This window comes from Anaerovirgula multivorans (genome assembly GCF_900188145.1).
Classification (GTDB): domain Bacteria; phylum Bacillota; class Clostridia; order Peptostreptococcales; family Natronincolaceae; genus Anaerovirgula; species Anaerovirgula multivorans.
On record NZ_FZOJ01000001.1, the window covers coordinates 346,030 to 386,564 of the forward strand.

The following is a 40,535-nucleotide window of genomic DNA, read 5'->3' on the forward strand; positions in this document are numbered from 1 at the left end:
ATCCTTAAAATTCCTTCATCTAATATAATAAATTTTGTAATTAGCTAGTACTATATACAAAAATCCACCCTTTAAGGATGGATTAAATTTAATGTGTAGATTATATATGGTTTTCTCATTTACATTTAAGTTTAAAATTTTAAGCTGTAATTGCTATAGATTGTATGCTTCAAATAGAAGCATCAGTAGTCCAAAAAAGCATCCTACTAATAAAGAAAACTCAATGATGCTCATGATAGCCTCATAAATAAAATAATACTGTTGTCTTTTCAATTCTTTAATCGTTAGTTTTTCTTCAAAGTGGTTCCTTGTTTCCATAAATTTCTTCTCCTAATCATTTGTTCTATATACCTATTATATTTATATTGTTCTAAATAATTTTTTATGTATTCATCTATATAATTAATATATTATAGCTTACTGAATTTCTTGACAAAAAAATAGACTAGCGTTGTTTTTCTAGTCTATAGTTATTGGTATAGTCGGGTTTTTATGTATTATATATGCTATCTAATGATAGGTTTATTAGCAAGCTTTAATTGAACCATCTTATCTAATTCTTCTTCTGTAATATCTCTGAAGGTTCTAAATTCATACCCCTTCTCCTTAAAGGATGTTATGATTTCTGGTAATATCTCAGCTACTCTGGTATTTCGAGACACATCATGAAATAGTACTACAATAAAATCTTTATTGTTAGCTCCGTTTATTACGTTTTCAACCATTTTAGTTTTATTATTATAATCCGACCCTGCATCACCTGATGAAACATTCCAATCGATATAGTAATATCCTTTTTCCTTAACATCCTCTGTTAACCTGGGCATAAACTGTTTACCTCCATATTTAAAAGAGCTTTGATTGGAGGAGCCTCCTGGAAAACGAAAAACAGGTGGCACTTCAATACCCAGTATGTTATTAAGCGTTTCTTCTACCTTATAAAAATCCTCGTAAAATGTTTCAAAGGTACTATAAATAGCATAATCATGAGTATGGGAGTGAGGTAATATCATATTACCTTCTAAATAAGTTCTTTTTATAAGATCTGGATTTTCTTCAGCCAACCTGCCTATAACAAAGAAGGTAGCCTGTACATTATTTTCATTTAAAATTCTTAAAATCTCTGGTGTTAAGGTAGTTGGTCCATCATCAAAGGTAAGAAATACTTTTTTTGAGGATGTATGATCATCATTGCTACTAGCCTTCTCTTCTGATTTCTTATTAACACTTTCACTTTCTTCTATAGTATTGTTCATATTTGTATCAGTTTCTTCATGATCTTGAATTTCTTCTTGAATTTCTTCTTGAATTTCTTCTTGAATTTCTTCTGCATCTATAGATTCCTCTACTACGTCCACCTTCTCTTCAACTACATCTTCATATCTGGCTTCAGCACCAGCACTGGCTGAATGCTGATTATTTTCAGAGAAAGTAAACCCTCCAATTAAACAAAAAATTATTATGCTTAAAACAATCGCTAGTCTTTTCATCTTAATCTCTCCAGTCCGTGGGTTTTCTTTTGTCATACTTAATTATAAAAAGGTGTATATCTATATTTCTACTTCTGCTGAAAGAACACCTTCTAAATTTCTTAAATTTCTACAAAATATAATGTTTTTTCGACTTTTTCACATATAATTCCATGTTACAAGACACCATGCCTTCTTCAATATCTTTAAAACCATTCTTCCATCGTTTTAGCTTTTCTTAAATTAAATTAACCTGCTGACTTGAATGATATGGTCTTCTTTTTAGATGTCTAAAATATATACTTCTATATTTTTTCAAATAAAAAAGAGTGTTTTTTCAACACTCAGTATATAGCAATCCTTCAAATTAATAAAAAGTTTTATTATATATGTAATTATTCATAATGATAGCATTATCGTTTTAGATTGCAACATTGCAAATTATCCTAAATTCATTGCCTTGGAAATAGTAAAATTTCTACAAATTGTTTATTGCTTTGTCGAAAGCTATTTTAACTTAAAAATCTATATCCTAAAATATAGCTATGTTATCATAAATTTTAATATACTAAGGGCTACATTTGTAGCCCATGGGTTTTTGGGCGAAACCATAGACCGTGTATATCAAAAGTAGATGACCCAAATCTTTGATTTGCTGTCAGTCACTTTCACAAAGTGCAATTAAAGTTTAAAATTGGTTATCTATAGTGGTTTAAGATATAGACCTTTAGTTTATGTAAAAATTCTTATTCTTTGAATCCTATTTCGTTCAATGCATTCCACAGTTATTTTTATGCTCTCATATTGAATGGTTTCACCGTTCCTAGGTAACCGTCCTAATTCCCCAATGATAAAACCTCCTATTGAATCAAAATCCTGCGATTCCAATTCAATTCCTAACATTTCATTTACTGTATTAATTCTCGTACTTCCTTCAACTATATACTCATTTTCCTTTACTACTTTTATTTCATCATCTAGTTCGTCATATTCATCCTGGATATCACCGACGATTTCTTCAATTAAATCTTCAATGGTAATAATCCCTGCCGTGCCACCATATTCGTCTAATACAATCGCCATGTGAACCCATTTTTTTTTCATTTCCTTAAAGACATCACTAATTTTTTTAAATTCAAAAGTATAAAAGGGTTTCCTTATATGATTTTCAATAGAAAAATTTTCATTATTAATATCTAAAAATACTAAATCTTTAGTATTCAATGTACCAATAATATGATCAATACCATCTTTAAAAACTGGGTATCTTGAGAATTGTTGATCTTTAACTATTTCCATTACTTCCTGATAACTAGCTTCCACATCAAGTGCAACGATATCTGTTCGTTGAATCATAATATCCTTGATCTGCAAATCACCAAATTCAAAGACATTGTGAATCATTTGCTTCTCTTCTATTTCTAAAACGCCTTCTTCTTGACTGACTGTAACAATTGTCCTTAATTCCTCTTCAGTGATAAATGGTTGTTTTTTATTAATTTTTATTCCTAATGTTGTAATAAACATATTTGTCGTATAAGTTAATACCAAAACGATAGGATTTAATATCTTTACCATTAATGCTATTGGTCTAATAACCTTTAAGGAAACCTTCTCAGGGTATTGTGCTGCAATTGATTTTGGAGTTATTTCACCGAATATCAATACGAGTATTGTCATGGTCACTGTAGCTATAGCTATACCTGAAGTTGGGAAAAATCGAATAGATATAGAGGTAGCTAAAGCAGAAGCCGCGATATTAACAAGATTATTGCCCAACAAAATTGCGCCTAATAATCTACTAGGGTCTTTGATGAATTTATTAATTATTTCTGCTCTCTTTATTTTTTCCTCCATCATATGTCTAACTCTAATTTTGCTCAATGACATTAATGCAGTTTCTGACGCAGAAAAAAAGCCGGACAATAAAAGCAGCACCATCAATAGGATCAATTGCCACGTGTTTCCATAATCCATCATCAGCGATCCTCCTAAATAGCATATTATGTTTTAGCATTATTAAATTTGAATATTATTATACTGAATAATTATAATTTCAATCTATATTTTTCACTAATACTCGTATATGTCTCTGTAACTCTATATAATATATTCGCTGGTGGTTCTTTATCTCAAAAAGAAAAAGATGAAAAAAATTCCACCTTCTATTTCTAATTCATCTTTATTATAGATATACGCATTTATAATTAAAATTTAGGGGCGTATACCTATATGATTCTATAGTTTATTTTGAACTATGGACTCCAGCAATATACCCTGTAGAAAAAGCTATTTGTAAGTTATATCCTCCTGTTAAGGCATCGACGTCTAACAATTCTCCCGCAAAATATAATCCTTTAACAAGCTTTGATTCCATCGTTGAAGGATTTACCTCCTTTACATTTATTCCTCCTGATGTAACAATAGCATCTTTAACACTTCGTAATGCTTCAACAGTGATGGGGAAATGCTTTAATGTATCAATCATTCTATTTCTATCTTTTTTATTAAGCTGGCTCAAGTTTATATCGCTTGCTATGTTTATATCATTTAGCAATGCAACTGACAACTTCTTTGGAAGATAGTCAGTTAATACACTGGAAATTTGTTTGTTACTTTTTTGAGATGTAATTAATATTTCTTTTAACTCTTCCTGAGGGACTTTAGGTAAAAAATCAATAAATACCCTATGACCTTCTTTAGGCAATGAAATCTTATTAAGATATGCACTTAGTTCAAAAACTGTAGGACCAGATATTCCATAATGGGTAAATAACAAATCTCCATTAAAAGAGAAGGATTTATTTTCTATTTTTGTTTTAAGTACAATATCTTTTAACGAAATTCCTGTCAGTTCAGTTAACCATTTCTCTTTGATTACCATAGAAATTAAGCTTGGTTTTAAGGGAACAATAGAATGTCCTAATCTTTCACAAATCTGAAGGGCTTCTCCAGTACTTCCTGTATACTGGTATGATACGCCGCCGGTAGCTAAAATAATGGCGTCGCATGTGAAATCTTGATTATCCTTTGTTTTGATACCTATCACCTTATTTTCTTTTACCAAGATATCCTTCATTTCACAATGATAGTAAATTTTCACTGCCCTATTTATCAATAGGTTTTGAAAAACTTCAATAATGTCAGAGGACTTGTCACTTACAGGAAATACCTTATTTTCTGTCTCTACTTTTAGTGGACATCCTTGATCTTCAATAAGCTTTATAACCTGTTGGCTGGTATAAGTATGCAAGCTTTTATATAAAAATTTACTATTAGTCATTACCTTTTTCATGATTTCATCAGGAGAAGAATTATTTGTTACATTACACCTTCCGCCTCCAGTGATTCTCAGTTTTTGTCCTATATTTGCATTCTTTTCTATTATGGTTATATCCTTACTATATTCAGCTGCAGTAATTGAAGCCATAATCCCTGCTGGACCTGCTCCAACCACGATGATCTTCTTATTATTCATCCTATTCACCCTTCTGTGTAAATTTATAGTGAATTTATTTTTCGACTTTATTATACCAAATTATTCTATTAATATCACCCATATAGACTTTCTCTTTTCTTAAAAGTAGATGACCTAAATCTTTGATTTGGTGTCAGTCACTTTCACAGAATGTAAAAACAGTGCCCAACTCTCTTCAGAGAGAAGGACACTGCACTATTCCGTCTTTTATTATTAAATTAAACAGGTCTATTGCAATCCCCTTTCCCATATGTTGTATTAATAAGTCCTGGAATAAATGCCGCCAATATATGATCTGTTTTAAAGTTGCGAATAGCTTTTTTTTCATAGCAGTAGCCTTGAACCATCTTATCGCCTAGTTGTATCACCTTTATCCTTCTTTGGCTTACTTCTAGTTGTTTTTGATAAATAAGAGTAATTGGCTTCTTGTTTTTATACGAATACCTTAGTACATAATCTATCATATCATGATCCTATAATCTCATATGCCTTTATCATCTCTTTACCTTTATCTGTAATCCTTATCGTCCTTGGAAAAAGCTCTCGTTTCTTAATAATTTCTAGCTCTTCTAATTTATTTAAGTAAGTATGTATTCTCTTAGTAGAATTTAGGTTTGTAAAATTGCAAACTTCTCGAGTTGTTGGACTAAATCCATTTTCTTTAATGAACTTCTCTACAGCTTTTACAACATCTAATTGACTATACTTCATCTAGTCTCCTCCTCCCATTCTCCACAAGGAATCACTTGACTCAGTTTTCTAACAGTTTACATTATTTAATGTTCTTAGAAGAAGTTTTCTTCCATTGATTTAAATATTCTCTTAATTCTTTTACCGTGCCAACAAAAACCATTGATTTCATTATTTTTCCCCCTCGTCAAACGTATGTTCTGTCTTTATTATAACCGAACAGTTGTTCTGTGTAAAGGTATTTTTTTCTTTTTTTCTTTTTTTTTCTTTTTTTGTTTTTTTGTTTTTTAAAAAATTTCCGGGTCTTTGACAGTTGAATAGTAAATAAATCGCTAAAGTCTTTGAAAAGGCTTTATTTTTTTGTCATTTTTTCAAAATTTTACTTTCGTATTTTATCGTATTATGTTATAATATAGGGGATAGGGGGTTAATATTATGAGACTATCTCTTTCAAAATCTAAAAATGCCACTTCACTTTATGTGATAAAGGATGTTATTGAAAAGAATAAACGAACTACTAAAATTGTTGAAAAACTCGGTACATACGATGAACTCTTAAAAAAGTTAAATGGAGAAGATCCTATCGAATGGGCTAAGAAATATATTTCAGAACTTAATGAAAAAGAAAAAGAAGAAAACAGTAAAATCATGGTTCAATACTCGCCTACAAAACTTATTGAAAAAGAAAAACAACGTTCTTTTAATGGCGGCTATCTATTTCTTCAAAAAACATATCACGAACTAGGGCTTCACAACATCTGTAAAGAGATTTCTAATCGCCATAAATTTTCTTTTAATCTCGACTCCATACTTTCAAGGCTTTTATACGGTAGAATTATTTTTCCTAGCTCTAAACTTTCTACCTATAATCTGTCTTCTAGGTTTTTAGAAAAGCCTGACTTTGATATTCAACACATTTATAGAGCCCTTGAGGTAATCTCAAAGGAAACGAACTTTATTCAATCTGAACTCTATAAAAATAGCCAAAAACTTTCTAAGCGAAATTCAGGCATTCTTTATTATGACTGTACAAATTATTTCTTTGAGATTGAACAAGAGCAAGGTCTAAAACAGTATGGCTATTCTAAGGAGCATAAACCGAATCCCATCGTTCAAATGGGGCTTTTCATGGATGGTGATGGTATTCCACTAGCTTTTAGCATCACTAAAGGCAATACCAATGAACAGCTGACTTTGAGGCCTCTAGAACAAAAAATACTGGATGATTTCAAGCTCTCAAAATTTGTTGTCTGCACTGATGCAGGCCTTGCATCCAATGACAATAGAAAATTTAATGACCAGGGACAGCGGGCTTTTATCACCACCCAATCTGTCAAAAAACTTAAAAAGCACCTTAAAGACTGGACCCTGTCAACTGAAGGATGGTGTTTAAGTGGTGATAACAAGGTTTATGATATCTCTAATATACAAGAAGATCAGTTTACAGACAAAACCTTCTATAAAGAACGCTGGATTAAAGAAAATGGGTTGGAACAAAAGTTAATCGTTACTTATTCCATCAAATATAGAGACTACCAAAGAAAGATTCGAAATGGTCAAATTGACCGCGCCCTTAAGGTCATTGAAACAAACCCTTCAAAGCTTAAAAAAAGCCATCAGAACGATTACAAACGGTTTATTGGAAAAACCAGTGTTACACCAGATGGTGAAGTGGCGGAAAAGGATCTCTATAGCCTCGATTTAGAAGTTATTGCAAAAGAAGAAGCTTATGATGGTTTTTATGGGGTATGCACCAACTTAGAAGATGAGGCCTCTGAAATTATCAAAGTTAACCATAGACGTTGGGAGATTGAAGAATGCTTTAGAATTATGAAAAGCGAATTTAAGGCAAGACCTGTGTACTTAACAAGAGATGATCGTATAGAAGCACATTTTACAACTTGTTTCTTAGCAATGGTACTCTACAGATATCTTGAAAAGCGCTTAGATAGTAAGTTCACCTGTTCTGAAATTATACAAGGGTTAAGGGATATGAATTTTTACGAAATCCCTGGCGATGGCTATATTCCAACTTATACTCGAACGGATTTTACAGATGCTCTTCACGAGGCTTTTGGTTTCAGAACAGATTATCAAATCATTAAAAACACTCAGATGAAAAAAATTTTTAAAGATACGAAAAACTAAAAAAAGTACGCAGTTTTTGAACTCATAACAAAAGCTTGAATCCTAGTATTTACAATAGGTTTCAAGCTTTTTATCCTTTCCAACTGTCAAAGACGGGATTATAACCGAACAGTTGTTCTGTGTAAAGGTATTTTTTTCTTTTTTTCTTTTTTTTTTCTTTTTTTGTTTTTTTGTTTTTTAAAAAATTTCTTATCCTATTTTACTTTCAAGGTATCCACTTGTTAGCGTAGATAGGTTTTTCGTTAAGTAGAATAGGCGCTTCATCTGATTCCTCGATATTTCAGCTTGCTGAAATAGTCAAAAAAATTAAGGCTGTTTAAAAGCCTTCAGATTCGAGACAAAAGAAAATCCAGCGACCGCATCGTATACAGAATACGTAAGGGTGCTGGATTTTCGAATCAACGAAACCGATATAGATTTTTCAACAGTCTGACCTGCAGCTACAGGTGTTAGCTAGACTGCAGTTGCTTGGCTTTTCTCAATATCAATGAATTCTTTTTGATTATTGATGGAAAGTAGAAGGTTAATTTCCCACCAAACTTTCTCATCTGAATTCTCCGTTGTTACACACTTTTTCACATTAGCTTTTGGATACTTTTTCTTAATATATTCCATTTCTTCATAGGATAATCTTAATTCTCTAAAATATATTCCTTCCCTAAAAGACTCCGTCAAAAAATTTTCTAATCTTTCCACTTCATTTGGTGTCATAGTTGTCCCCCCTTCTAAATCATAAATAATTCAACTAGCTTAATCTTATCTATTATACAATTTCAACGCAATTTTTATAATTTTAATCAAGTTGTGCTCTTCAAATTTTTTTTTATTCTTCAACAATAACCATGGCATGGCTGCCTAAAGAATAATAGCTTGCAAAAAATTCATCTGCATTATATATAACTTGTCCCTTTAAAGGGTCCATAATATGAACATTATCCTCTACATATCCATTGATTACAACACTATGCAGATTAACATATGCTGAGTAAGTTTCCTCTGTATCGTGAAAATACCATGCATATCCGATTCTTGGAGCCTTTAGATCAATAGTCATCCAAATAACTACAGGAATCCCCTCATTAAGATAGTCAATGATCTCTTCCCTAGTGCTTTGACTTACATCAATGGGATTCATATTTCCACCAGCTGCCTCAAAATAGTTTTTTGCTGCATCAACAATTGGAGGTGCGAATACATAAAAACCTCCCCGTTGATCTCTGGGATCACCAGCATATGCTTTATAGGGATTCGCCCCATATAGTGTACCATCCCGTGCTATAAAAGGTTCTTTCGGTAAATACACATCAGCCATTTCAGTTTTTGATACTTCATATCCATAGTAATTTAATACAGCTGTTAAAGAAGTAATTTCACAGCCATTTGGCAGTTCAGGCTTTTGCATAATAGTACCCACCGGAATATATACTTCAGTAATTTTAACATTACCATCATCTGTAGATTCAATAGCTTGAACCATAGGTTCGGCAGCTTCAACTATAGGTTCAACCGCTTTAATAAATTCAAGCCAATTGTTCTTAATAGTAATCTCATGATTTTCATTATTAATTTCTATAGGATAAACTTCATCTCTTAGTTCATAGGGTGTTTTAATGTTAACCTGTTTTATTTCATAAGTTGCATCATAATTAAGCGGGCTTGACGTCGCTCTACCATCTTCATCAGTAATCAACAGTTCAATGACCTCACCTGATTCTAAATCAGTAATGACATATTCAGTGTTTTTTATGGGAATGTCTATAACAGCATCCATATTTAGAATTGTAATTGTCCCTTTTTTGGTGGGTATAATATCATCGATTATATCACTATCTTCAACGCCCATCCTGTTATTTTTATGGATTATATTATTATCTTTAAAGTAATACCTACCACCATTCAATATAATGGCAATAACAAACATCAAAAATAGAGTAAACCTCAACTTGCTTTTAAAACGTAATCTTTTTCTCAACTGTCTCCCCCTTATTCCAGTCATGTACATCCACCTTCAAAAGACCGAACATATTTTTTACGATGGTGGACAACGAATACCTAGTAAGGATTATCTATAATTCCTTAAAAAATTTCTTATACCATACAAGGAATACATATACTGTCCAAATGTATCTAGCATAATTATCCTTTTTTGTATAATGCTCATCGAGATATCTCACAAGCTCTTCAGTGTTAAAAAATTCCTCAGCAATATCCGATTGGAACATTTCTTTTACTATATCATAATACTTTTTCTCACGCAGCCAAAATCTTATTGGAACAGGAAATCCTACTTTAGGTCTATTTGCCCATTCATCTGGCAATGCTTCTTTCGCAGCAGTTCTTAATGCATATTTAGTGTTTATCTTATTAACACGATATCTGGTTGGAATTTGTGAAGCTAAAGACATGACTACTTTATCTAAAAATGGAACCCTTAATTCAATAGAGTGAGCTAAACTCATCTTATCCGCCTTTAAAAGTATATCCCCCGGTAACCAGAGATTAAGATCAACATACTGCATTTTAGTAATGTCATCCTTATCTTTAACCTGATCATAGACACCTTTAGTCACACTTCGTGTTGAGGGACCATTTTTGTAATCATCCTTTAATACCCTTAATGCATCATCTTCATCAAAAACCTTAGCCTGACCAATGAACTTTTCTTCTACTTTTTGTCCCCCTTTTACTAAAAACCTAGTAATTCTATTTCTAGGCAGTTTTTTGCAAATTTGAGAGACTGGTCGTCGAATAACATAGGGAACTTTTTCATATTTTTCCATCGTTGGAGTAGTGTCATACCATTCATAGCCTCCAAAGATTTCATCCGCTCCTTCTCCAGATAACACCACTGTTACATGCTTACTAGCTAGTTCTGACAAAAAATATAGTGGCACTGAAGAGGGATTGGATTGAGGCTCATCCATATGATATTGAATTGTTGGTAGCATTTCAAAACACTCATCAGCATTAATGATCTTTCTATAATTGTCTATCTTTAAGATATCAGATAAATCCTTTGCATGATTTGTTTCATTAAATATCCCTTCATAATCTTGAAAACCTACTGAAAAGGTTTTGTTAGGCATCAACAACGCTGTAATATAGCTGGAATCAATACCTCCAGACAAAAATGATCCCACCTTCACATCGCTAATCCTATGATAATTAACGGATTCTTTCAAGGTGCTTTTAATCTCTTCAACATAGTGTTCTAAGCTATTTTCTTTTTCATTAAAATTGACACTCCAATAGGGCTTAATTTCTATTTCACCCTTCTTATACAACATATAATGCCCAGGCTTCAGCTTGTACACTCCTTTAAAGAAGGTTTCATCAAGTACTGAGTATTGAAAGGTAAGATACGGTTTTAATGCATCCTCATTCATCTCTTTTTTAAATGATGGTTGCTTTAAAAAAGATTTTATTTCAGAACCAAATATAAAAGAATGATCAGTTGTATTCTGAGTATAGTATAGAGGCTTTATACCAAAAAAGTCCCTTGCTAAAAACATGGTTTCATTCTTTACATCCCATATTACAAAAGCAAACATGCCTCTTAGTTTTTGTAATATCTCTACACCGTACTCCTCGTAGCCATGGATGATAACTTCACTATCTGTTTCACTCTTAAATAGATGACCTTTTTCCTTAAGGTCATCTCTCAACTCTTGATAATTGTATATCTCTCCATTAAAAATCAATACACAACTTTTATCTTCATTATACATGGGCTGACTTGCTACCTCTGATAAATCAATAATTTTAAGCCTTCTAAAGCCCAGTGTCACATGATCATCAGAAAAGACTCCCCCACTGTCAGGACCCCTGTGAATAATAGTATCCATCATATCATTAATTATTTTAATTTTATCTAATGCTAAATTAGCATCTGCAAAACCTACAAAGCCACACATTTTTATCACCCTTCACTATTATGACATTATACTGTTGATCATCCAGTTCTAACTTATTTTCATTTCTCTTGAAGTCTTTATTATTTCTGTAACTATTTCCGTTTCATTAAAAGGTATTTCTTCTTTTCCTATTACCTGTGAAGTTTCATGGCCTTTCCCAGCTATAAGAATGATATCATCTTTATTACTGATTCCTATCGCATATTTAATCGCTTCTTTTCTATCAACAATAGCTATATGCTTTCCATTTTCTTCTTTTATAGCTTCAACGATTTCTTGAATGATTAAATTGGGATCCTGCTCTTTAGGGTTGTCCGATGTTACTACAGCAAAATCTGAATACTTAGCCGCAACCTTACCCATTGCCCGCCTTTTACCTCTTCCTTTTTCTCCAGGGGCTGCATAAACTCCAAATACTAGTATGATTCTGCCCTTTGCGAAAGGCTTGATGGTAGTTAGTGTCTTTTCCAACCCATCTTCTGTATGAGCGAAGTCTACTATAATCTTATAGTCTTGGTCTGTATATACAACTTCAAACCTGCCTTTAATACTTTTCAATTCCTTAATTCCTTTTTGTATATCGTTTAGATCAATACCATTACAATAAGCACATGCTATAGCTGCTAAGCTGTTATATACGTAGATGATTCCAGGTATATTCACTGTAATTTCTATACTACCCTTTGGTGTATTTAGGGTATATTTAGTAAATTCAACTGAATAGAAAATGTCTGTTGCATAAATATCTGCTTCATTTTCTATTCCATAGGTTACTAATTTTGCATCATAATTTTTAACTCTTTCTATCAATCTTCTACCATATTCATCGTCTGCATTGATAATATTATAATCTCTAGTCATTTCAAACAACTCTGCTTTAGCGTTAAAATACTCCTCCATATTTTTGTGTAACTCTAAATGATCTGGAGTAAGGTTTGTAAATATACCAGTATTGAATTCACAATAGGCCACCCTATTAAGGCTTAAAGAATGGGATGATACCTCCATAATACAATTCTCAGTATTTACTTTTAACATATTATTAAATATCGCTTGAAGGTTGAGGGATTCCGGTGTAGTGTTTTTATTCTGCATTATTTTATTGTCTATCATCGTTCCAATCGTTCCAATAAGTCCTGTAGATTTATTGACATGGTCAAATATCGATTTAATAAAATATGTTATTGAAGTTTTGCCATTTGTTCCAGTAATCCCAACCATATTCAGTTTCTCAGTAGGTTTGTTATAGAAGTTAGAAGCTATTCTAGCTAATGCCTTTCTAGAATCCGTAACTTTAAGTACGGTTATATTGTCTTCTATATACAAATCCTTTTCTATAATAATTGTGTTAGCACCCATATCGATTGCTTGTTGAATGAAATCATGACCATCCATTTTAAATCCTGGCATTGCAACAAAAACTCCATTGTTCGCCACTTCTCTAGAATCATAGGCAATCCCACTAACGTCTATACTTAAGTCTCCTTTAAGCTTAACAAATTCAAGGTCTTTAATTAGCGTGGTCAATAACATAGGTTCAACTCCATTCTATTCGTTAATCCAAGTTCTTATTGCGCTCTGTGAAAGTGGTTGACACCAAATCAAAGATTGAGGCCATCCGCTTTCTTAATCCTAAAAACTTTCTTAAATACTTTCCCTAAAATAATTCCTGCATAGGATAAAGCTGGAGCAGGGTCTGTCCAATCCCAGATCGCATAGGCCTTTGGTTTAAATAAAGATAAAAACACCTCTCTAAAGGTAAGTTGTCCAGTTTTAATATAATCTTTAATGGCTAATAAATCTTCATATCCATACCAAAATACTATGTTTGTATCTTCTTCAATGGCTTTCGGCTCTAAAGGAGCCCCTGTTAATTCTCGATAAGTGATATAAGGTATATTTAGTCCTATTTTATACAGTAGACTATTAAAATTAGTGATTCGCACATTTACTTCTATTAGATAAAACTGTCCAGTTTCAGCATCCTTTTTAAACTCTATTTCAGCAAAACCTTTATATTTAACTTCTTCAAAAAACTTTGCCCCTATATCATAAAGCTCTGGCACATACTTTTGTCCAGTATACACAGAAGCACCAAAGTTAATAGGATATTGCCGATATTTTTGACAAGTACTCCAGTGGGTCACTTTTGCTTCTTGGTTCAAATATGCGTCAAAAGTATACATATGATCATCAAAGCCTGGAATAATCCTTTGTACAATCACTTCTAATCCTGCATCCTTTACCTTTGCTAAAGCTTCTTCTAATTCCGCTTTATTATGAACTTTAAAAATCTTTCTTCTAAACTTTGCTACAAAGGTCGGTGAATCAACAGGCTTAACTATACAAGGATATTTAATTATCGTTTCTATTTTTTCGAAGAAATTCTCTTCATTTACTCTAATAGTCTCTGGCACAGCCACACCTTTATCCATTGCTAATCGATGTAATGCTTCTTTGTTCATTAAGTTAGTATATAAACCAGCTTCCGTTTGAGGAATGAGGTAATGCTCTCTTAGTTCCTCTAGGTGGTCATCAATGATCTCCACATATGTATCATGACACGGAATAAGCACTGGTGGAGAGCTTTGTTTACTAGCATAATCTTTCAAAAAATCAACAAATGCTTTTGTATCTTTTTTATAGTGGGGGGAAACAAGTTGCTCAGAACAATATTTAGATTTAGCGCCGTAGGTATTTTCTTGAGAATAATCTACAGCGACAGTGTGTATCCCATGAACACCCAAGCATCGAATTACGCTTAGCCCTATATAATAATTAGTACCTAAAATTACTGCTTTATTATTCACACTAACCCCTCCTATATGGGTAATCAACTACAGAACTTAAGCAGATGACTGAAATCTATGATTTCATGTCAGTCGCTTATACAAGGTGAAATTTTGATATACTAAGGGCTACATTTGCAGCCCATGGTTTTGGGCGAAACCGTAGACCGTGTATATCAAAAGTAGATGCCCCAAATCTTTGATTTGCTGTCAGTCACTTTCACAGAGTGCAATTAAAGTTTAAAATTGGTTATCTATATCTATCCATAGCTACTAAAAGTTAACATATATATTCTGTCACAGTCTATCTATAATAACCCTTGAAAATTAACCGACATTCGCATATATACATAATTATATATTGTCACAGAAATGGGGAGTTTGCAAGTTTTTTTTTGGTTTTAAATGCTTGCCAATCTATCCCACACATATCTATATCTTATATATTATGTAAACTTATTGATACTTTTATTATTATCAACTTCAGATTAAGCAACTTCCTTCCATTTTTCATCTAGTCTTTTAAGATTTAGCAATTCTTTTTCCATCATTTTTCCACTTTTGATGCTCTAATATTACTTTATTTTTACAGAGGAGTAAAATCACCTGTATTAAATTAATAACCCATATTTAATACAGGTTTTTATGTCCACTTTTTTTGTACCAACACTATCAAAATCAACTGTTGCAATACTATCATCAAGCATTACTATACATCCTTTACCAAAGGCCTTATGCTTAAGCTGTTTACCTTTTTTATAAGCATTCATGTCAATCTTCGTGGTATCAATATCTATTTCTTTTGATCTTATATTTGGTTTCAATTGATTAATATTAAGGATTTGCTTAACCTCTTTTAGAAAAATTGATTCTTCCGTTATGTTCTCAAATCTCTTTTTAATGGAGCAAATTTTCAATTGTTTTCTGGCACGGGTTAGCGCTACGTAAAAAGCTCGTCTTTCTTCTTCAAATTCAGAAGAATCTTCATATTTCTTTAATTGATTTAAACTTGAAGTGTTAGGCAAAACCCCATTGATGACATCAATAACATAAACATCATCAAATTCTAGACCTTTTGCAGAATGAATCGTTGATAATATCACGCCTTTCTGTTTATTACGGCTGGCTTCTTCAACAAGAGATTTCAATCCATTGATCTTATCAATAAAGTCTAATCCTGTAGTAACATTACTTGCTAAGTATTCTAAAGTGCCTATGGTATTATTAACTACTTCTTCAGAGGTTAAATCTTGCTTCCCTAAATATTCATCATATTTCAATCTTTTTCTAATAAAATGCATAAAGCTATTAGTGTTTTGCCTTCTAAAGACATCAAAATCATATTTGATTCTTAGAATCCTATCTTTTTGATAATATTTAAGATGCGGATATGTCAGTAGTATATCAAAGACGTTTATCTCTCCTCTTTCTGTTGCATCCATTTTCTCCAGTTGTTGAACAACATGTAAAATTGACTGTTTTGATAGAAAGGCATTAAGCTTGTAGTAAATATTATTAAATAGTTCTAAATCCCAAGGCCTATAGGCAAATTCAATAAATGATACAATATCCTTCACAATCCAATGCTTTAAAAAAGACATTTTATGCTCTCTAATATAAAATGGAATATTATTTTCCTGGAAGCTATCTATAAAAGGTATAGCAGAGAAGTTATTGCGAAATAAAATCGCTACTTCATGTAATTGCTTTTTTTGTTTGATTTCCTCTATGATCGTTTTAATTTGTGTTTTTTCATTATTGAATTCCTCAATAAATACAGGAAGGCCTTTACCCTTCTGGGTAAAAATGTTTTTCTTGTACCGTTGTTCATTTAAAGAGATTACTCTATTACTTAATTTAATAATATCCTGTGTACTTCTATAGTTTTCTTCCATAAAATACACTTTTGCCTCTTTAAACGCTTTAGGAAAGTCCAATAAGATCTTTGGATAGCTGCCCCGCCATGAATAGAGAGTTTGATCATCATCACCTACACAAAAAAGATTATTGTTGGGCTCTGCTAGTAGTTTTAGAATCTCATACTGTATAATACTAGTATCCTGAAACTCATCAACCTGCCAATAGTCATATTTATTTTGTAAAGCTTTTAAAAGCTGCGGTTCATGAATCAATATATTATACATCACTGTTAACATATCATCATAATCTATATAATGCTTTTCCTTTTTTATATTTTCATAGGTTTCAAATATAAGGGCAAAGTTTTTTATGGTAGTCTTAATTTCCTCAATTTCTTCTGTCTTAAGCATCATATTTTTAATGTAAGTGATCTGGGTTAACAGTTCCTCTAACTGTTCTTCAGTAATATACTCATGATTAACCGTCTTAAAAATATCTTTCAATATATAATACTTATTCACTTCTTCTTTTTCATTTTCTATGATGATGAGGGGTATATTTTTTTGTCTGTAATAGTATGCTATCACTGAATAGGCAAAGGAATGTATCGTACTAAATTCAACATCATGAATATGCCTAATATGTTCACCAAACAGTTTAATAAATCTCTCCTTCATATCCCTTGCAGCAGCCCGAGAAAAAGTCATTGTTTTTATCTTTTTAGGATTTATTTTGTGTTTTGTAATAAGATTAGCTGTTCTAGTACACAATGTTGTTGTTTTCCCTGCTCCAGCAACAGCTAAAACGATAGCTGGACCATCCTTATGTAAAGAAGCTAATCTTTGTTGTTCATTCAATTGAATTCCAAACATGAAGCATCATCCTTTAAATAGTTTCAAAATACTAATAACATTATACTAAAAGTTTACCACTGTCCTTTTCACCTTCATTCTATTCTACCATATTTTTTAGCTCTGATTTAAACTGTCTATAGAATTGATATAAGAATTACCAGTATTAATCCAGTATATATCATTTTTGATTAGATAATTTTATGCCTTATAGTAAGATAGTTATTTTATACATCCATTAGTCCTTTAATAAAATCCCTCAAAGCTTCTCTTCTATTGCCTTTGTATCCTACCACACTATTAGCTGTAATCATCGAGTTTAATATAGCTTCTTCACAAGCTTCTGCCACTGCTCGAAAGAGCAAATCCATATGATTCTCATTTATTATACGGATTGTGACTAAATCACTTTTATCATCATGCTCTATTATATTTCCCGTCGTAAAACCAATAACTACTTCTCCACTACCATGCCCAATATAGGAACCTACTCTCGCTAAGCCAACACTCGCCCTTTTACAAACTCTTTTCAATTGTCTGCTTGATAAGGGGATATCTGTAGCCACAACGATTATGATGGATCCTTTATCAATGGTTCCTTCTACTTTAATTCTTTTGGCAATTTCTTTTCCAATATTTTTCCCACTTATAGTTAAGTCTTCTAACAGCCCATGATTGGACTGAACCAATATTCCTAAATGGTATTCTTTATTATCTAAAAGAATTTTACGGGATGATGATCCGATGCCGCCTTTTAATTTATGGCATGTCATTCCCTTACCTGCACCTACGTCTCCTTCTTCAAAATTCACACAACTATTTTTAATTGCCTCATATACATGTTCTTTTTGTATGACTCTTTTTTTTATATTATTCAAGCCAGCATCATTACACTCTCCTACCACTGGATTGATAGATTGTATCTCTATATGATCTTTTTCACATTGCTCAATCATATAGGAAACCATCGCATCATGTACAATACCAATATTTAATGTATTGGTTAGAGCTATAGGGGTTTCCAAGGTGCCTAGTTCCTCTATTTGCATAAGTCCTGTAGTTTTTCCAAAACCATTTATCACATAAGATGCAGCAATCAGCTTATTTTGAAAAACATTTCCTTCTTGTGGTAATATTACAGTAACACCAGTTTTATTTTCTTGTGTATCAATTGTGCAGTGTCCTACCTTAACACCTTTTACATCAGTTATTTTATTTAATTTTCCTTTAGAAAATTTCCCTATTGTGACACCATAATCTTCAATTCTTTTTTTGTTGTTCATTTACTTTTCCTCCTGCTAATCTAGAAATTTTAATACCAATACTCTAGTGAACCAGCAAAGTCAGCTTCAAATTTATATCTTCATTGGATGCAAAAAGCTCTGTGCCTCTTAAAACAATATATTATATATAGCATACTATTTATTCTAATAATGATAAAGTGAAACCTACCTTTACTCTAAAGTGTGTAAAGGTAGGTTAATAAAATCGTTTTAATCATGAAGTTTTAAGAAGTATCGATTTGATAAACCTATTCAGTAGCTATAGCTTTCATATTTTCGATTTCTTCTGCAGTCATATGATCATGTCTTCCAATGCCTAATACAATACTTGTCAACATGACTGCCAACATAGCAAAGGCATAGAAGACAAATGGAGTTACTTCTAAGGCTGTAAGAGGATGGATGCCATCTCTAGTGAAGCCAATTGTATAAATTATTGCTGGAGTCCATGGTAAAGAATATACGAGTGTACAAGAAGTTGCATCCAGTAAATTTGCTGTTCTATAGGGGCTAATACCATGCTTTTTAGATAGTGGCTTTGCAAACGAAGAGCCAACCGCTAAAATTGCAGGAGCATTCAGACCCATTAATGAGGAAAGAGCAATAATCATGCCAGTAATAGAGAATTCTGCACCCATTGGCCCCTTGGCAATCTTACCAATAGAGTCTAGTAGTTTTAAGTCTCCTTCACCAGCTCTCATTACAGCAATTGAGCCGAATAGAAGAATAGCTAAAAGACATACTTGTATCATACTATTGATACCTGTGTAAATTACCCCATCAACTGTCCTGTCAAGGCCAGCACCAGCAACTCTAAATAAAGCCTTCTTCGTTATCTCTTGTCCAGGATCAATTTGAATAAAATCCATCAGACCGGCAAGAACAGCAGTTCCACCTGCTAAAACAGATCCGATTGTAGTGGCAATAATTATGTCCCCAGCTTTTACTGCTACCCAAATCGTAATCGCCACAGGAACCAGCATGATCAATGCAGTTCCGTTATAGCTTGTTGGGTCAAAAGTGGCAGTTTCTCCTTTATAAGTCATACCAACAATAATAATCCCAACTATAGTAATCGCTGCAGCCACTAGTGCATATTTTAATCTAGACCTGACAACCCCCGGAACATCTACCCCTTGAGAAGTTGCAGAACAAATTGTTGTATCAGAAACTGGTGCCAAGTTATCACCAAATGCACCACCAGAAACGATAGCTCCTGCTAACAGCGCTGGATGTGCACCAAGAGCAACTCCTGCTGGATAAAGCACCCCCATTCCTGCTGCAATAGTTCCAAATCCTGTCCCAGATGCTGTTGCAAAAATCGCTGATGCAATAAATGATACAATAATGAAGGCTGTACCGGCGATTCCTAATGATGCTGCCATACCAGCAATGCCCCCAGCAAGACCTGACTCCCTTAGAATCCTAGAGAATACGCCTGCAAAAATCCAGCAAACAACTGGTACAATTGCTTCTCTACTAGCCATTCCATTAATAATCGTTTCGCTGTAAAGCTTTTTGTTTTTTGCAAAGAAAAATGCAATAATCAGTGCCATAAATGCTGGAATCCATAATGCCCCATCGGAAATTGAACCATGTACAAAGGTTGTGATAACGATGAGCACAAGGAAAACGATAAATGGAATAAAAGACATCCATTCTCCACCATAAAACTCGAGTTTATTGCTTTTGTTTGTCATTATTTTCCCTCCTTAATAAATTGATAATAAATATGTACGACCTTCGCCTTCGAGAGATCGCATTAGAATAGGCACACATATTCTTCTATTTCTATGTTTAAATGCTATATCCTTCCAATTACTTTAGTAAATTCCGACATATATCTATAAAATCATCATTTATATCAGCGTGTAAACTTGAATATCTCCTAGAAATCATCTCAATAAGATCTAACATTAACCTCAATAGTCCCTAAATTATGTATAAAAAAAGAAACACATTGGTGTGTTTCTTAATTTATGTTGTTAGCTGTACTACCTTCAGTGATGGAGGCTGTTTGTCTTTACTAGACCCAACTTTTTAAAATTTAGTTATTTCGCCCCGTGTTAGGGACTCAGTTACTTCCATAGCAATGGAATTATTTTCAACGGGTGGATCAATCTTTACTTATTTATGTAAAGCCATGAACATAGGCGCAACTTTGTAAGGCTTAACTTCAATTTTCTGCCATACATTTCCTTTAACATAAGGCTCAATCTTTAAATATTCATCTACATCTTCTCTTGTAGGAAATTCAACAACAACACAAGAACCAATCATTTTGTCATTTTCATCAAGCATGGCACCACCATATAAATATTTTTTCTCATCCATTAATCTTTCAACAAGTTTTAAATGTTGTTCACGAATTGCAAATCTCCTTTCAAGGGCTTTTTCATCAGTTCCATCATATGCTGTAATTAAAAATTGCATAAAAATTCCTCCTTTATATTTTCTTTGCTTCCTTTAATCTTTTTTAAAAAAGTTTATGTCATCCAGAAAAGAAAGTGCCAAATAGTTACTAATCGGCTTCTTTCGCAATTTAAGAATAATATGTCATTTTGATGGATTAATGCTTTCTAGATAATTTTGATACATTTCATCTGAAGTCGCAATTATTGTGCCATCTTGAAGACCTAAAGCGAAATCTTTCATTTCTTTATTAATGAGAAGCTCATGATTTATTTCTAACGAAGGGAATGTAGCATTCTGATGATATAATATTCTCGCCTCTTCAAATTCTTCATTCCATTTTATATTTGCTTTCATGCCTTCACGACTGGTTCTTTCATAATATTCAACAATAAATTGCCCTTCGTAATACTGTTCATCAGCAAATATATAATTACTTCTGGCTCCATTGATAATAACCGTAGTGTCTTGAACTATAACTCCATCTTTATATATTTTTGCAGTTATTGTTTGGTTAATATCACTTTCAAATGGTATTTTTGATAGAACCCAAATACCTATAATAGACATAGCCAATATTAATATGATAACTTTTAAATTCTTTTTCAACGATTCCCCTCCATTCAATAAAAGAATTACTGCGCATTATCTATCAAGTATACACTATAAATCATGTTAACGACGCCTAAAAACGCTCTCATCTTCTACTTGCTTCGATAGTTTCATGTGCATTAACAAGCATAGCTATTTATGTTATTCAATTGCCATAGGTTAAAATAAAGATGATACTCATTTTGCATACCTTTCATTTTGTAAAGTAACTACCACAATCTCTGGTCTGTTAAATATTCTAACAGGAATTATGCTATTGCCAAGTCCTCTACTGACGATCAGCGTTGACTGATTTTGTGTGTAGATACCACTTGTGTACTTAGGAAACAGTCCTTGATCTGGTGCTACCAGTCCTCCAATAAAAGGTATTCTAAACTGTCCTCCATGTGCATGGCCTGAAAAAATGATATCTATATTTTCATTTGCATATAGATCAAAAAGTTCCGGTCTATGAGAAAGTAAAATTTGAAAAACTGAATCATCTGATAGGCGTGCAAGATGTTCTTCCAATTTAGATGAATTCGTTCCATCCATATAGTCAAATGTCAAAAAATCTGGATCCGATAAGCCTAATATTTCTATTCTTGCCTCGCCTTTCATCAATTTAACTTTATTATCATCAAGTATTTGTACACCATAACTTAGTAACTTCTGGCTAATATTTTTATAATCACCAGACCATGCTTCGTGATTTCCTGAAACATAGTACACGGGAGCAATTTTCATTGCACCATTTATAAATATTATTGCAGTATCAAGGTCATACTTTCTTCTGTCAATTAAGTCTCCTGTGACAAGAATAATGTCGGGAGAAATTGCTCGAATCTTCTTTAATAAGTGTTCCTGATTTTTACCGAATTCTTTATTATGTAAATCCGAAATTTGAACAATAGTGTATCCATTAAATTCATTCGGTATCTTAATGTTACTATAATCAATTTGTGTTGTAGTTATATCATTATTCTGCCATACGCAAAATAATGATATGATTAAAGCAATAATAACTACAATAAGGAGAATTCTAATTTTCTTATATTTTATAAGCATGTTTCACCTCTTATTATGCAAATAATTTTTAATTCATATTTAAAAATCATTGTAAAACACTGGTTTTATCCTTAACTAAAATACATCTATATTTTGTAGGTAATTAGTGTTGGTACCGTTTAGGGGTTAGCGATGTCGGGCTTGTCCTAAAATGGCAACTAACAATATCGCTAGCCCTGTGTTATCGGGAGTTCATCTCCACTTCACTGCAATTAAATTACCAATAACCAAAAAACTCTCCATAGGTGAAGAATATATTAATGATACGTATTATTAAGCCATATACAATATACTTACCAAGAATCAGTATCCTAAATGTTTTCCTACAATAATAACCTTAATTCTCCCCTTGTTAAACTGGCGCTTTATAACAACGAAATCATTGCAAATTCTTTCCTCACTTTTACAATCAATGCAATATCCTAAAGTTACACATGGTGTCTTTTTATTTAACCTTTTTGCATCCAATGGAGCAGCATATTGTCTTACTCGTTTTTCTGCTTCCTCTAAGCTTCTGACTATCTTATTCATACCAGTAACAATAATTACCTGGTATGGTCCATAAATCATTGCTGCTACACGACTTCCGTTGCCATCAATGTTGTAAAGCTCACCTTCCTCTGTCAAAGCGTTTGTACTACACAAAAATGCATCTGCACTAAAGCTTTTCCTGTATATTTCTTTCTTCTCTTCTTTTGTAAAGATAATTGATCTCACTTTCTACCGCTTTTCTTATTTTTTATCACATATACACCAATAATCCTTACCCTTACAAGCATCAATAATATACCTTCACTAGAAACTGTGTCCAGCTAAAAATATATGCTCTGCATCAACATCTCGGTTACTTCATACCTATTGTGGTCATTTCCAATCTGTCACGCTCAACAATGCGAATAAAGCAGATTTAAATGGATGAAACTCAACAAATTGCTAACTGTTTTTTGAAAATATCTTTCTTAAATACAATATTATAAAATATATGATCAATGTGTTGAATAGGAAAGGAAGTGGATTTATCGCAAGTCCCATGTTACCAGTAAAAAAATTAGTTCCAAACCACTTACTTGTAGTTTCACGCTGCAATATAGTGATATAACTGAAAGGGAATCCATATTTATATCTTAGTATTATATCCCCTTGCTCAGGGTTACTTGGCACCAAAATAGTTGCTGCAATTGCAATCATTATGCTGACATTAAAACGATCCTTCTTTAACTTTTGCACAAAATTACCCCTTTGTTCTGTATTTAATTAAGTCAATTTTCTATCTACTAATATGCATGAAACTTAGAAATGCCAATATTATTATGATTATGCTGATTTTAAACCTACTCATTTTCATTATATTACGCTTGTCCCTCACTTTCTAACAGTAGATATATCTTTTTTTACTCTGTTAAAACATTCTACATGAAAGAAGGAATCCCTTTTAACAAATAGCAACTTAACAAAATTGGCATGTTATTAAGAAATTAAGTTCTCCTTTGTTTTATAAATTTGGGGAGACAAGTTAATAACTCGTATTTGACGAGCGGGTCAAAAAAGGAAATAAACCTCCTTCCAATTAGGGAATAGAGGCAGCAATCACACCTACTTTTATCCAATTACCTTATTCATGATGATATCGTGGAATGAGTCTTGGTAGCATTTTTTCATTCAATTCATTTAGAGTCTTAGGAGTTTATTCGTTTTGTGAGCTATCATTCATCTTAATAGCACTTTGAAACCTAACCAAAGCCTCTTCTAAGGTTGATCTTGCGCAAGCAATATTCATTCTAACAAAACCAGAACCACCTTCACCAAAGGTATATCCTTGACTTAGTAATAGCTTTCCCTTCTTAATCAGTCGTTCTTCTAAATCTTTATCCTTTAAATTTAATTTTTTACAATTTAACCATACTAAATAGGTTCCTTCCATTTTTATAACTTCAATCTCCGGGATATGATCCTTCAAATACTTGCATAGAAATTGATAGTTTCCTTCACAATAGTTTACCACTTCATCCAGCCATTTTTCACATTCGGTATAGGCTGCTATTAAGGCAGAAATTCCTAGTAAGTTTGGTTTATTAATACCATCACTAGCTAACATATTTTTAAAACTTCTTCTTAATTGTTCATTAGGAATAATCGTATTGGATATTTCCAATCCTGCCATGTTAAAAGCCTTATGGGGAGAAGTACAAATGATACTGTTTTGAGAAAACGCCTTAGAAATTGATCCGAAGGGTATATGATTATGCCCTTTAAAAACTGTTTCAGCATGAATTTCATCCGACACAATTATCACATTGTTTTTTATGCAGAGTTCTCCTAGCCTCGCTAATTCATTTTGATTCCAGACTCTGCCTACTGGGTTATGTGGACTGCAAAGCAGCATTAATTTTACCTTAGAATCAAACTTTTTTTCCAAATCATCAAAATTTATTTCGTATTTTTCCCTATTGAATTTTAGTGGATTATTGACGACATGTCTACCATTGTCTTCTATTATATGATAAAAAGTTGGGAACACAGGGGATTGCACAATAATTTTATCTCCAGGATTCGTAAAGGTTCTTATTATTCTACTTAAAACGGACACCAAATTGCCGCCGAAAACAATCCATTCTTTTTCGATTTCCCATTGATGCCTATGCTTCATCCAGTTGATTATAGCTTCAAAATATTCATCATATCCTCCAGCATACCCTAAGATGCCATGCTCTAGCTTTTTTCTGATTACATCCAGAACTGGTTGAGGACTTCTCAGATCCATATCGGCTACCCACATGGGTAAAAGCCCTTTCTCTTTTATTCCTAAACGTTCTTCTATGCCATCCCATTTAAGAGAACCAGTATTCACTCTGCTTACCACTTCATCGAAATTATACTTCATACTACTTCCACCTTTCCTGTTGAGCTTTCTATTTATAATATCGTTAACACTTATATATCCTAATATCCATATGTTTCTTTTGGTATGAAAGACAGTAAAACGAGACAACCTGCTAATATTTTGGGTCGTCTCGTTCATTTCCTTTATCTACTCAATCTACTGATAAACTTTGAAATTCTTGGGTTTGTTACAGAAGAAAATAGTTCTTCTGATGTTCCTTCTTGTATTACTTTCCCATCATCCATAAAGGCTACTTTATCAGCTACTTCCTTTGCAAAGCTCATTTCATGAGTAACAATAACCATAGTCATATTTTCCTTAGCAAGTTTTTTGATAAGCTCCAGTACTTCACCTACTAGTTCTGGGTCTAAAGAAGATGTAGGTTCATCAAATAAGATAACCTTTGGATTAATAGCTAAGGCTCTTCCTATGGCTACTCTTTGCTGTTGTCCACCGGATAATTTAGCAGGATAAACGTTCTTTTTCTCTTCTAGTCCCACCTTTTTTAAAATATCCATGCCTACTTCTATGGCCTTATTTTTTTCAACCTTTTTTATTAATACCAAGGACTCTATAATATTTTCAAGGACTGTCTTATTCTTAAACAAGTTAAAACTTTGAAAAACCATAGCTGTCGACTTTCTAAGTTCATAGATTTCCTTTTTTGTTATAGTTTTTGCATTTAATTGTAGTTGATCTAGAATAATTTCTCCTTCATCTGGTTTCTCTAAATAATTAATACACCTTAACAAGGTTGATTTTCCAGTTCCAGAAGGTCCAATTATTGCCTTTACCTCACCCTGTTTAACCTCCAAATTCACTCCATTTAAGACCTGTAAATCGCCAAAGCTTTTATATATTTTTTTTAATTTTAACATCAATCTCACCTAGTATTGATTTAGTCTTAATTCTAATTTATTTTGCAGATATGTTAATACACTTATGATTAGCCAATAGACCAAAATAATCACTACGAAAGCTTCTAAGTATCTGTAGCTGGAAGCAGCCTCTAATTGAGCCATTGCCATCATTTCCGTAACCCCTATTGTATAAGCTAATGATGAACTTTTTACTATATTTATAAAGCTATTCGATAGTGCTGGTATTGCTGTTCGAATAGCTTGAGGTAATATGATTCGCCTCATAGCCTGCCAATAAGTCATTCCAATAGACATACATGCTTCCATCTGACCTTTATCGATTGATATAACGGCTCCTCTAATCGCTTCCGACATAAAAGCCGCTGAATTAAGGCTTAGTACGATAAGGGCAGCATTAAAGGCACTTAGCTTTAGAAAGACAGGAATAACCTGTGCTAAACCAAAGTATAGCAAAAATAATTGTGCCAAAAGTGGTGTTCCTCTAAAAAAAGAAACATAGACTCTCATTAAAGGAGATAAAAAAGTTATTTTAGCATCAATTATTAGAGATATAATAAAAGCTATCATCAACCCTATTATCATAGTAAATATAGATAACATAAGCGTTACTCTCAAATATTGCATCATTAATGGTACTAACCTTATTGCAAATTGAATATCAAAATTTACCACAAAGCATCACCTAATTATTTTTATGGTTTTACTGTCGTATCTAGATCAAACCATTTCTGTGAAAGGTTTGATAACGTACCATCTTCATGCATGGCTCTTATGGTCTTGCTTATATCTTCTCGCAATGCATCTTTTTCACTGCCTTTTATAAATGGGTAAGCATTTGTTTCAAAAACTAACTTTATGCCTAATAGTTTTAAATCAAGATCATTTTGCTCTATTGTAGCTGCTGTCTTAACTTCACCTTGCCAACCAGCATCTATACGGCCTAATTCTATCTCTTTCTCAATAGGCACACCATCATAGGTTTTAATATCTAAATTAAGGCCATATTCTTCATTAATTGCTCTTAACGTTCTTTCGCCATTACCACCTTGCCAACAACCTACACTTTTTCCTTTTAAGTCATCCAATGACTTTGAGGTGCTATCACTTTTCACTGCGAAGTCATAATAACTATAAGCATAGGGTTGTGTAAAATTATATTTTTCTTCTCTCTCTTCTGTTATAGACATTTGGTGTGCTATTGTATCTATTCTTCCTGTATCTAGCATACCAATAAGTCCACTGAATTTAGAAGTCTCAAAGCTTATTTCTAAATCATTTCTTTCAGCAATTTCTTTCCATACATCAATTTCAAATCCTTGTAACTCTCCATCTTTTTGAAATGCCCATGGATAATATTCTCCAGAAGTACCTACTACAATTTTTTCTTTAGTAGGTTCCTCCACAACTCCTTCTTCTATGCCACCCTCTTCTGCTACTTCTGTACTGCTACATCCCCATAATGCTAGTAGGGCTACTAGCATAAATCCTACTATAATCATTCCTTTTCTTTTGTTCATCATTCTTTCTCTCCCCTTTAAAACAATATTATTTCAGTTTTGTTCTTGCAAACAAATTAATCTTACCATCAAGCTACTAACTTGAAAAATCGAAAATTTCTATATACTTCCATAATTGAATAGATAAATATGATAGGAAATTCACAAACTACATCCCTTCATTTTATCAGCATAGGTAATACCAAGCCCTATAAACATCGATCTCCCCTGCATCAGCTAAGAAAAGCAGCTGCAACCTGTGGAAGAAACGTCAACAAGAACAATTCTGCTTTTTTGTGTTGTATTATTTGTATCAAGTATATCCTATGCGTTAAGTATGGTAATTCCGGATGAAAACGCATTTATCGCAAAAGCGCAAGTCCCTATGATATTTCGGGTTATTATTTCTATCAACCCACTCACCTATGCCATAGACAGCTTAAGGAACCTAATTAACGACGGTTATGTAAATTGGGCTGAATACGGAATTTCAATCGGTCTGTTCGGGTTTTTGGGCCTCACTGCATTTTGTATAGCAAAAAACGCTATAAGAAGAGAAGTGTAACCGCCTTTTCTTACAGAATGTTAAATTAGAACACCTGCCCCACGGTAATAAAAAAACCGTTGTTACGGCGGGTGGATAGCTGTGGGTAAATTATGAGCAATATATCAAACAGCGGTTTTGACTTCTTTTCCATCAAAACCGCTTACCCTTGATATTACAAGAAATTTAAGTATACTACATGAAGCAATATTCCAAAAGCAGAGATATGAGCAGCAAATTCTAGGAAACTTGTATAATCTTAAAATATGCTCACCAAACAGTGCCCGAAAAACCGTGAATGGCTCATGTGGAAATTGGCATATTATACGTAGTAGGTTTAGCTATAGCTTATGCTTTTTTAGAAATTCTTTTGCTTTTTTCTTAGTTTTAGGACTAATACTATTAGATTGAGACCTTATAAACTCCTCAATTATATTCTGATGCTTTATTTGTTGATATGCTTCATCTAAAACTTCAATAATATCACTCTTTAATAGTTCTTTCTGCTTTTGTAAGTAATTGCATCTATTTTCTACTTCTAATAATAATTCGACAACCCTTTCTATATATTCGCTTTTGTGCTTAATAATCTTCTTTAAATTTTGCACAAAACACTGTGCTGTCATAAATTTTGTATCATTGAAATGCTTAATATATTGTTCATATAAAATAGAAAATAAGTCTTTTTCATCTACTTTTGTTAAATTAGCTATAATTGTTAATCCAATATCTCGGTGATAAGAATTTTTATGATTAAGCAGTGAAGCAAAATCATCCCAGTATTTATAAAACAACTTTGGTTTTTCCTCACTTGCCTTAGATATTATATAATAGCAGTGATAATAAACCATTATGCGGTTATTAGTTAATAGCTGTTTTATAATTTCTTCTCTAATATTTTCATCATTAATAACAACTTCAACAAATTCATATATATTAACGTTTTTATTTGCTACTCTTTCAATTAAACTGCTTTCAGTCATATCTCCACCTCTTTATAGTCAATTACGCATGCGGTTGGTAGAGGATTAATTTCCAAGTGTTTCTCAAATTTACACTTAGTGAAACTTTTCCTCTGACTTCTCCGATTTAACCATTTGTACAATAATCCTTCTATTGTGCAAATGGTTTATTAAAAGATGGACCTAGACCCTCGAAGTCAGAGTCCCGCAGGACGTGCCGGTCTATGCTAGTCTTCCTTTTAACGTTTTGAGGCGTAGCGATGTCGGAATTTCCCTAAAAATCTCTCCCCGATGTCTGCTAAGCCTCTGTTAGACGAAGGAATGCACCTTTCTGCAAAGAATTGCCTTAACAATTCTTTTTATACATTGTTAGATCAACTAAATCAATAACTGCTCCTGCCGTCCTTAGAAAATCTAATCCTATAAGTCCATTAACTCTTTCATAAGGATCTATCTCTCCAAAATCAACTTTAATTTTTGTTAAGAATATATCACCTATTCTTACTTCATCAATCTTCTTTCTCACTAAGCTTAATTGTAAACCTCCATATCCTGACGATTTAACTAGTTCATCATCTTCAGTAAACTCAACATCCAAATCTTCTAGATAGTCCGTCAAAATAATTGTATGAAATGCGCCTGTATCAACTATAATATTATCAATGTTAATAGATTTATTGCCTTGGTACAAAATAACTGAAGCATATAAAAGCCCAACTAAGCAGCGCTACGGCCGCGCTACCTTAAACGGCAAATACCTATGACACAAAATAAGATTATATGTCTTAACTTTAAATATAGATTATACCCATAATCTCAATCGATGTGCTGTTTTTGTATCTTTCCTTTATAGATAATATTCACAATTAAACCTATCAGCAAACAGACAATGAAAACAATACTCCATATCATCCAAGCATTATTTGTCGCTCCTCCTCCTGGATCTATGCCATCAGTATTAAATACCATGGCAAAAACAAATCCACCCATATAACCCGCAACAGTCGCTACCGAAAGTATTCGTCTTCCGACGATGGATGCAATAACTATTATAATCAGACTAACCATAGCCAACGTATTTGACCAAGATTTCATGCCATGCATTTTGAAAAATGCAAATCTACACAGCCAATATGAAAGACCAAGACATCCAATCAAAGCAACCCCCCATAGGATTTTGTTTTTTATATCGATTGCTTTCAAGATCCCTTACCTCCTGTTATATAAATAATTCGTAATCCACGTTATCTTACTACTGCGAAGAAATACTTCAAATCCCATTTCGTCCGCGCCAAGACGGCGCGGCATGTCGCCATCTGCTTTAGCGTTTACGAGGCTGAATATAATAAAGATGTTAAAGTAAATGCTCTACAGGATGATGCTCATTATCTCATAGTAATTTTTCGTATAGTCTAAACCATTTCAGTCCATAGTTTTCAAGTCCTAAATCAACTGTATCAATATATTTAAAACCACATTTCTCATACAATCTAATAGCTGGTATATTACCTTCGTAAACATCCAATCTAATTGACTTAACTTTTGACTTGATACTGTGTTCAATACAGAAGTCCATTAATGCTTTGCCTACACCACATTTCAAAAATTTTGGATGCACTACAAATGTATATACAGCAAAAACATTTGAATAATCAGACTCAAATTCCCATTTAGCTTTATAATATGCAGATTCAGGTTTATGGCTTAAAATGACGGAACCGATTATTTGCCCCTCGTGTTTCGCTACATAAAGACTATTTTGTTTAACTCCATCAATTGCATTTTGTCTAATGGGATATATCCCTTTTATCCATCCAGGATAGTTTACTCCTTTTGCTAAATAGTCATTTAAATCATTATAGAGCCGTTCTAGTTCATCAATATCATTTGTTTTTCCTAATTCAAAACTGATATCCATCTATATATCTCTCCAATCAACGTATAATACAAATAATATTCACTATAAATTACTGATATTAGTCAACATCAGACAATCCAATTGTCCCCAGTCTTCTGCTCCGATATTGAAGTGTCTCAGTCACGGTAGACACGCCAGTTACCCGACGTACCTTAAATACAGTCATTTATTCCAAGTGTTGAAAATTCTCTGTTAAGTGAAATCGCTGAAATTGAACAAGCTACGTCAATCGTTTTTCAAAACATTCAACTAACTTTCCTTGACATTGGCCATTCTTATAAAACTTGAAACCCAACGATGCCCAATACTTTTTAGCACCAACATTTTTTTGTAATATACCAATCCGAATATTATCAAAGTTTTGTTGTTTTAATTTTTCCTCAAACGAAACGTATACCTTTTTCCCATATCCCATAGAATGGTAATCTCCATGAATCATAAGTAAGCCTATCCAAGGACAGTTGTCCTTAGGATTATTTTTTAAAAAATCAATAATTCCAACATACTTATTTCCCAAAATTATAAGGTAGCTATCAGTGGCTTGGTTGAGAAATTCACTCCTTGCTTCCTCTATTGACCTTAAGGGATTCCCGTTTTCTAGAATATTATAATAAGAATTTGAGTTAAGTATTTCCAGTACAAACTCTAGTAAATCTTCTGTAATAAGCTGAAAATTGATCACATTAGCTCCCCCATTTATAGAAATATGTAAATATACACCGATAATCTTCAATTATACTAACCCGTCTCATCAGTTTAAGAAGTATTAAAAATTTGCATATTAGATTTTTATTGTAATCCTTTTCTTGTTGGACATAATCCATTTGATACAACTATATTTACCATCTTCCTTTACCTACTGCCACTAATTTTTAGTAGGGATGGCATATAACTGCGCTAGGGTTAGCGACGTCTTGTTAACTTCTTCATCGGCTAATCTCAAATGTTGCTAACCCTATAGTTCCCTGTGTACGCTTCACCTAACTGTTACCAGCTTCGGCGCAACACTCGGTATGGGTGGCTGGTTAGACCTTACCCAGCAAGGACTTTCATCCTGCAAGAAATGCCAAGCTTGCTTGGCGCACTAACGTCCTCGCATTTGGTCGAGTAAGTATGGATCTTTCTTAAGCCCTGAGTCCTAAGATTGAATCCACACTCCTCTCAGATCCGTACAGGCGCAATTAACGCATACGGCTCTTCATATCATCTTACAAAAAAAATTCCTAAGGTATACCTAATACATTTACATAAATCCTTGCAGCTGGTAAAGGATTAATTTTCAAGTACTTACAAAGGGTATTATTTTCGTTTTCTCCTGTGCTATTTCTAATCCAAATTTCTTTAGTCGCTCTATTAATGCTTCATAGAATTTCTCTGCCTCGTCCTCGTGTTGAAAACAGCACACATAATCATCAGCATATCTGACAATATATGCATCCCCTCTGCATCTCTTCTTTATTATCCTTTCAAACCATAAGTCTAATGTATAGTGAAGATAGATGTTAGATAATAAAGGGGATATCACTGACCCCTGTGGCGTACCTAGTTCTGTTTCTTCCAATATCCCATCCTCCATTACCCCAGCCTTTAGAAACTTGACTATTAGTCTCTTTATATTTGGATTAGCTATTCTTAAGTCTATAAATTTCATCATCCATTTATGGCTCACGTTATCGAAGAATCCCTTAATATCAGCATCTACGTAGTTCCCTTCCCTCCTTTGGCATTACCCACTATCATTGGTACTATTGAACTATCCGACTTCCAGCAAGCCTTTTGACATTCTCCCTTATTATCGGTTGTTTGTCATACTCCTCTTTGGAAGAGCCTACTGGATCTCCCAAGTTGCCATGTAATCATTGTATAGCATGCCCGGCTCTTCGACCCCGGGGAAGCCTAGTTAAACTTGCCGTTACGCTTAACTAGATGTTGTCTTCCAGTACGTCGACACTGTCGTCCTTCCCTATTATTCAGTCTTACGAGGCTCAATCACTCGTCCTCCCGGACTTCGGGCCTACTACCTAACTGTCTACGCTTAAATATCAGGATTACTCCCTCTACTCCAAGACTCGCTACTGGTGGCTTGGCTAATGCCTTACCAGATAGGATTTCCACCTATTAAATTACACGACCTTGCTCGGTCGCTCCAACGTTCCTGAACTGTACCCCAAAGGAATACCCTTAGCGGAGCTTCGCTCCCAGTGAAGGAATGTGGTGCTCTGACCGTTCCCTTGACACGTGCTTGCAGCACCTTTCTGCAAATATATTGTTATATGTTGTTATCACTGCTACAGAGCACTACCCAATTATATGCTCAACTACATCGAACAAATCGTTAGTTCTAATATAAACATCGGCTTTTCCAATTAGTTTATCAGAATAATTGATAGCTATTGATTTACCACTCTTTTCAAATACTTTTATATCTGATGCGCTATCTCCAATTGCGACAACCTCTTCTAGTTCAATATTATTTTCAGAACAAAATTTGTTCAAACTCTCTACTTTTCCACTATCACCTAGATGCCCTAATATTTTCCCTGTAAAAAAAACGTTATTTACCTCATATAAACTTCCAAAAATTTCATCAAATTTATACATCTTTCCAAGTACTTTTCCAACCTGTATCGGTCCAGCAGTTACTAGAATCGATTGAATATCATTCTTTCTCAATTCTTCTAACGTTTTTTCTATGTTGCTAATCACCTTTATGTGTTCTTGAAATTCTTCGTCTATTCTTTTCGTTTCTAACCCTGTAAAAAATTTTGCTTTTATGTAATCTGCTTCTATCCAAGATATTTCATTCCGTTCTTCTTTTAATTCAACCTCTTTAACTTCTTTTCCTTTTCCATTTAATTGGCAAACATATTCTACTGAATTAGTATTTGTAATCAAAGTTCCATCCATATCAAAACAAACTGCTTTAAATTTTTTCAACTTAACCTCGCCCCTTAAAAGGATTAACAATTTTTCTTAGCTCCCTTAAACATAAATGACCCAAAGAACTACTCTGATAGTGATAATTACATCTATGGTTGATAATTGTTCATTCTTACTTTCTCTTTTTAAACTTCTCTTTTGAATACTCATAAGCCTCTTGTATTAAAGGCTTTAGTATTTCAAATGTTTCTTTACTTGGATTTAACACACTTATCCATCCCATCCAAGCATAAACAGGATGTGGAATAATCTTATTTAATTCGGTAAAATCATAATTCATATTTACAATACAAGCAGCATTAGGTCGTTTCGGTATCTCACCAAATATTTTTTTAAAGCTGGATTTTCGCAAGCCTACGTTTACACGATAAATATTTTCTCTATCAAGATTTGAACCCTTATCATTGTTTCCGTCCTTTTCTTTTACCGTTAACACATATACTCCTCGCTTAAGCACTTGATTAGGATTATAAAAAATACCTTTTTCACCCCAGCTTTCAATTAATATAGTGCCTTCAAGGTTTTCTAAGCAGTATTCTAAAATATCTTTTGGTTTCATCATATATCCTCTTTCTTCTATTTACATTTTCTTACAGATGCAAATTATAAAGCTCTTAAAATGTCCTTCAACAATCCGCGACAGGATGCCGCACCCTTAAACACAGACCACTCAACCAGTACTACACCTTATATAAATAATAGGCGCCTAGGATTATGCTCATAATTTTGCCTAAATAGAATCTATTTCTCTCAAAGCAGTAACAATATCATTATAAACTAATGATTGCATACTGTTCTTATATATTTCAGCATCTGCTTTTCGCAGAGCAGTACAAATACAATTTACTAAATCCAGCTTATATTTTGCGATAGTAGGTAATGCCTTAATACATTGTCTTGCGGTGATTGGCTTATCGTCCATAATATGCTTTAGATATTTATTAATTATTTCATCAATTTTATAATCTTTGTCCCATTTAGCATTAGCAGCAATTAAAATCATGCCCCGTGTTCTTATATATGAATTTGGACTGTCAAGCATGTTAACAAAGTCATCAAAGTATAAGTAAACGGAATTTGACATCTGACTTTCTTCTTCAAGTTGCTTTAGGCATTTATAAGCATACTTGTTGTCTTTATTACTCAAATCCTCAACTAATTTTGCAATTTCATTCATACCATTTACCACCCAATATATAAATAGTCTTTAATTCGCAATATATAAATAGAACTAAACCGCCCAAGGCGGTGGCAGAAAATCTTCCTAAAAGACAAATCCATAAAGAATATAAAAATAAAACGAATTAGTAATTCAACTGAGCATATCCTTATTTTACTTGCCAAGAAAATCTTTTGCCAGTTTAACAAATTCATCTTTATTGGATAGCAACGCAGGATGTCCGCCCTGATCAAATATGTGCATTTCTCCATCACCTATTTTTTCAATGAGTTTTGAGTAGGTTTTCAAATAAAAATCTGGATGAACTAATTTGACAAACTCATCTTTTTTGCTACCTGTAAGTAACATTTTTGTATGCAATCCGTTTAATGGCTTGTGAAAGAATTTTCCTATGGTCTTCGCATGTTCGTGAATAGCAGTTGTGTCGTTATCAACAACACTTTCCCAATCCTCGCCTTGCATTGCATAATAAAACATTTTTCCGACCTTATCTTGTTTTGATGTTTCTCGTTCTTCTACTACATTTTGAACAAACTCTTGCAAGGGAACTTCACCCTCAAAGCTGTCAGCGATTACTTTATCCACTAAATCAGGGCGTTCTAAAGCTACATTGATAGCTACTAATGCACCACCGCTACTACCAATTAAATTTGCTTTTTTATACTGTACTTGTTCTAAAAATGCTATTACCTGCAATGCTTCATCAAACCATAAATCTGTTGCAAATTTTTCTACTCTATCTGATTTGCCATGCCCAACAAAATCTATGAGGACAACTTTATAATCCTTTGCAAATGGCTCTACCACATCACAAAACATTTTTGAGGAAGCAGTATTTCCATGCAAGAAAAGCAAAGTAGGTTTTATTAAAAAAGGGCATACTACTCCCTTGGCAGTTTTAGCTGTTTTTTTATCTATGCTATTCTTGTGTTTAACTGTGGTGGCGAATAGCATCGAGGTTCTAGTTTTATCTTTCTTATCATTTTCCCCTTATTGCAACAGGGACATATTGTGTAATCTACACCTGTTAGTTTTAAAAGCAGTTCCTCCCATGGTTCTCTTTTCTTAATCTTCTGTAGACTTTCCCTAGCTACACCTAAAATTTTTTTACATTGCTCTAACTTTGTTTTCCGATTCCTATTGCTTAAAATGCCATAATGAAAATTGTTGCAATAAAAAAAGCGGCTACCATAAAATAGTCCAATCCTTGTAGTCAGCAATCCAATGAACAATATATATTTTTACCTTAAATGTTAAAATAGTTTGTTTTTTGCTGCCTTCACAGTTACCTCACCTTTTTCTAATACAACACCTATGCTAATCCCGATTATATATAAAAATAAATCAATCCATAGAAAACCAAAACCCAAAACTAATCCACCGATCGTTGTATGTCTTATATCGTTTATCCATGCTTCCTGGTATAATTGACTAAATTCAATGAGAAATGAAAAAGAAACAGCAGCCACTGCCACCCAATAAGTACTTTTTCTCTTAAACACGGCTGCAATAATAAGGAAAATCATAAGTGCCCAAAGTACATCACCTACATAAAGATGCACCCATCTTGGTAAGAAATCTAATCTAGATCCTAAACCTAGAGCTATAACCAATAAAATTAAAGCTAAATAAATGAATCTATTACGATTGATAGTCATGATCGACCTTCCTTCTTGAAATGATGTGTTGTGTTTTAGGTCTCCCCCTTCTTGAATAAGCCCATCGCCTAGCAACCACATATATTCCATATCCAATCATAAAGCCAACAGTATTTAATAAGAAATCATCGACATCGAAACTTCCTCTCCTAGTAAGCAATTGCAAAGTCTCTAGCAGTAGCAAACCACTCAAAAATGTAACTAGCAGTTTAATGTACCTCCCCCCGAAGGCTAATGGTAGCAGTATCCCGAAGGGGACAAAAACACCAATATTTCCTATTAGATTAATCACCCATGTATTTGAGTTAAAATTACTAATTTGTAGGAATTGATTGATCGTAGTAAATGGTATTAAGTTGTACATATATTGGGGCTGAGTTGTTCTGCCAAAGCCCCAAATCATCCAATAAATTAGCAATAATGTGTAGCCCAGTAATATAAAAAGTGCAATTCTGCGAAAAGATATCTTCATTGAAACACTCCAGTATTATTAATTTTTTTAGGTAGCTTCCTATTAAGCTGCTTTTTATCAAATAGCGCTACAATTAAAAGCAAAAACAAGGCAAAAACTAAAAATGTTTTGTATAGATCTCTTAAGATTATGCTATCTCTAATATTTTTAAAATCCAGAATCCTTTTCAATTGCTGCACCACCTTTAAAAGGTATATGTGAGTACCATAAAAATTGAACGATAAACATAGTAATGATATCTCAAACGCAAACGTCCATTCTCCTGATCAACTACTTATATCATCTAAAAGGGATAGCGTGGACTTCAATAAATTAGAAATTGATTCAAAAACATCAAGAAATTACTAACTGTTTTTTGAAAATATTTTTACTGAATGCAATATTATAAAATATAAAACAAATATGTTGATTAAGAAAGTAAGCGGATTTATCGCAAGTCCCATATTGCCAGTAAAAAAATTAGCCCCAAACCACTTACTTGTAGGTACACGCTGTAATATAGTTATATAACTGAAAGGAAATCCATATTTATATCTTAGTAATATATTCCCTTGCTCAGGGTTGCTTGGCACCAAAACAGTTGCTACAATTGCAATAATCATACTGACATTTAAATAATCCTTATTTAACTTATGCACGAAATCACCCCTTTGCTCCGTATTTTATTAAGCCACATTTTCAATCTACTAGAGCTAATAAAGATTATACCTTGTTGCCTATTGACTGCTTTGAATAAATAAGGATTTTGTTATTCTCTATTAACTGCTACATCTAAGGAGGCATGCCACCAGTATAATTTTTCGTTATTTTCTCCATAAATCTCTATTATCTTAAGTGTTGGCTTTTGCCAAAAATATTTTCTTGTAGCTGGTAATAATAATAGATTCTCGCCTTCAAAAAATCCTACTTCTTCTACACCATTATTTAAAACCACTCTTGCCTCAACAGCTCTACTTGCTATTTTTTCATCCATAATCATTATTGCACATATCCAATCAAGTTATAATTTGGGGGTCTCGTTCCCCAAAACTCAACTTCTACCTGGTTAGCTCTTGATGGTTGGTAAAAAGAATATAATTGCTCCCTTATATTATTTTTCTTGTCTTTATATACATAATACATAATATCTTCTGTTTTATCGTTATTCTTAAATATAATTGCTGTATATGATTCTCCTATATTGCTAACCAGAATTGGTTGAATTTCTTTGTTTGAAATAAATTCTTGTATTTCAGAATTAGTCAACAGCTTATTATTGGGTCTTATATATATGAAACTTAGAAATACCAATATTATTGTGATTATGCTGATTTTTAACTTATTTATTTTCATCATGCTACTCATGCCCCTCGCTTTCTAACAGCAGATATACCTCTCTTTTACTCTATTAAAGCATTCTACATAAAATAACGAATCCCCTTTAACAAACGACAAATTTACAAAAATGTAATGTTATTATAAAATTAAGTCTCCCTATATAGGAGACTCATACTTTCCTAAAGTAATATATCTCAAAAAAATAAAAAATAAAAAAGCTCTTTAAAAGAGTACATTTTATTTTTATATTGTTTATTTAATCTGTTTTGTGGTATAATATATAAAAGGGTAATCGAATTCGCATAATGCGATTGCCACAGTAAATGTTAAATTATCTTAATCACTCTACATGGCCGTGCAGGAGTGATTATTTTTTTATCCTGAAACTCAGGACTGCTATTACCAACATAGAAAACAAAATCATTAAAGACAATGCTTCATATGTAGACATAGCACCACCCCCTTCCAATTAGGGAATAGAGGTGGCAACCACACCTGCTTTTATCCGATTACCTTATCCATAACGATATCATAGAATGAGTCTAAACAGCAAGAAAAACATAAAGGGCACCTTTTTCAAACCCTCAAATAGCATTATTTTATATCAGCACTTTTGAAAATCACTAATAAATATTAGATATTGTAATAGCTATAATCTTTTATTCATTTCGCATGAAGTAGATAATGGCTATATAGCATCCAATTAAATGACTAGATTTTCTATTTTCTCTGGCATAGCATTCCGAATCGTAGGATCAATACTTCTCACTGTACCTTCTAGTTCAACTTTATCGGCAATGACGTTGTATTTCATGCCTCCATGGATTTTGCAGATGGAGATCACGGCTGAATCTAAAGGTCCTATGTTTCTAGCTACAATAGATTGCAGTACGGAGACAACATTTGAAGCGATAGCAACGGTATCGACACCGTTTTCTGGTTCGGAACCGTGACTGCTTTTCCCCTTTATTGTTATAAAGATTCTATCAGAGGCCCCCATGATAGGTCCTTCTTTAATGGCTGCTCTTCCAGTTTCTAGCAGTACCCATTAATCTAGGAACATCTGCTTCGGATTTAATGGTCCCAACAGCTCTGCCGTAGACAATCCCTATAATGACAAACCATAGGAAAATAAAGGGCACAATGCCATTAATAAAAGGTGACGGAATAATGGTTCCAGCATCACTTCTAAGGGGTGAGTTCTTAGGAAGGAGGCTAGCAATAATTAGACCCTAATAAATCAACGTGGCAATGCCTGCTTTGCTAAGTCCAGTTTTTTCAGCTCTTGTTACTTCTAAATTCTGGTCTTCTTTTATTTCTCCTATAGGTGTATAGGGCCCTGCTAAGGGTGTGACATACTTTTTGGTTACCCATACACCAGCAATGGTCAGTATGAAAGTAGACGCAACCATAAAGTAATAGTTTACCGTGGGGTTAATCACCATACTGGGATCAATGGTTTTGGCAGCTTCTTCTGTTATGCCGGCTAAAAGTGCATCTGTACCTGCAATTAATAGGTTGGCAGAAAATCCTGCACAGGCAGCTTCATAGCCTGCAGCGATACCCACCAGTGGATTTCGTTTTGTGGCATAAAATATGGCTCCTGCTATAGATGGCACGATGACAGCTGCTGCATCGGAAGCGATATTTCCGCTGATTCCTATAATGAAAATACTGATTAATAGCATTTTGTCACTGGCTCCAACCATAAACTTCTTCATAAAAGCTGTCAT

42 protein-coding genes and 2 pseudogenes are annotated in these 40,535 nt (G+C 33.3%); 2 read left to right on the forward strand and 42 right to left on the reverse strand.

The window, feature by feature from the left end; translation table 11 throughout:
- Nucleotides 1-153 precede the first annotated feature (153 nt).
- From CHB72_RS26165 to CHB72_RS01865, 6 genes are all read right to left on the reverse strand, one after another.
- Complete coding sequence (locus CHB72_RS26165; RefSeq protein ID WP_176431133.1) at nucleotides 154-318, reverse strand: hypothetical protein; 165 nt, start codon at nucleotides 316-318, stop codon at nucleotides 154-156.
- A gap of 188 nt (nucleotides 319-506) precedes the next feature.
- On the reverse strand, nucleotides 507-1,490 hold the full coding sequence (locus CHB72_RS01845) for a polysaccharide deacetylase family protein (RefSeq protein WP_207652470.1): 984 nt from the start codon (nucleotides 1,488-1,490) through the stop codon (nucleotides 507-509).
- A gap of 711 nt (nucleotides 1,491-2,201) precedes the next feature.
- Nucleotides 2,202-3,449 carry a hemolysin family protein gene (locus tag CHB72_RS01850; protein ID WP_330396965.1) on the reverse strand — a complete coding sequence of 416 codons (1,248 nt, stop codon included), beginning with the start codon at nucleotides 3,447-3,449 and terminating at the stop codon, nucleotides 2,202-2,204.
- Between the two features lie 265 nt (nucleotides 3,450-3,714).
- Nucleotides 3,715-4,947: a BaiN/RdsA family NAD(P)/FAD-dependent oxidoreductase gene (locus CHB72_RS01855; RefSeq protein ID WP_089281151.1), complete on the reverse strand. Its 1,233-nt coding sequence runs from the start codon at nucleotides 4,945-4,947 to the stop codon at nucleotides 3,715-3,717.
- A gap of 218 nt (nucleotides 4,948-5,165) precedes the next feature.
- Nucleotides 5,166-5,411: a hypothetical protein gene (locus tag CHB72_RS01860; protein ID WP_089281152.1), complete on the reverse strand. Its 246-nt coding sequence runs from the start codon at nucleotides 5,409-5,411 to the stop codon at nucleotides 5,166-5,168.
- Between the two features lies 1 nt (nucleotide 5,412).
- A complete protein-coding gene (locus CHB72_RS01865) occupies nucleotides 5,413-5,658 on the reverse strand; it encodes a LexA family protein (protein ID WP_089281153.1) in 246 nt (81 codons plus the stop codon).
- 414 nt (nucleotides 5,659-6,072) lie between these two features.
- On the opposite strand from CHB72_RS01865, the gene CHB72_RS01870 reads away from it, so the two are divergent.
- Entirely contained in the window at nucleotides 6,073-7,785 is a 1,713-nt protein-coding gene (locus CHB72_RS01870) for an IS1634 family transposase (protein ID WP_089281154.1), read from the forward strand.
- A gap of 453 nt (nucleotides 7,786-8,238) precedes the next feature.
- On the opposite strand, the gene CHB72_RS01875 is transcribed toward CHB72_RS01870, so the two are convergent.
- The 17 genes from CHB72_RS01875 to CHB72_RS01955 form a co-directional block, all read right to left on the reverse strand.
- Entirely contained in the window at nucleotides 8,239-8,496 is a 258-nt protein-coding gene (locus tag CHB72_RS01875) for a hypothetical protein (protein ID WP_089281155.1), read from the reverse strand.
- 112 nt (nucleotides 8,497-8,608) lie between these two features.
- Nucleotides 8,609-9,757 (reverse strand): C39 family peptidase, encoded by a 1,149-nt coding sequence (locus tag CHB72_RS01880; protein WP_176431134.1) that lies wholly within the window; start codon nucleotides 9,755-9,757, stop codon nucleotides 8,609-8,611.
- Between the two features lie 94 nt (nucleotides 9,758-9,851).
- Nucleotides 9,852-11,699, reverse strand: a complete 1,848-nt coding sequence (gene asnB, locus CHB72_RS01885) for an asparagine synthase (glutamine-hydrolyzing) (RefSeq protein WP_089281157.1) — start codon at nucleotides 11,697-11,699, stop codon at nucleotides 9,852-9,854.
- Between the two features lie 48 nt (nucleotides 11,700-11,747).
- The gene (locus tag CHB72_RS01890) at nucleotides 11,748-13,232 is read right to left on the reverse strand and encodes a UDP-N-acetylmuramoyl-L-alanyl-D-glutamate--2,6-diaminopimelate ligase (protein WP_089281158.1); all 1,485 of its coding nucleotides are present in this window, start codon (nucleotides 13,230-13,232) and stop codon (nucleotides 11,748-11,750) included.
- A 68-nt stretch (nucleotides 13,233-13,300) separates the two neighbouring features.
- A complete protein-coding gene (locus tag CHB72_RS01895) occupies nucleotides 13,301-14,509 on the reverse strand; it encodes a carboxylate--amine ligase (RefSeq protein WP_089281159.1) in 1,209 nt (402 codons plus the stop codon).
- 590 nt (nucleotides 14,510-15,099) lie between these two features.
- Nucleotides 15,100-17,220, reverse strand: coding sequence for an ATP-dependent helicase (locus CHB72_RS01900; protein WP_089281160.1), 2,121 nt, complete (start codon nucleotides 17,218-17,220; stop codon nucleotides 15,100-15,102).
- A 206-nt stretch (nucleotides 17,221-17,426) separates the two neighbouring features.
- A complete protein-coding gene (locus CHB72_RS01905; protein WP_089281161.1) occupies nucleotides 17,427-18,482 on the reverse strand; it encodes a DmpA family aminopeptidase in 1,056 nt (351 codons plus the stop codon).
- A 248-nt stretch (nucleotides 18,483-18,730) separates the two neighbouring features.
- Nucleotides 18,731-20,182, reverse strand: coding sequence for a Na+/H+ antiporter NhaC family protein (locus tag CHB72_RS01910; protein WP_089281162.1), 1,452 nt, complete (start codon nucleotides 20,180-20,182; stop codon nucleotides 18,731-18,733).
- A 427-nt stretch (nucleotides 20,183-20,609) separates the two neighbouring features.
- Nucleotides 20,610-20,915, reverse strand: coding sequence for a YciI family protein (locus CHB72_RS01915; protein ID WP_089281163.1), 306 nt, complete (start codon nucleotides 20,913-20,915; stop codon nucleotides 20,610-20,612).
- Between the two features lie 123 nt (nucleotides 20,916-21,038).
- On the reverse strand, nucleotides 21,039-21,503 hold the full coding sequence (locus CHB72_RS01920) for a hypothetical protein (RefSeq protein ID WP_089281164.1): 465 nt from the start codon (nucleotides 21,501-21,503) through the stop codon (nucleotides 21,039-21,041).
- A 180-nt stretch (nucleotides 21,504-21,683) separates the two neighbouring features.
- Nucleotides 21,684-22,553, reverse strand: coding sequence for a metallophosphoesterase (locus CHB72_RS01925; RefSeq protein ID WP_089281165.1), 870 nt, complete (start codon nucleotides 22,551-22,553; stop codon nucleotides 21,684-21,686).
- A gap of 303 nt (nucleotides 22,554-22,856) precedes the next feature.
- Complete coding sequence (locus CHB72_RS01930; RefSeq protein ID WP_089281166.1) at nucleotides 22,857-23,270, reverse strand: lactate utilization protein; 414 nt, start codon at nucleotides 23,268-23,270, stop codon at nucleotides 22,857-22,859.
- 216 nt (nucleotides 23,271-23,486) lie between these two features.
- A complete protein-coding gene (locus CHB72_RS01935) occupies nucleotides 23,487-23,780 on the reverse strand; it encodes a hypothetical protein (protein WP_089281167.1) in 294 nt (97 codons plus the stop codon).
- Nucleotides 23,781-24,237: 457 nt separating this feature from the next.
- Nucleotides 24,238-25,434, reverse strand: coding sequence for a MalY/PatB family protein (locus CHB72_RS01940; RefSeq protein ID WP_089281168.1), 1,197 nt, complete (start codon nucleotides 25,432-25,434; stop codon nucleotides 24,238-24,240).
- A 143-nt stretch (nucleotides 25,435-25,577) separates the two neighbouring features.
- Complete coding sequence (locus tag CHB72_RS01945; protein WP_089281169.1) at nucleotides 25,578-26,312, reverse strand: amino acid ABC transporter ATP-binding protein; 735 nt, start codon at nucleotides 26,310-26,312, stop codon at nucleotides 25,578-25,580.
- A 9-nt stretch (nucleotides 26,313-26,321) separates the two neighbouring features.
- Nucleotides 26,322-26,987, reverse strand: coding sequence for an amino acid ABC transporter permease (locus CHB72_RS01950; RefSeq protein ID WP_330396966.1), 666 nt, complete (start codon nucleotides 26,985-26,987; stop codon nucleotides 26,322-26,324).
- Between the two features lie 20 nt (nucleotides 26,988-27,007).
- A complete protein-coding gene (locus CHB72_RS01955) occupies nucleotides 27,008-27,835 on the reverse strand; it encodes a transporter substrate-binding domain-containing protein (protein WP_242974998.1) in 828 nt (275 codons plus the stop codon).
- A gap of 235 nt (nucleotides 27,836-28,070) precedes the next feature.
- On the opposite strand from CHB72_RS01955, the gene CHB72_RS25800 reads away from it, so the two are divergent.
- Nucleotides 28,071-28,376, forward strand: coding sequence for a hypothetical protein (locus CHB72_RS25800; protein ID WP_141131284.1), 306 nt, complete (start codon nucleotides 28,071-28,073; stop codon nucleotides 28,374-28,376).
- Nucleotides 28,377-28,696: 320 nt separating this feature from the next.
- On the opposite strand, the gene CHB72_RS01960 is transcribed toward CHB72_RS25800, so the two are convergent.
- The 19 genes and pseudogenes from CHB72_RS01960 to CHB72_RS27195 form a co-directional block, all read right to left on the reverse strand.
- Complete coding sequence (locus CHB72_RS01960; protein ID WP_089281170.1) at nucleotides 28,697-29,338, reverse strand: hypothetical protein; 642 nt, start codon at nucleotides 29,336-29,338, stop codon at nucleotides 28,697-28,699.
- Between the two features lie 325 nt (nucleotides 29,339-29,663).
- Nucleotides 29,664-30,008, reverse strand: coding sequence for a retropepsin-like aspartic protease (locus tag CHB72_RS01965; protein WP_242974999.1), 345 nt, complete (start codon nucleotides 30,006-30,008; stop codon nucleotides 29,664-29,666).
- Nucleotides 30,009-30,133: 125 nt separating this feature from the next.
- A complete protein-coding gene (locus CHB72_RS01970; protein ID WP_089281172.1) occupies nucleotides 30,134-30,520 on the reverse strand; it encodes a hypothetical protein in 387 nt (128 codons plus the stop codon).
- 187 nt (nucleotides 30,521-30,707) lie between these two features.
- Nucleotides 30,708-31,235 carry a GNAT family N-acetyltransferase gene (locus CHB72_RS01975; protein ID WP_089281173.1) on the reverse strand — a complete coding sequence of 176 codons (528 nt, stop codon included), beginning with the start codon at nucleotides 31,233-31,235 and terminating at the stop codon, nucleotides 30,708-30,710.
- 220 nt (nucleotides 31,236-31,455) lie between these two features.
- Nucleotides 31,456-31,917 (reverse strand): GNAT family N-acetyltransferase, encoded by a 462-nt coding sequence (locus tag CHB72_RS01980; protein ID WP_141131286.1) that lies wholly within the window; start codon nucleotides 31,915-31,917, stop codon nucleotides 31,456-31,458.
- 597 nt (nucleotides 31,918-32,514) lie between these two features.
- Nucleotides 32,515-32,928: pseudogene (locus tag CHB72_RS01985) on the reverse strand (reverse transcriptase domain-containing protein); the annotation flags it as partial.
- A gap of 605 nt (nucleotides 32,929-33,533) precedes the next feature.
- On the reverse strand, nucleotides 33,534-34,172 hold the full coding sequence (locus CHB72_RS01990; RefSeq protein ID WP_089281213.1) for an HAD family hydrolase: 639 nt from the start codon (nucleotides 34,170-34,172) through the stop codon (nucleotides 33,534-33,536).
- A 115-nt stretch (nucleotides 34,173-34,287) separates the two neighbouring features.
- The gene (locus CHB72_RS01995) at nucleotides 34,288-34,734 is read right to left on the reverse strand and encodes a DUF6194 family protein (protein WP_089281175.1); all 447 of its coding nucleotides are present in this window, start codon (nucleotides 34,732-34,734) and stop codon (nucleotides 34,288-34,290) included.
- Between the two features lie 171 nt (nucleotides 34,735-34,905).
- On the reverse strand, nucleotides 34,906-35,352 hold the full coding sequence (locus tag CHB72_RS02000; protein ID WP_089281176.1) for a SufBD protein: 447 nt from the start codon (nucleotides 35,350-35,352) through the stop codon (nucleotides 34,906-34,908).
- A gap of 156 nt (nucleotides 35,353-35,508) precedes the next feature.
- On the reverse strand, nucleotides 35,509-36,309 hold the full coding sequence (locus CHB72_RS02005; protein WP_089281177.1) for an alpha/beta fold hydrolase: 801 nt from the start codon (nucleotides 36,307-36,309) through the stop codon (nucleotides 35,509-35,511).
- A gap of 299 nt (nucleotides 36,310-36,608) precedes the next feature.
- Entirely contained in the window at nucleotides 36,609-37,013 is a 405-nt protein-coding gene (locus tag CHB72_RS02010; protein WP_089281178.1) for a ribosomal maturation YjgA family protein, read from the reverse strand.
- Complete coding sequence (locus CHB72_RS02015; RefSeq protein ID WP_089281179.1) at nucleotides 36,997-37,485, reverse strand: VanZ family protein; 489 nt, start codon at nucleotides 37,483-37,485, stop codon at nucleotides 36,997-36,999. Before CHB72_RS02015 ends, CHB72_RS02010 begins: the two co-directional genes overlap by 17 nt.
- On the reverse strand, nucleotides 37,482-37,655 hold the full coding sequence (locus tag CHB72_RS26175) for a hypothetical protein (RefSeq protein WP_176431136.1): 174 nt from the start codon (nucleotides 37,653-37,655) through the stop codon (nucleotides 37,482-37,484). Before CHB72_RS26175 ends, CHB72_RS02015 begins: the two co-directional genes overlap by 4 nt.
- Nucleotides 37,656-37,829: 174 nt before the next feature.
- On the reverse strand, nucleotides 37,830-38,123 hold the full coding sequence (locus CHB72_RS02020) for a hypothetical protein (protein WP_089281180.1): 294 nt from the start codon (nucleotides 38,121-38,123) through the stop codon (nucleotides 37,830-37,832).
- 110 nt (nucleotides 38,124-38,233) lie between these two features.
- Nucleotides 38,234-38,464 carry a hypothetical protein gene (locus tag CHB72_RS02025; RefSeq protein WP_089281181.1) on the reverse strand — a complete coding sequence of 77 codons (231 nt, stop codon included), beginning with the start codon at nucleotides 38,462-38,464 and terminating at the stop codon, nucleotides 38,234-38,236.
- Entirely contained in the window at nucleotides 38,464-38,820 is a 357-nt protein-coding gene (locus tag CHB72_RS02030) for a hypothetical protein (RefSeq protein ID WP_089281182.1), read from the reverse strand. The genes CHB72_RS02025 and CHB72_RS02030 overlap by 1 nt, the downstream gene beginning before the upstream one ends.
- 349 nt (nucleotides 38,821-39,169) lie before the next feature.
- Complete coding sequence (locus CHB72_RS28180; protein ID WP_408606535.1) at nucleotides 39,170-39,253, reverse strand: putative holin-like toxin; 84 nt, start codon at nucleotides 39,251-39,253, stop codon at nucleotides 39,170-39,172.
- A 252-nt stretch (nucleotides 39,254-39,505) separates the two neighbouring features.
- Nucleotides 39,506-39,802, reverse strand: coding sequence for a peptidase dimerization domain-containing protein (locus CHB72_RS02035; RefSeq protein WP_089281183.1), 297 nt, complete (start codon nucleotides 39,800-39,802; stop codon nucleotides 39,506-39,508).
- Between the two features lie 13 nt (nucleotides 39,803-39,815).
- Nucleotides 39,816-40,535 (reverse strand): annotated as a pseudogene (locus CHB72_RS27195) (AbgT family transporter).

Excerpts from the sequence above, each read along its gene's own strand:
- CHB72_RS01900 (WP_089281160.1), bottom strand. The coding sequence starts at position 17,220 with ATGTTTGGAATTCAATTGAATGAACAACAAAGATTAGCTTCTTTACAT.
- CHB72_RS02000 (WP_089281176.1), bottom strand. The coding sequence starts at position 35,352 with ATGAATGAAATTGCAAAATTAGTTGAGGATTTGAGTAATAAAGACAAC.
- CHB72_RS01890 (WP_089281158.1), bottom strand. The coding sequence starts at position 13,232 with ATGTTATTGACCACGCTAATTAAAGACCTTGAATTTGTTAAGCTTAAA.
- CHB72_RS01845 (WP_207652470.1), bottom strand. The coding sequence starts at position 1,490 with ATGAAAAGACTAGCGATTGTTTTAAGCATAATAATTTTTTGTTTAATT.
- CHB72_RS02010 (WP_089281178.1), bottom strand. The coding sequence starts at position 37,013 with ATGACTATCAATCGTAATAGATTCATTTATTTAGCTTTAATTTTATTG.
- CHB72_RS28180 (WP_408606535.1), bottom strand. The coding sequence starts at position 39,253 with ATGTCTACATATGAAGCATTGTCTTTAATGATTTTGTTTTCTATGTTG.
- CHB72_RS02005 (WP_089281177.1), bottom strand. The coding sequence starts at position 36,309 with ATGCTATTCGCCACCACAGTTAAACACAAGAATAGCATAGATAAAAAA.
- CHB72_RS01975 (WP_089281173.1), bottom strand. The coding sequence starts at position 31,235 with ATGGATATCAGTTTTGAATTAGGAAAAACAAATGATATTGATGAACTA.
- CHB72_RS01960 (WP_089281170.1), bottom strand. The coding sequence starts at position 29,338 with ATGACTGAAAGCAGTTTAATTGAAAGAGTAGCAAATAAAAACGTTAAT.
- CHB72_RS01925 (WP_089281165.1), bottom strand. The coding sequence starts at position 22,553 with ATGCTTATAAAATATAAGAAAATTAGAATTCTCCTTATTGTAGTTATT.
- CHB72_RS02035 (WP_089281183.1), bottom strand. The coding sequence starts at position 39,802 with ATGGGGGCCTCTGATAGAATCTTTATAACAATAAAGGGGAAAAGCAGT.
- CHB72_RS01860 (WP_089281152.1), bottom strand. The coding sequence starts at position 5,411 with ATGATAGATTATGTACTAAGGTATTCGTATAAAAACAAGAAGCCAATT.
- CHB72_RS02030 (WP_089281182.1), bottom strand. The coding sequence starts at position 38,820 with ATGATGAAAATAAATAAGTTAAAAATCAGCATAATCACAATAATATTG.
- CHB72_RS01915 (WP_089281163.1), bottom strand. The coding sequence starts at position 20,915 with ATGCAATTTTTAATTACAGCATATGATGGAACTGATGAAAAAGCCCTT.
- CHB72_RS01865 (WP_089281153.1), bottom strand. The coding sequence starts at position 5,658 with ATGAAGTATAGTCAATTAGATGTTGTAAAAGCTGTAGAGAAGTTCATT.
- CHB72_RS02025 (WP_089281181.1), bottom strand. The coding sequence starts at position 38,464 with ATGATTATGGATGAAAAAATAGCAAGTAGAGCTGTTGAGGCAAGAGTG.
- CHB72_RS01945 (WP_089281169.1), bottom strand. The coding sequence starts at position 26,312 with ATGTTAAAATTAAAAAAAATATATAAAAGCTTTGGCGATTTACAGGTC.
- CHB72_RS02015 (WP_089281179.1), bottom strand. The coding sequence starts at position 37,485 with ATGAAGATATCTTTTCGCAGAATTGCACTTTTTATATTACTGGGCTAC.
- CHB72_RS01995 (WP_089281175.1), bottom strand. The coding sequence starts at position 34,734 with ATGAAACCAAAAGATATTTTAGAATACTGCTTAGAAAACCTTGAAGGC.
- CHB72_RS01855 (WP_089281151.1), bottom strand. The coding sequence starts at position 4,947 with ATGAATAATAAGAAGATCATCGTGGTTGGAGCAGGTCCAGCAGGGATT.
- asnB (WP_089281157.1), bottom strand. The coding sequence starts at position 11,699 with ATGTGTGGCTTTGTAGGTTTTGCAGATGCTAATTTAGCATTAGATAAA.
- CHB72_RS01910 (WP_089281162.1), bottom strand. The coding sequence starts at position 20,182 with ATGACAAACAAAAGCAATAAACTCGAGTTTTATGGTGGAGAATGGATG.
- CHB72_RS01905 (WP_089281161.1), bottom strand. The coding sequence starts at position 18,482 with ATGAACAACAAAAAAAGAATTGAAGATTATGGTGTCACAATAGGGAAA.
- CHB72_RS01870 (WP_089281154.1), top strand. The coding sequence starts at position 6,073 with ATGAGACTATCTCTTTCAAAATCTAAAAATGCCACTTCACTTTATGTG.
- CHB72_RS01850 (WP_330396965.1), bottom strand. The coding sequence starts at position 3,449 with ATGATGGATTATGGAAACACGTGGCAATTGATCCTATTGATGGTGCTG.
- CHB72_RS01940 (WP_089281168.1), bottom strand. The coding sequence starts at position 25,434 with ATGAAGTATAATTTCGATGAAGTGGTAAGCAGAGTGAATACTGGTTCT.
- CHB72_RS26165 (WP_176431133.1), bottom strand. The coding sequence starts at position 318 with ATGGAAACAAGGAACCACTTTGAAGAAAAACTAACGATTAAAGAATTG.
- CHB72_RS01875 (WP_089281155.1), bottom strand. The coding sequence starts at position 8,496 with ATGACACCAAATGAAGTGGAAAGATTAGAAAATTTTTTGACGGAGTCT.
- CHB72_RS01955 (WP_242974998.1), bottom strand. The coding sequence starts at position 27,835 with ATGATGAACAAAAGAAAAGGAATGATTATAGTAGGATTTATGCTAGTA.